Raw genomic sequence first — 56,668 nt, 5'->3', positions numbered from 1 at the left:
GAAGACCTCGACCCCGACGCCGGCCAGCATGCGGCCGTAAATGCCGGAAAGGCGGGCAACCTCGGTGTCGCGGGCGCGGGCCAGGGTCGCCCAGTCATGACGGGCCTCGCCCAGGGTCCAGCCGAAGGCTGCGGCGTCCTGCGCCCAGGCACCGTATTCGGCGGCCTGCACCATGATCTTCTTGGGCACGCAGCCAACATTGACGCAGGTGCCACCCCAGAAGCGGCCCTCCGCGATGCCGACCTTCGCACCGTGGCCGGCGGAGATTCGGGCCAATCGAACGCCGGCGCTGCCGCCGCCGATGACGAAAAGGTCGAAGTCGTAGGGGTGGGGCGCGCTCATAGGTCAGAAATTCGGGGCTGAGGCGCCCGGGCGCAAGATGTGGCGGGGCAGGATGCCCCGCTGCCGCTGGATATCAGCTCCGCTCAATGGTGTTGCGAAGTGCGTCGAACACCTTGTCGATGGCGGCCTGGAAGCCTGGGCCGTCGAGATAGCCGTCCATCGCCCCGGTGCGCTCAAGGAAGTTGCGCCAGGTCGGGGTCTGCATGCCGCGGCGGAAGCGGTCATGCAGCGCCGCATAGGCGTCGTCCGACAGGCCGGCGGGGGCGCAGAGGCCCTTCATGTTCTCGGCCACGACATCCCAGCCCAGTTCCCGCAGGGTCGGCACGTCCGGATAGCCGGGAATGCGCTCGGCGGAGGCGACCGCCAGAGGGCGTACCTCCCCCGCCTGCGCCAGGCCCGCCATCTCCTCCGGAGCCAGGACGGCGAGTTCCACCGTGTTGGCCATGAGCGCCTGCAGGGAGGGTGCGCCGCCGCTGAAGGGAACGTGCAGGAACTCGATCCTCGCGGCCTGGGAGAGCAGCACGAAGACGGCGTGGTAGATCGAGCCGATGCCGGAGGAGGCATGGGAGATGGTGCCGGGGCTACGGCGCGCGGCCTCCACCAAGGCCGGGAGGTCGCGATAGCGGCTGTTACGCCGGGCCACGATCAGCAGAGGCTGGCGCGTGAGCCGGATGATGGCGCGGAACGAGGCCTTGGGGTCGTAGGGCAGGTTGCGGAAGGCCGGGAGGGAGGTGCTCTCGCTGCCGCCGCCGACCAGCAGGTTCAGCCCGTCCGGTGGCAGGCCCGCCACATACTGCGCAGCGATGGCGCCGCCTGCGCCCGGACGGTTAATGACGACGAGCGGGGTGGGGAAGAAGGGCGAGGCCGCTTCCCCGATCGCACGGGCGGCCAGGTCGGCGCCGCCGCCGGGCGCGAAGCCGACGATGAGTTGGACGGGGCGGGCCGGTTCCCAGGCTGCCTGTGCCTGGCCGGCGACGCAGAGTGCCGCTGCAGCGCTGAGGAATTTCCGGCGTCCGGCCATGCTTGCCTCCCTGTCCTTGTCTTTTCCGCAAAGCTTAGGGGGATGCCGGGATGGTGGACAACCGGAATGGAGCGGGCTTGGCTGGCGCGAGGAGGAATCATGCCAGCCAGTCCAAGAAGTCCCGTGCCGCCCGGCGCGACCGATTGCCACATGCATATTTATGGGCCGCCTGAGCTGTATCCGGTAGCGCCGACCAATCCCTCACCGGTGCCTTTCGGCAGCGGCCTCGCGGCCTACCGGTCGGTGCAGGCGCGTCTTGGGCTGCAGCGGGTGGTGGTGGTGCAGCCCACGGCCTATGGCACCGACAATGCCTGCACCCTGGACGCGGTGGCGGCGCTGGGCCAGGCGCGCGCCGTGGTGGCGGTGACGCCGGAGACGCCCATTGCGGAGCTGGAGCGGCTGCATGCGGCCGGCGCGCGCGGCGCGCGGGCCTTCCTGCTCAAGGGCGGGGTGGTGCCATGGGAGCGGCTGCACGCGCTGGCGGAGCGGGTAGCGCCGCTGGGTTGGCATGTGCAGATGCAGTTTGACGGGGGCGAGTTGCCGGAGCGGGAGGCGCTGATCCGGGACCTCCCCTGCCCTGTGGTGATCGACCATGTCGGGCGCTTCCATGCGCCGGTGCCGCCCGATGCTGCGCCGGTGCGAGCGCTGCTGCGGCTGGTGGAGAGCGGGCGAGTTTGGGTGAAGCTGTCCTCGCCCTACGGCACCTCGCGCAGCGGGCCGCCGGGCTATGAGGATGTGTCGGCGATCGCACGAACACTGGTGGCAACGGCGCCGGAGCGGCTGGTCTGGGGATCCAACTGGCCGCATCCGAACGCGCCCGAGCCGAAGCCGGATGAGGCGCCCTTGCTGGACCTGCTGGACGAATGGGCGCCCGACGAGGCCGTGCGGCGGGCCATCCTCGTTGAGAATCCGGCGCGTCTCTACGATTTCTGAGCGTGGGCCTACTCAGGACAGGTGGTGCTGCGTGCTACTCATGGAGAGCAGCTGCCTGACGCCCTGGACCGCTACTGCCAGGGCTGGCTGACCCTGTTCATTATCTGCGCCGGCACGGTGCTGGAGGACGTCACTGGCTGCACGAGGTTTACGCCTGTTCGTCATGCGCAGCCTTCGGAGCAGAAATACTTTCAGGGGTAGTCGCTTGATCAGGCCCTAATGCGACCGGCGCTATTTCGTCGTTCTGCAGAGCTCGACCGGGCTCTCCATGGCGGAGGCCCGGGCGATGCTGGGCATGGCGGGCAGCCTAGGCCCGCCATGCCGCCGACATGTCAGACCCCGCCGATGAGGCAGTACTTGATCTCGAGATAGTCCTCGATCCCGTATTTGCTGCCCTCGCGACCCAGGCCGCTCTCCTTTACGCCACCGAAGGGCGCGACCTCGGTGGAGATGATGCCCTCGTTGATGCCGATGATGCCGCTTTCCAACCCCTCGGCGACGCGGAAGATGCGGCCGACATCGCGGGCATAGAAATAGGCGGCCAGACCGAACTCGGTGTCATTGGCCAGTCGGATGGCCTCTTCCTCAGTCTTGAAGCGGATGAGGGGCGCCATGGGGCCGAAGGTCTCCTCCTTCAGCACCTTCGCGGAAGTGGGCACGTCCGTGAGGATCGTCGGCTCGAAGAAATTGCCGCCGAGGGCGTGGCGCTTGCCGCCCGTCAGCACCTTGGCGCCCTTGGCGGTGGCGTCCTGGATGTGCTCCTCCACCTTGGCGACGGCGTCGGCATTGATGAGCGGCCCCTGGGAGACGCCCTGTTCCATGCCGTTGCCGACCTTCAGTCCCTCCACCGCCTTCTTCAGCTTCTCGGCAAAGGCGTCATAGACGCTGTCCTGCACGAGGATGCGGTTGGCGCAGACGCAGGTCTGCCCGGTGTTGCGGAACTTGGAAGCCATGGCGCCGGTGACGGCGGCGTCGAGGTCCGCATCGTCGAAGACGAGGAAGGCGGCGTTGCCGCCGAGTTCCATGCTGGTCTTCTTGATGGTGCCAGCGCATTGCGCGAGCAGCGTGCGGCCGACCTCCGTGCTGCCGGTGAAGGACAGCTTGCGGATCATGGGGTTGGTGGAGAGTTCCTCGCCCTGCTCACGCGCCGATCCCGTGACGACGTTGCAGACGCCCGGCGGCATGCCGGCGCGCTCGGCCAACACGGCGATGGCCAGGGCGGAGAAGGGCGTCTGCGAGGCCGGGCGGATGACGCCGGTGCAGCCCGCGGCCCAGCCGGGGCCGGCCTTGCGCGTGATCATGGCGGCCGGGAAGTTCCAGGGCGTGATGGCCGCGAAGACTCCGATCGGCTCCTTCATCACGAGGATGCGGCTGCCCTGCTTGAAGGTCGGGATCATATCGCCATAGACGCGCTTCCCCTCCTCCGCGAACCACTCGATGAAGGAGGCGGCATAGGCGATCTCGCCCTTGGATTCCGCGAGGGGCTTGCCCTGCTCGGCCGTCATGATGGCGGCGAGGTCGTCCACATTCTCCATCATCAGGGTGAAGAGGCGGCGCAGGATGGTGGCACGCTCCTTGGCCAGCAGCGCGCGCCAGGCGGGCTGGGCGGCCTGGGCGGCCTCGATGGCCTTGCGGACCTCTTCGCGGGAGAGGGAGGGAACCTCGCCGATCACCTCCCCGGTGGCGGGGTTCTTCACGGCGATGGTCTTGCCGGAGGCGGCCTGGACCCATTCGGCCCCGACGCGGTTGGCCTGGCGGAAGAGGTCGGGGTCCTTCAGGACGAGCTTGGCGGCGGTGTCGAGCATGGCTGGCTCCCCTTATGCGGCCTCGGCTGGCCGCGTTCCGGCGCAGGATGGGACGGAGCGGCGCGCCTGTCACGCGTCGGCGGGGATCTCCGGGGCGCGATCGCGGAGAGGTGCCGGTCAGGCGCCCGGAGGGGCCTCGCCGAGAAGGGCCAGCACCATTTCCGCCGTTGTGCCGATATGGGCGGCCAGCAGCGGCGGGGCGTCCGGGCTGCGGGCGAGCACGGCCCCCGCCAGGGTCTCATGCACGTCCAGCATACGGGTCCAGTCCTGATGGGCGGTCTCCATCAGGCGGCGATAGCGGGTCTTCTGGAGGTAGAGGTCGTCGCAGAAGCGCAGCAGCGAGGGCAGCGGGCAGGCTGCGATCAGGGCGCGGTGGAAGCGGTGGTGCCGGGCCTCATAGGCGTCCAGCCATTCCTCGCTGGCGGGGTCGCGTCGGGTGATTTCATGGCGCAGCAAGGAAAGGCTGGCGACGATGTCGTCCTCCCAGGCAGCGCGGCCGTGTTCCATGGCAAGGCGAAGGGCCTCGGGTTCCACGACCTGTCGGGAGCGGGTGATGTCCAGCAGATGGGCACGGGTGACGGGAGGGACGGAAAAGCCCTTCTGGCCCTCCAGCAGCACGAAGCCCTCGGCGGCGAGGCGGGCCAGGGCTTCCCGCAGGGGCGTGGCGCCGACGCCGTAGCGGGCTGAGAGGTCGCGCAGGCGCAGGCGCGTGGCCGGGGGCAGGCCGCCTCCGACGATGTCGTGCCGCAGGCGCCGGGCCGCCGCCTCGGAGAGGGTGGGCGCCTCCGGCGGGTTAGGATGATCGATCAGCACCAGGAAAATATATTTCCTCTTTCCAGGCTGCGTCCAGCGGGACATGCTGCCCGTTATGAACGTCCTTGATTCGACCCATGACCCGAAACGTCGGGCCTGGGTGGCCTCGGCCAATGCGCCGGAGGCCGATTTCCCGATCCAGAACCTGCCCCTAGGGGTGTTCTCCCGCGATGGCGGCACGCCGCGCGGGGGTGTCGCGATCGGCGACCAGGTGCTGGATCTGCGCGCGGCGTTGGAAGCCGGGTTGCTTCGCGGAGCGGCCGCGGAGGCGGCAGCGGAGCCGACGCTGAACCGCCTGATGGCGATGGGGCGGCCAGCCTCCCGCGAATTGCGCGCGGCCGTGTCGGAGCTTCTGGCGGAGGGAAGCGATGCCTCGACACGCGGCGACGCGATCCTGGCGCCGATGAGCGCGGTGCAGATGCACCTGCCCGTCGCGGTCGCAAACTTTTCCGACTTCATGGTCTCGCGCGATCATTCCTGGCGGCTGGGCGCGCTGAAGGACGCGCTGGCGCCGCTGCCGCCAGCCTTCGACAGCCTGCCGGTCGCTTATCATTCCCGTGCCAGCTCCGTGCGCGTGAGCGGCGAGCCGGTGGTGCGGCCGAACGGGCAGTGGAAGAAGAAGGACGGCGTCTATTTCGGGCCAACCGAGGCGCTGGATTACGAGCTGGAGCTGGCCGTCTGGCTGGCGGGTGAGAATGCGCTGGGCACGCCGGTGCCGATGTCGCGCGCACCGGAAAGGCTGTTCGGCTACGGGCTGCTGAATGACTGGTCGGCGCGCGACATCCAGCGCTGGGAGATGCCGCCGCTGGGGCCGTTCCTGGCGAAGAGTCTTTCGACCAGCGTGTCGCCCTGGGTGGTGACGGCGGAGGCCATGCTGCCTTTCGCGATCCCGGCCGCGCGCCGCGCGGAGGGCGTGCCCCCTCCCCTGCCCCATCTGGATTCTGCGGAGAACCGCGAGCGCGGCGGGCTGTCCATCGCGCTGGAGGTGTGGCTGCTGACACCACGCATGAAGCGGGAGGGCAGCGGGCCGGCCCGACTGACGGCAACGGATTTCGCGACGATGGCCTGGACGCCGGCGCAGATGGTGACGCATCACGCGAGCAACGGGTGCAACCTGCTGCCGGGCGATCTTCTGGGCAGCGGCACCTGTTCCGGCCCCGAGGCGGGATCGGAAGCCTGCATGGCGGAGATCATCCTGCGCGGGCCGATCAACCTGCCGAATGGCGAGGTGCGGCGCTTCCTGGAAGACGGGGACGAGGTGATCTTCCGCGGGCGAGCCCATGCGGAGGGCGCGGTGCCCATCGGTTTCGGCGAGTGCCGGGCGGTGATCCTGCCCGCGCCGCCCTGGCCCGCCGAGTGACGCGGCGACGGAGGAAGCGAGAGACAATGCCAAGGAAGATTATCGACATCTCGGTCGCGCTGACGGCGGGAATCGCGAGCGATCCGCCGCATATGCTGCCGAAGATCGACTACCGTGATCACCACATGACCGCGCCGGCCATGGCGGAATATATGGGCGTGCCCGTGGATGCGCTGCCGGAAGGCGAGTACGCAGCGGTGGAGCAGGTGAATATCTCCACCCATAACGGCACGCATCTGGACGCGCCCTACCACTACTTCTCCCGCATGGACGAGGCGCTGGTGCCGGGCGGACGGCCTTCGCTGCGGATTGACGAGGTGCCGCTGGACTGGTGCTTCCAACCCGGGGTGAAACTGGATTTCCGCCACCTGCCGGACGGGCATGTCGTGCAGCCGGAGGAGGTGGAGGCCGAGCTTCGCCGCATCGGCCACGAGATCAAGCCGCTGGAGATCGTGGTGGTGAACACGCGCGCTGCAAGCCGCTATGGCCAGGACGATTTCATCGATACGGGCTGCGGCATGGGCAAGGCCGCGACGATGTGGCTGCTGGAGCGCGGCGTGCGCGTGGTGGGCACGGATGCCTGGAGCTGGGATGCGCCCTTCAGCCACACGCGGCGCAAGGTGCAGGAAAGCGGCGATGCGTCGCTGATCTGGGAAGGGCACCGGGCCGGGCGCGAGATCGGCTACTGCCACATGGAGAAGCTCTCCAATCTCGAAGCGCTGCCGGCGGACGGGTTCATGGTGGCCTGCTTCCCCGTGAAGATCCACCGCGCCTCGGCCGGCTGGACGCGGGCCGTCGCGATCCTGGAGGAATGAGCGTGATGCGGCGTTCCCTCGGTGTCGCGCTCGCCGCCGCGCTGCTCGCGGCCGGCCCGGCCATGGCCTTTCCGGACCGGCCCATCACCATCGTGCTGCCCTATGCCCCGGGCAGCGCGGCCGATTCCTATGGCCGTGCGCTGGGCGAGCACTTCACCCGCGTAATGGGTCAGAGCGTGGTCGTCGTGAACCGGGACGGCGGTTCCGGCGTGGTGGGCATGCGCTACGTGGCGACGCAGCCAGCCGATGGCTACACGCTGGGGCTGACGCCGATGACGGCGATCGTTGTGCAGCCGCATTTGGTGCGCGGTACCGGCACCTCGCCCGAGAACTTCGCACCGATCTGCGGCACAAATGAGAATGTGCTGGGGGTACTGGTTCGCGCGGACAGCCAAATCCGTGACCTGACCGGGCTGGTTGCGGAAGGGAAGAAGCGGGCGATGAGCTTCGGCAGCCCCGGTCCGAACTCCCTGCCACAGCTTGCCGTGTGGCGCGTGCAGCGGGCGAGCGGGGTAGAGTTCACCCACCTGCCCTTCCGTGGCGATCCACCGCATCTGAACGAGGTGATGGCGGGGCGGCTGGATTTCTCCGCGGCCGTCGTCTCCTCGGCGGCAGGGCTGATCGATTCAGGACGGTTGCGGTTGATCGCCGTGTTCTCGGAGAGGCGGCACCCGGATTACCCGGATGTGCCGACGGCGCGGGAACAGGGAATCGACGCGCTGCAATACAGCCCGGTTGGGCTCTATGCGCCAGCGGGCACGCCGGAGCCGGTGATGGCGAAGCTGGAGGATGCCTGCCGGACGGGAGTCCAGGACGAAGGCTTCCTACGGGTCGCCAGGCAGGTGCGGCTGGTCGTCAATCATATCGGCCGGGCGGATTTCACGCGCCTGATCCAGCGGGAATATGAGGCCCATGGCCAGATCCTGCGGGAGTTGGGCGTGAAGCCCGACTGAGCGGCCCGAGCGGCACGGCGAAGCGCGGCCCCACAGTCGATGAATGCACCGGCACGGGGCCGACCCGGCGGTGCCTCTCCGGGAGAACAGAGCGTCATGCGTCATTTTCTGCTGTCCGCCGCGTTGGCGCTGGCTGTTGCCCTGCCCGCGCGGGCAGAATATCCGGACAAGCCGATCACGATGATCATGCCCTATTCGCCGGGCACGGCCGATGTGCTGATGCGGGCGATGAGCGAGCACTTCCAGCGGGTGCTCGGACAACCGCTGGTGCTGATGACGAAGGACGGCGCCTCGGGCGTGGTAGGAATGCGCTATGTCGCGGCCAGCGCGCCGGATGGCTACACCATCGGGCAGACGCCGATGACGGCGATCGTGGTGCAGCCGCACATGGTCCGCAATGCCGGCACCAATCCCGAGAATTTCGAGGCGGTGTGCGGGACGAACGAGAACATCCTGGGCATCGCCGTGCGGGCGGACAGCCCGATCCGCTCATTGCAGGATCTGGTGGCTGAGGGAAGGCGCCGGCCAATGAGCTTCGGCAGCCCTGGGCCGAACTCCCTGCCGCAACTCGGCGTGTGGCGCGTGCAGAAGGCCACGGGGGTGGATTTCAACCATATCCCCTATCGCGGCGAGGCGGCGCATCTGAACGACACGTTGGCGGGGCGGCTGGATTTCTCGGCGGCCGTGGTCAGTTCCGCGGCGGAATTGGTGGAGGCCGGGAAGCTGCGGCTGATCACCGTCTTCTCCAACCGGCGGCATCCGGACTTCCCGAATGTGCCGACGGCAGTGGAACAGGGGGTCAACGCCGTACAGCTCAGCCAGGTCGGCATCTACGCACCGCGCGGCACGCCGGCGGCGGTGCTGGACCGGCTGGAGGAGGCCTGCCGCACCGGGCTGGAGACGCCGGCGGTGAGGCAGGTGCTGGCAACCACGCGCGCCCCAGGATCTTTCATGGCACGGGCAGCGCTGAACACGATGCTTCGCGAGGAATACGCGACCTATGGGCGCATCCTGCGGGAGCTGGGGGTGCAGCCGGAGTAGCGGCGCCGGCCTTACCCCGTGGGGCGGAAGGCCCAGCGCAGGGTGCGGGCGATGCCGAGAGTGCCGGCCCGCACCAGCGGCCGGCCGAGTGCCGGGTTTGACAGCCCGTGCATACGGATCGCCCAGGGTGGCAGCAGGTCCACGGCGGCCTGCATCGTGAGGTTTTGGACCGGCTCCGCCACGCGGTGCGGCGCGGGCTGGCGCAGGACGAACCGCGCGACCTCCTTCGTGCGCGCGTCGTAGCGAAGTTGCGGGCGCATGCTGCGGATCAGCTCCTGTGCCTCGGCCCGGCTGCGGGGGATGGGATCGGCACCCAGACCGGCGGCGATCTGGGCCATCTCGGCGAAGTAGCGGTCCTGATCGGCCCCTGTCATGCGCGGCTCGGCGTAGCGGATCCAGGCATCGAGGAAGCTGGTCGTCTCCGTCACATGCACCCAGGCCAGCAGGGCGGGGTCATTCGCGGCATAGGGGGTACCGTCCGGCAGGGTGCCATGGACCCTGTCGTGAATACCGCGCACGCGCGCGATCACCGCCTCCGCATCCAAGCGGCTGCCATAGGTGGTGAGGGCTATGAAGCGCGCAGTACGGCGCAGGCGGCCATGCATGTCGGCGCGGAAGTTCGAATGGTCCCAGACCCCGGCAAGGACGGCGGGGTGAAGCATCTGGAGCAACAGGCCCGCAATGCCGCCGACCATCATCGAGGTGACGTCGCCATGGACGCGCCAGGCGACGGATTGCGGGCCGAAGATGCCGTCGGCGCGGCGCATGACGGGCGCTTCGCCGCGGGAGCGGTCGTTGAAGAGGGCGGCGACCTGGGAGCGGATCGCTGTCCGGATCGTGCGGGAGAGGTCCGCGGTGGGCGAGCGGTTCACGGATGGCGGGCCGGGACAAGCATCATGCCTCTGAAACGACAGCCGGGGGCGCGGCGTTGCTGCCGCCCTCGCGAACAGCAGTTCAGCGGCCCCGGTCCAGCTTCGGCAGAAGGGCGGTGCACAGGCCGAGAAGCGGGAGGAAGGCGCAAAGACGATAGACCGCGTCGATCCCGATGCTGTCGGCCAATTCCCCGAGTGCCGCGGCGCCCAGACCGCCGAGGCCGAAGGAGAAGCCGAAGAACAGCCCCGCCACCATCCCGACCTTCCCGGGCATCAGGTCCTGCGCATAAACGAGGATGGCCGAGAAGGCGGAGGACATGATCAGCCCGATCACCACCGTCAGCACCACCGTCGCGGGCAGGCCGACATAGGGTAGTGCGAGGGTAAAGGGCAGCACGCCGAGGATCGAGAACCAGATCACGGGCAGCCGGCCCACCCGATCCCCCACCGCGCCGCCTACCAGCGCGCCGACGACCACCGAGGCCAGGAAGATGAAAAGGAGGACCTGCGCGGCCTGCACGGATAGGTCGAAGCGGTGGATGAGGTAGAAGGTGTAATAGGAGTTGAGGCTGGCCGTGTAGACGTTCTTCGAGAAGAGCAGCACCACGAGCACGCCGACGGCGAAGAGAACCTGGCCGCGGGACAGGGCATGGCCCCCTTCCCCGCCGGCCGCACGGCGACGAGGCTTGGTGGCCTGGCGGTGGCGGGCATACCAGGTACCGACCTGGAACAGCACGACCATGCCGAGCAGGGCCGCGCCGGAGAACCAGGCCAGGCTTCCCTGGCCTTCGGGCACGACAACGAAAGCGGCGAGCAGCGGGCCGATGGCCTGGCCGAAATTGCCGCCGACCTGGAAGAGCGACTGCGCCAGCCCGTAGCGCCCGCCCGAGGCTTGGCGCGCGACCCGGGAGGATTCCGGGTGGAAGACGGAGGAGCCGATCCCGATCAGCGCCGCCGCCATCAGAATCACCGGGTAGCTCGACGCCTGGGAGAGCACGAGCAGCCCGACCAGGGTGGAACCCATGCCCACCGGCAGGGAGTAGGGCATGGGGTGGCGGTCCGTATAGGCACCGACCAGGGGCTGCAGCAGGGAGGCTGTGAACTGGAAGGCCAGGGTGATGAGCCCGATCTGGCCGAAATCCAGCGCGTAGTTTTCCTTCAGGATCGGATAGAGGGCCGGCACCAGCGACTGCATCATGTCGTTCAGCAGATGGCAAAAGCTAAGCGAGAGCAGGACGGCGAAGGCGGTTCCGCCGGTTCCCTCCGCCGCACCGCCGGGGGGGGCCGGAGCGGGGGTTTGCTGGGGGGCGAGGGCCGTCTGGCTCATGGGTGACCCGTTCTCCTGGGCAGGCGTCATGCCCTGCCTCTTGTTTCTCCGCCGCCGTGACAGCCGCGCCATGGCGCCGATAGTCCTGCGGGGGAAGCGGGACAACGGCGGAATGGGGATGGCCGGCCTGCGCCGACCGGGGTCACTCCACCGTCACGGCCTTGGCGAGGTTGCGGGGCTGGTCCACATCGGTGCCCTTCAACACGGCCACGTGATAGGCGAGCATCTGCACGGGGATGGCGTGCAGGATGGGGGCGACGAAGGGATCGACCTTCGGCAGCACCATCACCCGGGAGGCAAAGCGACGCAGGGCGGGGGCGCCTTCCTCATCAGTGAAGGCGATGATGCGGCCGCCGCGCGCCGCGGCCTCCTGCAGGTTGGAGGCGGTCTTCTCGAAGAGCGGGCCGCTGGGGCAGAGGGCGATCACGGGCACGCTGGAATCGATCAGGGCAATGGGGCCGTGCTTCATCTCGCCGGCGGCATAGCCTTCGGCGTGGATGTAGGAGATTTCCTTGAGCTTGAGGGCGCCTTCCATGGCGATGGGGAACAGGCTGCCACGGGCAAGGAAGAGGACGTCGCGGGCATCCTTGATGTCGGCGGCGAGCGCCTCGATCTCAGCGCCGGCCTCCAGCAGCTTCGCGGCGTGTTCGGGCACCTCCAGCAGGGCGGCGGTCAGGCGGGCTTCCTCCGCCGCGTCGATGGCGCCGCGGCTACGGGCGAAGTTGAGCGCGAGGCAGGCCATCACCGAGAGCTGCGCGGTGAAGGCCTTGGTGGAGGCGACACTGATCTCGGGGCCGGCCACCGTCATCAGCGTCGCGTCGCTCTCGCGCGACATGCTGCTCTCCGGCACGTTCACGACGGAGACGAGGGACTGGCCGCCCTCCCGGAGCAGCCTCATGGCGGCCAGATTGTCGGCGGTCTCGCCGGACTGGGAGACGAACATGGCGGCGCCGCCCTGCGTCATCGGCGGGTCGCGGTAGCGGAGTTCACTGGCCACATCGGCGTCGCAGGGAAGGCGCGCGATGGTCTCGAACCAGTAGCGCGCGGTCTGGCAGACCAGGAAGGCGGAGCCGCAGCCCGAAAGCCAGAGACGCGGAAGGGTGGCGGGGTCGAAGGGAAGCGCGGGGCGTGCGACGGAGCGGGTGGCGGGGTCCACATACTGGTGGAGCGTGTCGCCGATCACCGCGGGGTGCTCGTGCAGCTCCTTCTCCATGAAGTGGCGGTAATTGCCCTTGCCGATGGCGGCACCGGAGAAGGCGGTGGTCTTGACGGCGCGCTGCACGGGCGCGTCGGACGCATCGAAAATGCTGGCGTCATGGTCGCTGACGATGGCCCAGTCGCCTTCGTTCAGATAGGCGATCTTGCGCGTCAGGGGGGCGAGGGCGAGGGCGTCGGAGCCGATGAACATCTCCCCTTCCCCATAGCCGATGGCGAGCGGGGCGCCCTGGCGTGCGGCGAGGAGCTTGCGGGGATGACCGGCGAAGATAGCGGCCAGGGCGAAAGCGCCGTGGACGCGCTTCAGGGCGCCGCTGAACGCCTTCTCCGGGCTGTCGCCGCGGGCGAGGTGATGATCCACCAGGCGGGCGAAGGTCTCGGTATCGGTTTCCGTCTCGAATTCGGCGCCCTGGGATTCGAGTTCGGCGCGAAGTTCGGCGTGATTCTCGATGATGCCGTTATGGACGACGGAAACGCGCGCGGTGCCGTGCGGATGGGCGTTGCGCGTGGTGGGGGCGCCATGTGTGGCCCAGCGCGTATGGCCGATACCGGTGGTGCCGGGCAGCGGATCGTGTTCCAGCACTTCGGCTAGGTTGTTCAGCTTGCCCTCGGCACGGCGGCGGTCGACATGGCCATTCACGAGGGTGGCGATGCCGGCGCTGTCATAGCCGCGGTATTCCAGGCGGCGCAGGGCTTCCAGGAGACGGGGCGCGGCCTGTTCCTTGCCGACGACGCCAACGATTCCGCACATGGCTTACTTCTCCTTCCGGCGGGAGGCGCGGAAGGCGGCGGCGCGGCCTTCCTTCTGGCTCTGGCGGGCGCGTCCGAAGGCCATGGCATCGGACGGAACCGGATCGGTGATGGTGGAGCCAGCGGCGACGAAGGCGCCGTCCCCGAGATCGACGGGGGCGACCAGGGTGGCGTTGGAGCCGATGAAGACCCCCTCCCCCACTGTCGTCCTGTGCTTCGCGAAGCCGTCGTAATTGCAGGTGATGGTGCCGGCGCCGATATTCGTGCGGGCGCCGATGGTCGCGTCGCCGATATAGGACAGGTGGTTGGCCTTCGCGCCCTCACCGAGCATGGCGGCCTTGAGTTCCACGAAATTACCGACATGGGCCTTGGGGCCGATCTCGGTGCCCGGGCGCAGGCGGGCGAAGGGGCCGATGACGGCGCCGCGGCGGATGATGCAGGCTTCGAGGTGGGAGAAGGCGCGGATTTCCACCTCGTCCTCGATGGTCACGCCAGGGGCGATGACGACGTCGGGGCCGATGGTGACGTCCTGGCCGATTGTCGTGTCGTAGCTTAGGGTGACGCTCTCTGGGCGGATCAGGGTGGCGCCGCCAGCCATCGCGGCCTCGCGCAGCCTGGCCTGCACGGCGGCCTCGGCGGCGGCGAGCTCGATCCGGGAATTGATGCCGCGGCATTCGGCCTCGGGCGCCTCGACGGCGACGGGGCGGAAGCCTTCCATGCGGGCGGCGGCGACGGTGTCGGTCAGATAGTACTCGCCCGCCGCATTGTCGTTCTTCAGCGCGCGCAGCCAGGCGAAGAGGCGCGGTGCGGCGGCGCAGATCACGCCGACATTGCAGAGGGTGATCGCGCGCTCCTCCTCCGTCGCGTCCTTCCACTCGGTCACGCGGGCGATGCCACCATCCTCATGCGGGATGACGCGGCCGTAGCGGGCGGGGTCGGCGGGGCGCATGGCCAGAAGGGCGAGGTCGGCCGTGTTCCGCGCGGATACCAGGCGACGCATGGTGGCGGCGGTGATCAGGGGGTTGTCGGCATAGAGGACGGCGACATCGCCCTCGAAGTCCTGGAGCAGCGGGGCGGCCTGGAGGGCGGCGTGGCCTGTGCCCAGGCGGTCCTGCTGGACGACCGTCGCATGCGGGGCGGCGGCTTTTTCCAGCATGGGCATGTCGGGGCCGGTGACCACGACGATGCGGTCGAAGACCTCTTCGCAGGAGGCGATCAGGTGGTTGAGCATCGGCCGGCCGGCGATCGGGTGCATCGCCTTTGGCAGCGATGAGCGCATCCGGGTGCCAAGACCGGCGGCGAGGAGAATGGCAGCCCTTTGCATGGGCTGGATAAGCCCTATCTGGCCGGGCTTCCGCAAGGGAGGGCGGCGTCAACTCGCATTGCGGGCTGTAATGCGGGGTGGCATGGGGTGCGGATGGACCGGATCGCCCTTTTCGACCTCGACGGCACGCTGCTGGACAGCGCGCCCGACATCCATTCGGCGTTGGACCGGCTGATGGCCGCGCATGACCGGCCCGGCTTTAGCCGGAAGGAGGTGCGGAAGATGATCGGGGACGGGGTTCCCGTGCTGGTTCAGCGGGCCTGCGAGGCGCGGACCCTGGTGAACTCGCCGGAGCTGGTGGCGGAGTTCCTGGTGGATTACGAGGCCCATGCCGCGGACGAGACCCGGCCCTTCGAGGGGATCCCGGCGGCCCTGGCGGCGCTGAAATCGGCGGGGTGGCGGCTGGCGGTCTGCACCAACAAGCCTGAAAAGGCGGCGCGGATCATCCTGGATGACCAGGGGCTTTCGCCGCTGCTGGAGCAGGTTGGGGGTGGCGATAGCTTCCCCGTTCGCAAGCCGCATCCCGGGCATCCGCTGGGCATCCTGGCGCGGATGGGGGCGGAGCCGTCCCAGGCCGTGCTGATCGGGGATCACCACAACGACACGCGGGCGGCGAAGGCGGCCGGAATGAGAGCGGTTTTCGCGGCCTGGGGCTATGGCGGGCCGGAGATGGCGGAGGATGCACCGGTTGCCGAGGCGCCGGGCGACCTACCGGATCTGCTGGCCGGGCTGGGGATCGGGTAAAGCGGATCGCCCGAGTCAAAGGGACGGGCCATCCCACAGGCGGAGAGGACGAAGCCTCCGGAAAGATCGGAAGAAGGGACCGCCCCGCTTCCCTCATCCTGCTCTGGCTTGGTGCATGCCAGCGCCACTCGCGCGCTGATGCGACTGCTGGTTTTCTTCAGTTGCTGACGGCGCGGAGCTGGCCCGGCCGCCCATAGCTGACGAGGCGGGCGGTGACGGTACCGAACCAGCGATTGGCCGAATCCACGCGCACGGGCAGCGGCGGCAGGCCCGGCACCACCTCCGCCAGCCAGGCGATGCCGGTCTGGGGGCGGCGGGCGGCCTCAATATCCTCACCCTTGCGGTAGCCCGCGAGGAAGCGGCCCTCGAAAGCACATTTCAGGGCGACGCCGGACCATGCATCGCGGGCGGGAGGGAAGCGCTCATGGCCCTGGGTGCTGGCTGACAACGCGCTCAGGCGGCGGCCGTCATAAACCCTGGCAGCGGCGTCGCAATTGCCGGTGCGCCGGACCTGGCGGATGAGTTGGGCGATGGCGGAAAGGCTGTCGATGGTGTTGCGCTGCTCGGCCTCGGGCACCGGCTCGCGCTCCTCCTCCTCGACGGGGGGAACCATGGCGCGGACGACAGGCTGGCCGCTGCGCCATTCAACGATCACACGGCGGGGATCACCGCGCCAGGTGCCCTCGGAGACGTAGCGGCGCGGGCGGGCGCGCTCGCCCTCCCAGACGCCTTCGACGCGGCTGGTCATCTGGCCGCTGGAAATGGCAGCGACCACGCCGCGCGTGCGGTTGCGGAACTCCACGGCATAGCCCTGGTCGGTGAGATCCAGGGTGACGCTCAGTTCCATCACCGTCAGGCCCGCGACCTGGACGAGATAGGTAGCAGCGATGGCTTCGGCCCGGGCGGAAGCGGCCGGGGCCAGAAGGGCGAGGAGGAGGGCGAGGAGAGCGGACCGGCGGTGCCGTGAGGGGGTCATGCCATGCCTTGTCGCGGATACCCGGGATAGTCGGGGTAACGCGATGGTTGCGCCAGAGGTTCGTTCAGCCTCGATCCCTGGGGGCCGCTTGACAGGGCCGGGCTGGCGGGGGATATCCGCGCCACCTTCGGGCGCGTAGCTCAGCGGGAGAGCATTCGCTTCACACGCGAAGGGTCACAGGTTCAATCCCTGTCGCGCCCACCACCACCCTTCCCCGGGTTGGTTCCGCCGAAGATCACCAATCCGGATATCAGACGCCGCGCGACGCGTGGCCGGCGCTATCCTTGAATTCGCAGATCCATGAGAAGGCCGGGGAGAATTCCTTCTCCCCGGGTTTCTTGGTTACTGCTGCTGCGTCGGAGCCTGCTCCTGCGCCGGGGCTTGCTGCGGCCTGGCCGGGCGCGCGGCTCGCGCACGATGCGGCCGCACCTCATCGCGGGTCAGGACATTGTCCGCATTCGCATCACGGGCGCGGAACATGGCATCGGCGAAGGGGCGCAACTCCACCAGCGTGACACGGCCGTCGCGGTCGGCGTCGAGGGCGCGGAAGAAGCCTTGGCCGCGCTGCTCCATGCGCGCCTGGGCAGCGGCGGGCGGGGCTGGACGCTTGCCGCGGTGGGCCTCCATCTGCGCCTGGACGTAGCTCCGGAATTCGTCCCAGGTCACGCCGCCATCCTTGTTCGCGTCCGCCTCGCCGAAGCGCGCGGACAGCGTGCTCCAGGCTTCCTCCGCGGTCACGCGGCCGTCGTGGTTGGTATCGGCGTGACGGAAGAGTTGCTGGCCGCCGCGAGGCATGGCTGGCTGGGCCATGGCGGGGACGCCAAGGGCGCCGAGCCCAAGGGTGGCGGTCAGGGCAGCGAGGGTGAGTTTGCGGGGAGTCATGGGGGATGTCCTTCTGAAGACCTCACCGAACATGGCACTGGGAATGTAACAGGCCGAGCCAAGCTGGGTGAGGAAGCGTGACGGACACCGGCGTGGCCCCTTAACCCCGCAAGCCAGGGGCTATGAGGAAACCGGCAGATCGATCTCGCAGCGCACGCCATCAGGGCCGATCTCGTATGAGGTCCTGGCGCGAAGCTGATAGGGCAGCGCCTGCTCGATGAGCTCACGGCCATAGCCGCGGCGGGGCGAGCAGTCCGCCGGCGGTGGCACGCCGCTCTCCTGCCAGACGACCCGCAGGCGGCGTTCGCCCGCCTCCCCCCGCACGCTGCCCCAGCGCAGGTAGAGCCGGCCTCCGGGAACGGAGAGGGCGCCGTATTTGAGAGCATTGGTGGCCAGTTCATGCAGGGCAAGGGCCAGGGTCTGGACGGTCGCGGAGCGCAGGCGGATGCCGGTGGGACCCTCGAGCACCACGCGCGCTTCCTGCTCTCCATCGCCGAGCACGCCATGGGCTGAGAGCTCCGCCCGGATCAGTTCATCGAAGGTGATCCGGCTTCCCTCCTCCAGCCGCGACAGCATGCCGTTCACGCGCCCCAGGGCTTCAAGCCGCGCGTCGAAGCGTGCCCCAAAATCCGCCAGTGAGAAGCTGCCCGCCAGCGTCTTGCCAGCGATGGAGCGCACGACGGCGATCAGGTTGCGCGTTCTGTGCTGCAGTTCCGCCACCAGCACCGCCTGGCGTTCCTGCAGATGCTTGAGATCCTCAATGTCACTGCTGGTACCCAGCCATTCCAGGATCGCGCCCTCGGGCTCGTCCGGCGCCGGGGCGCCGCGGACCGGGCGGGAGCGGGTCTGGTGCCAGCGCCAGGTACCATCCGCGGCCCGTCTTACCCTGAACTGCACGTCAAGCTGCCCGTGCGACCGCGCCGCGTGCCAGGCCTGGAGCGTCTCCGCGTGGTCATCGGGGTGGACAGCGTCGAGCCAGCCCCAGCCGTGGCTCTCTTCCTCGCCCTGTCCGGTGTAGTCCGCCCATTGCGGCGAGGCCCAGGTCCATTGCCCGTCATCGGCGGAGCGCCAGACAAGCTGCGGGATTCCTTCGGCCAGGGTACGGAAGCGCTCCTTCTCCTCCCGCAGCGCCGCCTCATTGCGCTTCTGCTGCGTGACATCGAAGCTGACGCCGTTGATCACATAACTATCGGACGGGCTCGAACGCCCGCGCCAGGCTACCCACCGGTTCTGGCCGGGGCGGAGATGGAGAAGCACCTCGCCGGCGAATTCCTGATCCGGCGGTATGCCGGACAGGGCAATCTCCTGCATCTTCGCCGCTGACTCAGGGGCCAGACGATCCAGGAAGCGCCGCATTGGAAGCCATTCATCCGAGGGCGGCATGTCGAACAGGGCCAGGAAGACGGGATCGCCCCGGACCAGGCCTTCCCGCATCCTCCACTGCCATGCCCCCATCTTGCCGCTGGCCAGGGCGATGCGCCGGATCTCGTCGCTCTCGCGCAGCACTTCCAGCTTCCGATGCTCGGCGGTGACCTCGCGGCAGATGCCGAGCACGCCACCCACGCCGTTGGGGGCTGCCTCGTCCTCGATCTCGCTGAGGCTGTAGGTCCAGTAGACCTCCTCGCGATGGCCGTGCCGCGTATGCACGAGGAGTTGGTCCACGTGGCAGCTTGCGCCCTGGCCGGTCATCACCTGCTCGATCGCCGGGCCGATGATGGGCCAGGTCTCGGCCCAGGCCTCCGGCCCGCTCCGGCCGAGGGAGGAGGGGTGGTACTCGGGCCCCAGGCTCTCCGCGAAGGCATCGTTGTAGAACAGGATCAGCTCCGGCCCCCACAGGACACAGATGGGGTGACGGGCGTTCAGCATCAGCCGGACGGCCATGCGCAGGCTCGCCGGCCAGCGCGCGGGAGGCCCGAGCGGAGTCGACGCCCAGTCATGGGCGCGGATCAGGGCACCTGCCTCACCTCCACCGGCAGGCCACTGGCGGGTGGGTTCGATAGTGTCCGGCATGACCATGTAACGCGTTCCGCGCGACCGAATGTACCGATGCCGCGACATTTTCCGTGCCCCGCCCGCTGCCCCCCACCGGACGGCAGCGGAGCCCGGGGCACGGACCGGGCCGGTTCAGCGCGGCGGCGTGCCTGCCTCGCCCAAATCCCACCAGATGCCGGCGAAGGCAGTCAGCCCCTCGCGCATCATGGCGGGGATGACGTGCTCATCCGGGCCATGCTGCTTGCAGCCGTTGTAGGAATGCGGAACCCAGACGAGAGGGGTGCCCAGCAGGTCCACGAAGACATCGCCGGGCAGGCCGCCGGACGCGTTGGGGGTGACCTGGACGCGAGTGTTCAGGGATTTCTCCATGCTCGCCTTGGTCCAGAGCACCCAGGGATTATCGGGCGGGGTGCGGCTGGCGGGCATACGGATGCCGGCCTTCTCGATGGCGACCATCTGGAAGCCGTGCGCGTCCAGATGGGCGCGCAGCGCGGGGACGAATTTTTCCGGGTTGGAATCGCCGGTGTAGCGGATCTGGCAAGCGGCGCGGGCATCGGGGGCGACGGCGTTCACCGGAGCCTCGGGGCGGCCGCTGTGCATGGCGAGCACGATGAAGGAGGCCCAGCCATAGATCTTCTCCGCCGGGGTGAGGCCGGGTTCGCCCCAGCCCTCGTCGATGGTGGCGGCCCCTTCCCCTCCCCCGACCGGGCAACCCTCCAGCGCGGCGCGGATATTGGCGGGCACGGTTTCGCCGGGCAGCCAGTCGCGGACGAGGATCTTGCCGTTGCGGTCAGCGATGCTGGCGATGGCGTGGGAGAGAAGGATGGCGGGATCGGTGGTCAGCCCACCCCAATGGCCGGAATGGACGCCGCCCTGGCGCAGCTTCACCACGAGGTCGAACATGAAGCTGCCGCGCGAGCCTGCGGCGATAGTAGGCAGCGTGGGCTCCACGCGCGGCCCGTCCGAGGCAATCAGGGCATCGGCGGCCAGGTAATCCTTATGCGCCTCGACGAAGGGACGAAGGCCCTTGGAGCCCAGCTCCTCCGACATCTCCAGCACCAGCTTCACATTGGCGCCAAGCTTGCCGCCACGCTCGGCCAGCACGGCCTCCATCGCGGCCAGGTTGATGATGTGCTGGCCCTTGTTGTCGGCGGTGCCGCGCCCGTACCAAAGGCCGTCCTTCTCCGTCACCGCCCAGGGCTTGATGCCATCGGACCACTGGTCATCCAGGCCGCGGACAGTGTCGCCATGGCCATAGAGCAGGACGGTGGGGCGGGATGGATCCTCGATGCGGTGGGCGATGAGGATGGGGCCGCAGGACGGGTCCGGGTTCGGATGGATGCTGGATTCGAAGCCGAGGCGCGCGAGCCAGGGCTGGATGCCCTCCTCCAGATAGCGGCGGCACTCGGCGGCGAAGGCCGGGTCCTGGGAGGTGGAGGGAATGGCGATCAGGGCGGCCAGGCGGTCACGGAAGGCACCGCTGTCGAACTCGGCCTGGGCACGGGCGATGGCGGCTTCGCGGCCGGGCCTTTTCTGGTCGGACATGTGGGGCGGCCTCCTGCTGATGTGGCATGAGGGGAATAGGGCGGATCGGGGCGTGGTGCAGCCCCTGGGCTGCGAGGCCCGCGTCGTCTGGCGCCCGGATCATTACTATCCCGGATCGGCCCGGCATGGCGCCCGCCAGCAACTCTGGATGAACCAGCAGCCTTTTGGTAGGAGCCGGCCGTTATTGCGGGCTGACGCCGGCATACCAGATACCTGCCCTTGGCCTTGGGGACCGGCGTGAACGAAGACGAAGGACTGAAGTCCGGCAGGGATAATGTTCCCGCTGAGCCGCTCCTGGAGCGTGACGTGCAGGGAAGCGGCGAGCAGCAGAGCATCGGCACCCCGGCAGCCGGCCAGCATGAGGGCGCCTCCTACTCGCCGACCGGCGGGCCAGGCATCCGGCACTGGCAGGAGGCAACGGTCACGAGGCCCGGCTTGGATGATCGCGGGGATGTGTTCTTCGCGGCCGTCGAGATGACGCGGATGCCCATGGTCCTCACGGACCCGAACCTGCCGGATAACCCGATCGTCTTCGCCAACCGGGCCTTCCAGGATCTGACGGGCTATGCGCAGGAGGAGATCGTCGGTCGCAACTGCCGCTTCCTCCAGGGCGCGCAGACGGATCGCGAAACCGTCGCCGAACTCCGCCGGGCCGTCGCGGAGGAGCGTGCGACGTCAGTTGAGTTGCTGAACTACAAGCGCGACGGCACGCCTTTCTGGAACGGAGTCTTCATCGCACCCGTCCATGACCAGGCGGGCAAGCTGATCTACTTCTTCGCCTCGCAACTCGATGTGACGCGCCGGCGCACCTCGGAGCAGGCCTTCCGGCAGGCGCAGAAGATGGAGGCGGTGGGGCAGCTCACGGCTGGGCTGGCGCATGACTTCAACAACCTGCTCCAGGTGATCGCGGGGAATCTGGAGTTCCTGCGGGCGGAGGTGACGGATGAGCGCCTGCGCCGCTACCTGGCCCGGGCCACTGACGCGGCCGAGCGTGGGACGAAGCTGACGCGGCAGCTTCTCGCCTTCGCGCGCAAGACGCGACTTGAGCCCAGGGCGGTGGACATCAACGCGCTGATCAATGATTTCGGCGCGATGCTGGAAAGCACGGTGGGCAGCCGCATCGAGCTGCAGCTCAACCTGCGCCGACGGCTTCCGCCGATCCTGGTCGACCCCGTGCATCTCGAGATGGCGCTGTTGAACGTGGTGATCAATGCGCGGGACGCCATGCCGTCTGGCGGGACGGTGACGATCGCGACCACGGCAGTCATCCTGGATGCCGACGGCCTGCCGGGGGGCGCCTATGTCGCCCTGTCCATCACCGATGAGGGCGAGGGCATGCCCGCCAATGTGCTGGAGCGGGCCGTCGAGCCTTTCTTTACGACCAAGGGCACGGGCAAGGGAACCGGGCTCGGGCTGGCCATGGTGCAGGGCTTCGTCCAGCAGTCCCTGGGCAAGCTGGAGATCGAGAGCGAACCGGGGCGCGGCACGACGGTGCGGATGCTCTTCCCCGCCAGCCGCGAGACGGCCAGGGCCGTGGAGGTCGCGCCGGCGGCAGAGCCGCGCCCGGATACGAAGGCTCCGGCCGAGACGATCCTGATCGTCGAGGATAGTGAGGACGTGCTCACAATCGCGCAGGAGCATCTGGAGGTGCGCGGCTATCGGGTGCTCGCCGCGCGCAGCGCGGACGAGGCACTCGCAATACTCGACGAGCAGGGCGGCCAGGGGATCGACCTGCTGTTCTCCGACATCCTCATGCCCGGCAGCATGAATGGCCTGGTCCTCGCGGAGCGTGTACGCGAGCGCTTTCCCGGCATGGCCGTGCTACTGACGACCGGCTACAATGAGGACCTGGTCGCGGAGGGACCGCGGGCCCACTCGATGGACGTGCTGGGCAAGCCTTATCGCCGCTCGGAGTTGATCGACCGCGTGCGGACGGCGCTGGACCGCCGGGCAGGTCCCCCGGCCGGCGAGCGCAAGCGCCGGGAGACCGGAGGACCTGCACACGAGGCGTGAGGCCAGAGCCTATTCCGTCATGATGCCGCGGCTCTGGATGATCTCGCGCCAGGTCTTCGTGTCCCGCTCCATCAACGCCGCCAGTTCTTCCGGTGATCCGGTGGAGACCTCCGCGCCCTGGGTCGTGAGGCGTGCGCGCAAGGCCGGGTTGTCCAGCGCGGCGCGCAGGAGGGTGTTCAGCTCCCGGACCAGCGGTGCTGGCGTGGCGGTGGGGGCATAGAGCGCGTACCAGGTGCTGTAGCGGAAACCGGGAAGGCCCTGCTCCTCCAGTACCGGGAACTGGGAGAGTTCCGGCACCTTCGTTGGAGCCGTGACGCCCAGAGCGCGGATCCGGCCATCTTCCAGCACCGGCTTCAGCCCACCAGCGGTCATGAAGACGGCATGGACGCGGCCCGTCATTAGGTCAGTCAGAAGACTCGATCCGTCACGATAAGGCACATGCACGCCCTCAACGCCTGCGACAGACTGGAACAGCTCCGCGCCGAGATGCGAGACGCCGCCGGCACCAGGGGAGGCGAAGTTGATCTCGCCCGGACGCGCCTTCGCATAGGCGACGAATTCCCGCACATCCTTCACCGGAAGACCGCCATGAATGAGCATGACATGCGGGTTGTCGCTGAACTGCCCAATGGGGGCGACCAGCTTTTCGGTGCCGCGCGCAGCGGCACTGACCAGCGGATTGATGACGACATTGCCCATGGCCGCGAGAAAAAGCGTGTGTCCGTCCGGCGCCGCGCGGGCCATGGTCCGCAGGGCAACAACGCCGGTGCCGCCTGTGACATTCTCCACCACGACTGGCTGGCCGATCTCCGCGGTGAGCTGATTGGCGAATTCGCGCGCCAGCACATCGGCGCCGGTGCCCGCCCCGAAGGCGATGAGCAGGCGCACGGGCCGAGTGGCGAAGGAGGTGCCGCCCGCCGCGAAGGCGGGCCGCTGCAGCAGCGGAAGCGCGGCGGCAGCGGCGATGAGAGAACGGCGGGTCGGTTGCATCCTGGTCAATTCCTCTCCGGGCGCGTCTGGGCGCGCGGCCGCCCATAGCACCCGGGGAAGCAGGGATCGACCCGGCCCGCCAGCGCCTCAGCCGAGGAAGCGGCGTGCGCCCTCGGCCAGCACCTTCATGCCGAGCACGAGGTCATCCCGGTCCGTGTCCTCGGTCCAGTGATGGCTCACTCCGCCCTTGGAGGGAACGAAGAGCATGGCGACCGGCAGCTTGCGGGCAAGGTGCTGGCTGTCATGGATGGCGCCGCTGGGCATAGGCTGGAAGGCGCCGGGAGCGAGGTCCTGCGCGGCCTCCGTCAGGGCGTGCTGCATGGCAGGATCGCAGGGGGCGGGCTCCGCGCGGCTGAGCTGGGTCAGGGTCGCGGGGCAGCGGTCGCGGCGGTTGCTCTCCCGCACCAAGGCGCGAAGGGTGGCTTCCAGCCGGTCCATCGTCTCGATATCGATGTCGCGGAACTGGAAGGTGACCTCGGCGCGGCCGGGGATGATGTGCGGCGCGTTGGGCTCCAGCACGATGCGGCCGGTGGTCCAGGTGGTGCGCTCACCGCATTGGCGCGGGAATTCGGTGTCGATGGCATGGAGCAGGCGCATGGCGGCGACGCCGGCATCGCGGCGCTCGGCCATCGTGGTGCCGCCCGTGTGGTCCTGCTTTCCTTCGAAGCTGATCAGCCATTGGCGGACGCCGACAATGCCGGTGACGACGCCGATACGCAGGCCGGCCTTCTCGAGCTGCGTCCCCTGCTCGATATGCATTTCGAAGGCGCCCTTGTAGCGGCCTTCCTCGAGTTGAAGACGCGGTAAACCGGCGAGGCCGGCATTGGCGAGTGCATCGCGCAGCGGCGTGCCGTCGAAGCGGTTGCGACTGGCGTCGATCTCCTCCTCCGACAGCGCGCCGATCAGCGAGCGGCTGCTGAGGAAGCCGCTGCCGAAATGCGCCTCCTCATCGGCATAGGCGCAGACATCGACGGGCAGGCCGGCGCGGGCGAGCGCGAGGGCGGAGATGACACCGAGCGCACCATCAAGCCAGCCCGCATAATTCTGGGTTTCCAGATGGCTGCCGGCGAGGATGTGCGGGCCTTCGCCCTTATGGCGTCCGAAGACATTGCCGATGCCGTCGATCATGGGGTCGAGGCCGACCTCCGCCATGCGCTGCATGAGCCAGCGGCGGCTTTCCATGTCATCCGGGGAGTAGGTCGGGCGGTGGACGCCGGTCTTGTAGGCGCCGATGCGGCGAAGGGTGTCGAGATCCTGAAGGAAGCGGTCGGTGTCGAGATTCATGTTCCCGACCGTGCCGCCGTGACGGGCGCGTGACAAGCAGTCCGTGTCACTCCGCCAGGCGGGCGCGGACCAGGGTGGAGAAGGCGCGGGAGGCGGCAGTCTGGTAGCGGCCTGGATTCCAGAGCAGGGCGGCGCTGCGGATCGGCGGTGGATCGGCGATGGCGCGGCAGTCCAGCCCCTCCCCCACCACGGACCGCGCGGAAAGAATCGTGCCCACGGCGCCACTGCGGACGAGAGCGAGGATGGAGCCGATGGCGTCCACCTCGGCGACGACCCTCGGTGCCCAGCGGCCGGCCAATGCCCCGTCGATCATGCGCCGGGTCGCGAAACGGGGCGGCAGCAGCGCGAGCGGGATGGCTTCGGGCGCGGCGCCCACCCAGGGGCTGCCAAGCGCGGTGACGAGCACGAGAGCCTCGTCGAACAGCGGCGCGCAGCCCAGGCCGGGCTGGCCGGCTGGGGCGAAGGCAAGGCCGAGATCCAGTTCGCCGTCCAGCAGGCCTGTCTCGATGGCGCTGGCGATCATCTCCCGCGCTTCAACCCGGATGCCGGGATGGGTGCCCAGGAACTCCGCCACCAAGCCTGGCATGAGGTTGGCGTGGAAGGAGTGGATGACGCCGAGGCGCAGCGTGCCGCTTTCCGCCCGTTCCTGCTCGGCGATGGCGGCGCGGGCGGCCCCGGCTTCATTGACGATGCGGGTCGCGAAGCCGCGGAGCAGATGGCCGGTCTCGGTCAGGCGCAGGCCGCGGCCCAGGCGATCGAACAGCACAGTGCCCAGGCTGCGCTCCAGCGCCGCCAAGTGGTGGGACAGGGTGGCGGGCGCCAGTCCGGCAGCGGCGGCGGCGCGGCCGAGATGCTCGGTTTCGGCAAGGGCCAGGAAGAGACGGAGCTGGTTCAGGTCCATTCGATCTCCTCGAACGATCCATTCGAAGTACAAGTATTGATCGAAAGTAGTCCTCTGGCCAGTTTCCCCGCCAATGCAAGGAGGAACGGCCATGCCGCGCATTCGCCTGCCCATCGAGCGCATCGAGGCCATTCCCGCCCGCGTTCCGACGATCCGCCCCCATCACCTGGCCTTCGCGACCGTGGACGCGATGGATGTGGTGATCGTGCGCGTCACGGCCGGAGGGGTAGTGGGCTATGGCGAGGCCAGCACCATCGGCGGACCTCGCTGGGGTGAGGAGAGCCCGGAGGGCATTGCGACCATCGTCGCGCAGTATCTGGCCGAGCCGATGCTCGGGCAGGACGCAGCCGGGTTGAATGCGGCGGAGGCACGGATCGCGAAGGCGGTGCGGGGCAATGGTTTCGCCAAGGCCGCGCTGTCCATGGCGATCCACGACGCCGTGGCGCGCGCACAGGGCATGGGCCTTGCGGATCTTCTGGGCGGCGCACAATCGACGAAGCTGGCCCTCGCCTGGACATTGGCGAGCGGCGACACGGTGCGCGACATCGAGGAGGGCGAACGCATGCTCGCCACCCGCCGGCACCGCGACTTCAAGCTGAAGATTGGCGCGCATGCGCCGGAGGATGACACGGCGCATGTCGCGGCGATCGCATGTGCCTTCGAAGGCCGCGCCTCCGTGCGCGTGGACGTGAACCAGGCCTGGGATGAGGCAACCGCCGCGCGCTTCCTGCCGGCGCTTGCCGAGGCGGGCGTGGTGATGGCGGAACAGCCGGTGGCCGGCTGGAATGTGCCGGCCATGGCGCGTCTGCAGCGCGCCAATCCGCGCATTTCCATTATGGGCGATGAAGGCGTCGCGTCGCCGCAGGACGCGCTGCGGCACGCGACCGAGGTGGCCTGCAATGCGGTGGCACTGAAGCCCGCGAAACATGGTGGCGTGGCGGGCACGCGCGCCGTGGCCGCGATCGCGCGCGCCGCCGGGCTGGGCCTTTATGGCGGCACCATGCTGGAGGGCACGATCGGCACGCTGGGCGCGCTGCACCTCTACAGCACGCTGGGCGACTTCGCCTGGGGGACGGAGTTGTTCGGCCCGTTGCTGCTGCGCGACAGCCTGGCCACGCGCGAGCCCGAATTCCGCGACTTTGCCATCCACCTGCCGGATGGCCCGGGCATCGGCACGGAGCTCGATGCCGACAAGCTCGAACACTATCGCACGGACCGGAGCCGCAGCGTGCTGCCGGCCTGAGTCGTCACACGGCTCTCAGAGGAAACGAAAATCATGCTGTTCCACGTCACCATGGAAGTGAATCTTCCGCCCGACATGCCGGAGGCGGAAGCGAACGACATCAAGGCGCGCGAGAAGGCTTATGCGCAGGATCTCATGCGCAAGGGCAAGTGGCCGCATATCTGGCGAGTGGCCGGGCGCTACGCCAATGTTTCGATCTTCGACGTGGCGGATAATGACGAGTTGCACGCGCTGCTCTCCGGCCTGCCGCTCTTTCCCTATATGGACATCCAGGTGACCGCGCTGGCGCGGCATCCCTCGGCGATCTGAGGGAGGACGCAGCATGCAGCGACGCTCCGTCCTGCTCGGCCTCGCGGCCGCGCCGCTCGCCCGGCCTGCCCTGGCGCAGTCCTGGCCGACGCGCCCCGTGCGCATCATCGTCCCCTTCCCGCCCGGTGGCGCCATCGATGCGATGACGCGGCTGCTGGCGCCGGTCCTGAGTGACACACTGGGCCAGCCCTTCGTGGTGGAAAACCGCGGCGGTGCCGGCGGCACGATCGGTACGGAGGCCGCGGCACGTTCCGGCGATCAGGCGACCCTGCTAATGGTCTCCATGGCGCAGGCGGTGAACCCCGCGCTCTATCCGCGCATTCCCTATGACAATGCGGATCTGGTCGCGGTGGCGCCGGTGGCGGTGGTGCCGAATATCCTCGTCGTGCCCGGCGCCTCCCCCATCAAGGACGTGCCCGGGCTGATCAAGGCCGCCAGGGTGAAGCCGGGCGAGATCACCTACGCCTCGGCGGGCAATGGTACCTCGATCCATCTGGCCGGGGCGCTGTTCTGCTCCATGGCCAAGGTGGAGATGACGCATATCCCCTATCGCGGCTCCGGTCCGGCGATCGCGGACCTGCTGGGCAACCGCGTGGACTGCATGTTCGACAGCGTCACCTCCTCCGCGCCGCATATCGCCTCGGGCAGGCTGCGGGCACTTGCAGCCACAACCTCCAAGCGCGCCCAGGCCTATCCGGACCTGCCGACCGTGGCCGAGGCGGGGCTGCCGGGCTACGCGGTGGACCCGTGGTTCGCCATGATGGCGCCGCGCGACCTGCCGGAAGCAGCGCGCAAGCGCGTGGAGACGGCGGTGCTGGCCGCGATCCGGGACGGCGGCCTGCGCGAGAAGCTGGCGGGCATCGGCGCCGAGCCGATGGACGGCGACGGCGCCAGCCTGCAGCGGCTGATCGAGGCCGAGACGGTGAAATGGGGCGGGGTGGTGCGCGAGGCGGGCATCCGCGCGGACTGACACCGGCCCGTCAGCTATCGGCCAGGGTGCCTGAAGGCGGGGACGGTCCGGATTTCCGGGCCGGCCCTTACTGTGTGCGAGCAGGCCCTGAGGTGCCGCCTCCCTTGGAGCCCGCAAGGCTGCCACCCAGCAGCGCGCCCGCGAGGGCCGGCAGGACGAAGCCGAGCACGGGGGCGGCGAGGCCCGTGCCGGTCTCCGGCAGGATCACCGGACCGCGCGAAGGCGCGGCGGGGCGAGTGGCGCCGTTGCCGGCGGGACGGGCAGTCAGGCGCGGCGCGCTGCGGGGCGGGATGATGACCCCACCCTCGGCCGGAATGATGACGGTGCGAACCCGCTCCTGGGCCATGGCCGGCGCCGTGAGTAGGGTGAGGACCGCGAAAGTGGAGGCCAGGACGGGCCGACGCGGCATGGCGACTCCCTGCGCCGTCCTGGCGCGTTGTACTGACGGTGCGAAATGCAACCATTCGTTGCAGGAAGGTGCCGACCACTCACGATTTTGTCAACCAATTCCCCCGGCTGCCGGAAGCGTCAGCGGCGTCCCGAGGCTTAGCGACGCCCAAGGATGTGGCGGGCGATGATGACGCGCATGATCTCGTTCGTGCCCTCAAGGATCCGGTGGACACGGAGGTCGCGGACCAGCTTCTCCACGCCGTAGTCGTGCAGGTAGCCATATCCCCCCAGCAGTTGCAGTGCCTCATCAGCGACGCGGTGGCCGGTGTCGGAGGCGAAGCGCTTGGCCATGGCACAGAAGGCACCGGCATCGGGGGCTTTGGCGTCCAGCTTGGCGCAGGCGCGCCAGAGCAGGGCTCGGGCGGCCTCCAGTTCCGTGGCCATGTCGGCCAGGCGGAACTGGGTGGCCTGGAAATCGGCGACGGGCTTGCCGAAGGCGCGGCGCTCGCGCGTGTAGTCCAGGGCGATGTCGAGGGCGCGCTGGGCACCGCCGAGGGAGCAGGCGGCAATGTTCAGCCGGCCGCCATCCAGGCCTGCCATGGCCATGCGGAAGCCCCGGCCTTCCTCGCCCAGCAGGGCGTCGGCGGTGACGCGGGCATCCTGGAATTCCATCGTGCGGGTGGGCTGGGCGTTCCAGCCCATCTTTCTCTCATTGGCGCCGAAGGAAAGGCCGGGCGTCTCTCTAGGGATGAGGAGGGCGGAAATGCCATCCGGCCCCTCCCCGCCTGTACGGACCATGGTGAGATAGAGATCCGACGCTCCCGCGCCGGAGATGAACTGCTTCGAGCCGTTGAGGACATAGCCCTCATTGTCGCGGGCGGCGCGGGTACGGAGCGCGGCGGCGTCGCTGCCGGAGCCCGGCTCGGTGAGGCAATAAGACGCTAGGCGCTCCATGGTGACGAGGGATGGCAGGTGCTCGGCGCGCTGGGCCTCGGTGCCCCAGCGGTCAATCATCCACGCCACCATGTTGTGGATGGAAAGAAAGGCGGAGGTGGCCGGGCAGCCGGTGGCCAGCGCCTCGAAGACCACCGCGGCATCGAGGCGGGTGAGACCGGCACCGCCGGATTCCTCGCGGACATAGAGCGCGGCCATGCCGAGCGAGGCGGCCTGGCGCATCTCCTCCACCGGGAAATGCTTCGTGGCGTCCCATTCCAGGGCCTTGGGCGCCAGGACGTCACGTGCGAAATCCAGGGCGGTGTCGCGCAGGGCCTTGGTGTCTTCCGGCAGGTCGAAGGCGCTGGGCGTGTCGAGCGGCATGGGCGGTTTCCTCGGTGCGTTTCCTGATGGGGCCTTCAGGCGCCTGTGTTGTTCGGAGGCTATCCGGCCTTAGGTTGGAAGGCATGCCCCTTCTCGCCCGCCTCCCAATCCTCCTTCTCCTGCTCGGCCTCGCGATGCCGGCACGGGCCGCGGCACCGCTGACGGAGGAGACGGCGGGCGCCGTGGGCAGCTTCCTGCAAATTTGCTCGCGTGTGCTGACGGGCGGGGATAGCGCGGCCGCGGCGCGGGAAGCCGGGTTCAGCGAAATCCCCGCCGATCGCGCGGCGCCGCTGCTGCGTGGCGCGCAGGGGCAGGTTATGGTCGCGCGCGGGGCCTCGGTGCAGGGCATCGTGCTGGTACTGACCACCCGGCCCCTCGCCTGCTCCATGCGGTTGCAGCGCATGGATGTGGAGACGGCAGAGGCGCTGTTCGTGCGGCTGGCCGAAAACACGGCGCGGCCGGGGCTGACGGTGACGCGCGCGTTCGACGGCACAGTGCCCGTGCCGGGCGCCGGAGCGGCGCGGCAGATCACCTACCGGCTTTCCACCGGCGTGGCAGGACGGCCGGATTTCGCCCTGGCCTTCACGGGGAGTTCGGATCCCGCGGCCGGGACGCAGGGCGTCCTGACCTTCGGGACGACGGCGCCGCTCGACGGTGCACCGAGGCCGCAGGCCTCCCCTACGCGGTGACGAGCACGGCGGTTTCTCCCGCCACCATCTCCGGCAAGTCATAGGCCATGTCGCCAAGGCGCTCCCGCATGATGGCCAGCACCGCGTCATGGGTTCGCAGCGCGTCCTCGCGCGTGTCGAAAAGGGTAACGGAGATGGCCCGGTCCGGCACCTCCTCGTCCCGGAAGGCGTAGAAGCCGCGGAAGCCTTGCGCGTTCTCGATGGCCGGCAGTGTCTTCTCGCTGACGATGGAATGCATCGTCTCGGTCTGGCCGGGCAGGCCGTGATAGGTGCGGATCACCACGAAAAGGGCGCGGTGGCGGTCCTTGCTCTGCTCGCGCGGGTTCTCGACCTCGTGGAACACCGCCTCGCCACCCACGCATTCGGCCGAGGCCATAAGGTCGCTCAGGTGAGCCTCGGCTACTTCCTGCAGGCGCTCGCGGGTTTCCGCCGCGCTTTCCTTCCTTTCGAAAAGACTGATGGCATGGAGGGTGTCGCCTGACTCGGCGGCGAAGGCGCAATACCCCTGGAGGCCCGGGCGGCCCTGGAGGAGCGGCACGACATGGTCGCGCAAGCGCTGCACCATCTCCTCGGCAGGAGCTTTCAGCCGGGTTGTCTCGATCTCGACATACATGCGGGCCGCCTCCGACGTGCGTGATGGAAACGCAGACGGGGTGCCGGCCCCGCTCGCGCGGGGAAGCAACGCGCGGGAAGGCCGATCGTCGGGCCACGGGCCTCATTCGGCCGCCAGGGCGGGCACCGGCGCGGGAAGGTCGAGCCGGGCGGCAATGGCGGCCAGGCGCGGGCGGGTCTTCGCAATGTTGGCCGCCTTGATCGGGCCGAAGCCGCGGATACCGGCCCAGGCCTCCACCCATTCCTGGATGGTGGCGTGAGTGCTGGCATCGAGGCGCGGAAGCAGCGCATCCAGCCCGTCGCGGAACTCCCGGATCAGGGCGCGTTCAGTGCGGCGCTCCTCGGTATGGCCGAAGGGGTCGAGGGCAGTACTGCGCAGGACCTTGCCATGACGCAGCAGCGACATGGCGTGGAGCATCCAGGGGCCAAAGGCGCGCTTCACCGGGCGGCCCGTATCGGGGTCGGTGCGGGAGAGCATGGGCGGCGCCAGATGCAGCACCTTGCGCCGCGTGCCCGTGAAGTGACGGTCCAGCGAGGCCTGCCAGCCGGCATCGGCCTGCAGGCGGGCAACCTCGTATTCGTCCTTATAGGCCATCAGGCGATGGAGTTGCACGGCGACGGCGCGGGCGAGGCCTTCATCCGCGCCGGGCGTCGCACGGATGCGGGCGACATAGTCAGCGTAGTCCCTCGCATAGGCGGCACTCTGATAGGCTGTGAGGTCGGCCATGCGACGGGCGACCAGCGCCTCCAGCGTTTCGGGCGCGCGCGGTGCGGCCGGAGCTTCGAGGGCAGCGGCGCGGCCGAGGGCGAAGGCCTGCTTGTTGCGCTCCACAGCCGTGCCGTTCAGCTCAAGCGCGCGCTCGATGGCAATGCGGGAAATCGGAAGCAGGCCGCGCTGGAAGGCCGTGCCGAGCAGGAAGACGTTGAGGAAGATGGCGTCGCCCAGCGTCTCCTCCACGCGATGCGCGGCGGGGAGCGCGGTGAGGTCGCGCGACACGGCGCGGAGATTATCGAGGATGGCGCCGGCATCCGCGCGGGACGCACCGAGGAGGAAGCCCGCGGTCGCTGCGACATCGGCATTCACCACGGCGGCCGTGCGGTCGGGCGAAAGCAGCGGGCGGACGGCCGGGCCATGAGCGCCGATGGCATCGGCGGCGATCAGCAGATCGGCCTGCCCGGCACCGATGCGCGGGCCGGCCAGGGTTTCGGGCGGCGCGCCTTCCGCCCCAATGCGAAGCTGGGCCTGCACGCCACCTCCCTTCTGGGCCAGACCGAGCTGATCCATGCTGCGGACGGGGCGGCCATCGATATGCGCGGCCATGGCGAGGATGGCGGAAAGGGCCGTGACGCCCTGGCCGCCAATGCCTGCGAGGACGATGTTCCAGGCCTCGTCGCGCAGGGCCGGTGGGGTTGGATCGGGAAGGCCTTCGGCCGGCGCGGCGGCTTCGGGATGGGCTGCAACCTCGGCGCCCTCGAGTGTCACGAAGGACGGGCAGAAGCCCTTCAGGCAGGAGAAGTCCTGATTGCAGGCGCTCTGGTCGATGGCGCGCTTCTGGCCGAACTCGGTCTGCACGGGCTGCACGGCCAGGCAGTTGGATTGCGTCCCGCAATCGCCGCAATCCTCGCAGACGCGGGGGTTGATGACGACGCGCTTCGTGGCCTGCGGCGCGGTACCGCGCTTGCGGTGGCGGCGGCGCTCGGTGGCGCATTCCTGGTCGTAGATCAGGATTGTCACGCCCTTCGTCTCGCGCAGTTCCTTCTGCACGGCGTCGAGGTGGTCCCGGTGGTGGTAGGCGATGCCCTTCGGCATCAGCGGATCGCCCTGGTGCCGCGTGGGATCGTCGGAGACGACGGCAATGGCGGCAACCCCCTCGGCCGCCATCTGGGCGGCGATGCGGGGCACGGTCATCTCGGCCTCCGGCGTCTGGCCGCCGGTCATGGCCACGGCGCCGTTCACCAGGATCTTGTAGGTGATGTTCGCCTTGGCAGCGATGGCGGCGCGAATGGCCAGGCTGCCGGAATGCGAATAGGTGCCGTCGCCGATATTCGCGAAAACATGGGGCGCTTCCACGAAACTCATCTGGCCGAGCCAGGGAGCCCCCTCCCCGCCCATCTGGGTGAAGACCTCGGTGGAGCGGTCCATCCAGGTGGCCATGTAGTGGCAGCCGATGCCGGCCATGGCGCGGGAGCCCTCGGGCACCTTTGTGGAGCTGTTGTGCGGGCAGCCCGGGCAGAACCAGGGCTGGCGCAGGGTGATGGGCGCCCGCGCGGCCTCGGCCAGGGCCGTGAGCGCCGTGAGGCGGGCGGCCATGCGTTCGGGCCGCCCTTCACGCGGCAGGCGGGCATCGAGGGCGCGGGCGACGGCGGCGGCGTCGAGTTCCGTCAGTTCCGAGAGAAGCGGTGTGCCGTCGGCATTGCGTTTGCCGGTGATGCGCGGGGCGCCCGGCAGGCCGTAGAGGGCGTCGCGGAGCTGGGCTTCAAGGAAGGAGCGGCGATCCTCGACGACGAGGATTTCCTCCAGCCCGCTGGCAAAGGCCCGGGCCGCTTCGGCGTCCAGCGGCCAAGCGAGGCCAACTTTCCAGATGCGCAGGCCGAGCAACCGGGCGGCGGTGTCATCCAGGCCGAGATCGAGCATGGCCTGGCGGAGGGTTGCATAGGCCTTGCCACGCGCGGCGATGCCGAAGCGGGCACGTGGAGAGTCCAGCACGACGCGGTCCAGCCCGTTCGCCCGTGCGAAGGCAATGGCGGCGGGCAGGCGCGTCAGGCGCAGGCGGCGTTCCTGGGCGAGCACGATGTCGCGCAAGCGGATATGGCGGCCGTCCTCGCCCTCAAAATTTCCTTCGGGGATGACGGGGGTCCAGGCCGGGTTGATTCTGAAGGTGGCGCTGGCGTCCATGGTATCGGCCACGCATTTCATCGCGGCCCAGGTGCCGGCAAAGCGGGACAGGGCGATGCCCTTCAAGCCAAATTCCAGGATCTCGCCCACGCCCGACGGGTCGAGAAAGGGAATTTCCAGATCCATGAAGGCGTGATCGGAAGCATTGGCGACGGTGGAGGACTTGGCGGAGGGGTCATCGCCCGCCAGCGCCAGCACGCCGCCGAGCGGCGATGTGCCGGCCATGTTGGCGTGGCGCAACGCATCGCCGCTGCGGTCCACGCCCGGGCCCTTGCCGTACCAGATGGCGAAGACGCCATCCTTCTTCCCGTCGTTGAACAACCGGGATTGCTGGCTACCCCAGGCGGCCGTGGCGGCAAGGTCCTCATTCAGGCCGGGCTGGAAGACGATCCCGGCCTCGGCCAGGCGCTTCGCCTGCTTCTGCAGCTCCTTGTCGTAGCCGCCGAGGGGGCTGCCGCGATATCCGGTGATGAAGCCGGCGGTGTCGTGGCCGGCGGCACGGTCCAGGGCGCGCTGTTCCAGCGGCAGGCGGACCAGGGCCTGGATGCCGGTCATCAGGACAGGGTCAGTGCTGGATTCCCAGCGGTCCTCCAGCCTGAGGGCGGTCCGTTGCACGCTTCCCATAGACGGCTCCTTGGTTGGCCCTCTTCCGGGGCTCGTTCTCTTTTCCGATATGGGAGAGCATGGGCCAGAAGTCGCGGCGCTTTTGTCCTGTTTTCTGTTGTGCGCCGCCGAAAAGACAGAAGAAGCTTCTGCGGGAGGGCGAGAACCATGGACGCGACGGACCGGCGTATCCTGCGCGCGCTTGTACGGCGCGGACGGCTCTCCAATGCCGAGCTGGCGGAGGAGGTGGGGCTCTCCCCTTCCCCCTGCTGGACACGGGTGCGACGGCTGGAGGCCGCGGGGATCATCAAGGGCTATGCGGCGCTGCTGGACCAGGCAGCGCTGGGCATGCCGGATACGGTGTTCCTGGAAGTAATGATGGAGAAGCATGACGAGACGGCGCTGCGCCGCTTCGAGGAGGCCGTGCAGGGAATTCCGGAGATCCTGGAATGCTATCTCGTCACCGGAGAGTACGACTACATCATCAAGGCAGCGGTGGGCGGCACGGCGGGTTATGAGAGCCTACTTCGCGAGAAGATTTACCGCCTGCCGGGGGTGCGGCACACGCGCAGCGCCTTCACCCTGCGCTGCCTGAAACGAGAGGTTTCCCCTACTCCGTGAGCATGGGTCAGAACAGGTCGATGCTGCTCGTGGTCACGCGGTGGAGTTCGGGCAGCGGCTGCAATTCGCCGATCGCGACCGCCATGGCGAGATAGGAGACGGCGCCGCTCGCGACCAGGCCCGTGGAATGGGCGAGCTCCGCAGGCGTCGCATCCCGCTCGAGCGCGGCATGGTAATGGCCGGCAACCCAGGCCTCGGCGCTCAGGCCGGCATAGAGCGCGGCATGCATTTCCGTCCCCATGAGGGTTTCATAGAGCAGGGCCAGCGCCCCAGGCTCGCGGGCCACGGCGTCCCTCCAGATCAGCAGGCTTCCCGGGTCCGGCGCCATGTCCAGCATGGAGTCATAGGCCCGCACCACGGCGGCAGCCGCGAGATCGGGCACCCAGACACCGGCCGGATGGCTTGCCTCAAAGGCGGATGTGGCCTCGGGCAGGGTGGCGAGCCAGGCGGCGACATCCGCCAGCGGCACGCCCAGCTGCCGGATGCCCACCAGATAGGCCATTGCTTCGGCCGATGGGGCGAAGCCGAGCATGCTCGTGTAGATGGCGCGCACCTGCCCGGCCAGGTCCAGCCCTGCCAGGAAGGATTGCGACTCCGGGGTGGCCAGGAAGGTGGCCGCGACATTGGCGAGCGTCCAACCCGCATCGAGCCAGCTTTCGAAGAGCGCGCTGCGCGCCGCGGTCGGTGCGAAGCCGATGGTGGCTTCGTAAAGATTGGCGACGATGGCAGGCTGGGCTGCGCCATCCAGCGCCAGGCGGCCATCAGCCATCGTGAGATCCTCGACCGGGTCCATTCTCAGGGTCTCGCCGCCAAGCCAATGTAGCACGAGGCCGTCGGGCGCCAGGTCGATCCGGGAGATCTCCCCGGCGGCGCGGGTGGTCACCGCATGGCCCGTTGCCGAAAGCGCGGTGTCGGCCAGCGACTCCCCGCGATGCAGGATCGCACCCCCGGTCTGGTGGGTCGGGTACGTGATGCTCTGGGCCTGTGCTGCGCTGCCGGGCGCCTCACCGATGACGGGCTGGTCGAGGCCAAGGGAGAACATGATGTCGAACCGCGTCGCCTTTCCCTGATCCAGCAGGTCGGTCGACCATTTCAGCTCGGCGGCAGTGCCCGGGCGCTCCAGCGCCTGTTCATAGGCGCTTGCCACGAATTCGGCGTTGGATTGCCCGCCATGCCGGGCGTGGAACAGCTCCGTGGCGCTCAGATAATGGTAGATATCGCTGGGGGCGAGGCTTCCCGATTTGAGCAGCAGAGTCCAGCGCGCGAGTGACGCCGGGTCCGGCGCCATGTCGAGGACGGCGTCATAGGCCCGCACGACCTCACGCTCGGCCTGGTCCATCACCCACACGCCCTCGGGGTTTCGCTGTTCGCTGAACCGGGCCGCTTCCGGTGTGTCGATCAGCATCGCGGCCAGATCGTAAAGTGGTACGCCCACGCTGGATGCCCAGAGAAGATAGTTCAGGGCATCCGACGGAGCGGCGTAGCCGATGACGTCCTTGTAGATCAGCTCGATCTGCTGCCGGATGGACAGGCCGGCGCTGCGGGATAACCACTCCGCCGTACCCAGCAATGAAGCGGTGACGGCGATCATTGGCACGCCCTGCTCCAGCAGCGCCGCCGTATGGGCCACGGCATCGGCCGATGGTGTGGTACCCTGGATGGCCCGATAGGCACGAAGCGCCCGGGCACCGTTGGCGGTGCCGTCGAAGACGAGATGTCCTTCCTGGAAGACGAGCCTCGTGGCGCCCGACAACAAGGTGGCTGTTCCATCATACCAGGTCAGCAACAAATCATTGCCGACCTTGCTGACGCCGGCCACTTCGGCGGCTGGCTGCACGAGCACCGCATCGCCCTGTGGTGACATGACACCCCAGCTTTCCTTCCCACCTGGCACGAGGATCGGTGGTGGCGGTGGCGGCGGCGCGTCGTTGTCATGGACGGTGACGTCCAGGCCGGCGCCGATGATGGCCGCGAAGTCCGCGTCGGCGCTGGCGATGGTGATGGTAATCCCTGCCGTCTCCGTTCCCTCATGCAGGGCGTCGTCTACAGCTGAGACGATGACAGTGCGTGGCTTGTACCAGTCGTCCGGCGCAATGGCGAAGGTGACCGTCTTGCCGAAGCTGCTGCTGTAGCCACGGGCCAGCATGAGGTCAGCGCCGACGGTGAGCGTCACGCTCACCGTTGCGCTGGGCCTGTAGGAAAGATTGACGGTGAAGGCATCCGTCGCGCCGCCCTCCGCCACTGCGGTGTCGTTGCCCGTGTGGACGACCACGATCTCGGCAGGAGGCGGCGGCGGCGGCGGTGGCGGTGGCGGTGGCGGTGGCGGTGGCGGTGGCGGTGGAAGAGGTGGTGGTGGGGACGGCGGCAGGGGTGGAGGAGGAGGCGGTGGCGAGACTGGCGATGAAGCGGGCGGTGAAGCGGGCGGAGACGTCGGTGGAGAAGCGGGCGGCGAGGGCGGGCCGTCCTGGTCCGTCACGTTGACCACCGTCACGCCAATGGTGAAGGCCGCCTCGTTCAACCCGTCCGAGACGGCGATCATCACTTCTCGCACAGTGCCGCCCTGGCGAAGCAGGTCCACACCTTCCCGCAGCTTCAGCGTGGTGCCGACGATCTCGAACTCGGCCGAATCGGGCCAGAGGACGCGGTACTCGAGGCTGCCTCGGGAACTGTCGGGGTCGTCGGCCAGCAGGGAGCCGATGGTGCCGCCGATATCCGTCTCCAGCACGGCGCCGCCTGTCGAGAAGCGCAGGCCGGAGGGCGCGGTGTCGTCGAGGTCACGCAGGGTGACGGACCAGCCACCCTCCACCGCCTGCCAGATTCCATCCGCCCGAACGGAGAGGCCGAAGCTGAGAATCGGATCTGCGCCGGGGCCGTAAGCCTCACGGTCCAGCGCACCGATCGGGGTGATCGTGACCTGGCCGGCAGCGTCGAGCGCCGCCTCGAACAGTGCGGCATCCGGACCGGTCAGCGCGACATCGGTGATGCCGGCGCTGCCGGAAAGGGTGAAGCTGGCGGACCAGTCGCCGGCTCGCCCGTTCTCCAAAATCGTGGCGGGCATCATGCCCGCAGCCACGATGGACATTCGTGGTTCCGCTCGCGTCGTTCTGACGCGGCGGAGGATCCATCGGGGCGGTGAAAACCGGCTTAACGGGCCGGTGTGTTCTCAGAAGAAAGGGGGACGGATCAGGCCGCGGCGGCGCCCGGAAGCTGGCCGTCGATCCGGTCGCGCATCGCACGGGCCCAGCGCGGCGCGGCGCCGAGCAAGCCGTCCAGCACGCGGACGGGCAGCATCTCGGCATATTCCAGCGCCGTCACGGTGCGGGGATCCCACTCGGCGGCCAGATAGTCCACCAAGTGCTCGGATACCGGCTGATGCGCGTTGCCGCGCTCGGCGATCATGGCGCCGACATGGCGCGCGGCCACAAGAATGCGGGCCGCCGCACGGTGACGCAGCCGTTCGGCAAGATTGTCGTTGGCGATCTCCGCCAGAACTTCCAGCGCAGGGTCGCGCTTGGATTGGTCGGTCCCCGGCTGTGCGGGCATCGGCAGTCTTCCTTCTCTTGCCTGGCTTTTCCGGATGGGGCCGGAGATTCCGGCGGGGCGGACGCGGAACGACAGGCACTGGAACGCCTGTACCCCGTCCCCCGTTGCATTTGCTGCGCTATATGCCGGGCTATGACCCGCGCCCTTCGCATCGCCGCACTCCTGCTCATCCTGGCCCTTGGGGCAATCTGGGGCGGGGCCTTCCTCGCCCGGCGACCCGGAGAGGGGATAGGCGCCTCCTTCGCCCGGCTGCTGGGGAATGCGCCGGCGCCCAGCGCAGGGGGCGTGGCGGTGCCGGGCGGCGTGTCCATCGGCGGCCCCTTCACCCTGGTGGACGGGGATGGGAAGACGGTCACGCAGGAGGATCTTCGCGGCAAGCTGGCGCTGATCTTCTTCGGCTACACCTTCTGCCCCGATGTCTGCCCGACCGAGCTGCAGGCGGTGGCACAGGCCATGGACCTGCTCGGGCCGCAGGCGGACCAGGTACGGCCGGTCTTCATCACCGTGGACCCGGAGCGGGACACGCCGGCCAAGGTCAAGGACTACGTGGCCCTGTTCCACCCCTCCATTACCGGGCTGACGGGCACGCCGGAGCAGGTGGCCCGGGCGGCACGGGCCTGGCGGGTCTACTACAATAAAGCGAACCCGTCCGGCGCCTCGGACTACCTGATGGACCACTCGTCCTATACCTATCTGATGGGGCGGGACGGGTCGCTGCGGGCGTTGTTCCGGCCCGGCGTGCCGCCTGAGGAAATGGCGGCCACAATCCGCGCCAATCTCGGCTGATCATTACAGGAGGCGGCCCAGACCCGCGCCGGGCGGGGTTGTGCTTGCAAGGGCGGTTGCGGCATCCCATTGAACCGCCATGCCCGACGCCCTTCCCTCCCCCGCCCCCATTTCCCTATCCAAGGACAAGATCCGCGTCCTGCTGCTGGAAGGTATTTCCGACAGCGCGGTCGCGACCCTCAACGCCGCGGGCTATTCCAACATCCGGCGTGAGAAGAAGGCGCTGGACGAGGCCTCGCTGAAGGAAGCCATCAAGGGCGTCCACCTGCTTGGCATCCGGTCCCGCACCCAGGTGACCGAGGCAGTGCTGGCCGAGGCGGACCGGCTGATCGCCATCGGCTGCTTTTGCATCGGCACGGACCAGGTGAACCTGGCGGCTGCCCGGGCCCGCGGCATTCCCGTGTTCAACGCGCCCTTCTCCAACACGCGTTCCGTGGCCGAACTGGTGATGGGCGAGATCGTGATGCTGCTGCGCGGCATCCCCGTCCGCTCCAATGCCGCGCATATGGGTGTGTGGGACAAGTCGGCGGCGGATAGCCGGGAGGTGCGCGGCAAGACGCTGGGCATCGTCGGCTATGGTAATATCGGGGCGCAGATCTCGGTGCTGGCCGAAGCCTTCGGCATGCGCGTGATCTATTACGACGTGATCCCCAAGCTGCCGCATGGCAATGCGCAGTCCATGCCGTCGCTCCGCGCTCTGCTGGAGGTAGCGGATGTCGTGACACTGCATGTGCCGGATACGGCGGCGACGCAGAACCTGATTGGCGCCGAGGAGCTCGCGCTAATGAAGCCGGGCTCCGTGCTGATCAACAATGCCCGTGGGCGCGTGGTGGACCTGGATGCAGCCAAGGCGGCCGTGGAATCGGGCCATCTGCACGGCATGGCCGTGGACGTCTTCCCGGAAGAGCCGGAGAAGAACACCGATCCCTTCCATACGCCGCTGCAAGGCCTGCGCAACGTGATCCTGACGCCGCATATCGGCGGCAGCACGATCGAGGCGCAGTCGCGCATCGGCGAGGAGACCGGGCGGAAGCTGATCGATTACTCCGATACCGGCGCGACCCTGGGCGCGGTGAACTTCCCGGAGGCGGTGCTGCCCGCGCGGCCGCGCGGGGCGCGCTTCCTGCATGTGCATGGAAACAACCCGGGCACGCTGGTCGCAATCAACGAGGTATTCGCGCGGCACGGCGCGAACATCGCCGGCCAGTATCTGCAGACGGACCCGCAGATTGGCTATGTGGTGGTGGACGCGGAAGGGCTGCGGGATGCGCGGGCCGTGCTGGCAGAACTGCGTGCACTGCCGGGAACGGTCCGGGCGCGGCTGCTCTACGAGCGAAGCTGACGGCCCGCCGGCCGGATCGCCCACGGGGCTCCCGCCGGAATGGTGAAGTCTCGCGGGTTCAACCGAGGCAAAAGAAGACGGGGCGCCGGCCATGCCGGCGCCCCGTCCTGTTTCGGGCTGAAGCCGCCTTCAGGGCTGGCGCTGATTCCCCTCCTGACGGATCCGCAGCGGCACGAAACGCTGTCCCTGCTGACCCTCGACCAGCAGCAGGGCACTGGCACGGTTCTGCCGGCGCAGAGCCTCGATGCGGGCCTCCACCTCCTGCGGGGTATTCACGCGCTCCTGCTGCACCTCGACGATCACGTCGCCGGGGCGCAGGTCGCGTTCGGAAGCGTTGCTGCCCGGCTCCACCTCGGTGATGAGCACGCCGCGCTGCTCCGGGCGAAGGCTGAAACGCTCCCGGGCCTCCGGGGTGATCGGGCCGACCTTCAGGCCCAGGCCACTCAGCGTCACCACCTCACTGCGGGGTGCCGGGCCGCTGCGCGCATTCGCCTCCGCCTGCTCGGCGGGCAGCTCGGCGACGGTCACGTTCACCGTTGCCTCCTTGCCATCACGCCAGAGGACCACGGGAACCTCCGCACCGACGCGGGTTTCGGCGACGATGCGCGGAAGGTTACGCATCTCCCGCACCTCCTGGCCATTGAAGCGCAGGATCACGTCGCCGTTGCGGATGCCGCCCTTATAGGCCGGGCCGTCCTCCTGCGCGCGGGCGACGAGGGCGCCGCGGGTGGGCTTCAGGCCGAGGCTCTCCGCGATCTCATCCGTCACCTGCTGAATGTTCACGCCGAGCCAGCCGCGGCGGACACGCCCGGTCTCCTCAAGCTGCGTCACGATGCCCCGGGCGAGATTGGACGGGATCGCGAAGCCGATGCCAATCGATCCGCCGGAGGGCGAGTAGATCGCGGTGTTGATGCCCACGACCTTGCCGTTCATGTCGAAAAGCGGGCCACCGGAATTGCCGCGGTTGATGGCGGCGTCCGTCTGGATGAAGTCGTCATAGAGGCCCTGGCGGATATCGCGCGAGCGGGCGGAGACGATACCGGCCGAGACGGAGGAGGAGAGGCCGAAGGGGTTGCCGATGGCCAGCACCCAGTCACCCACCTGGGCCTCGTCGGAGTTTCCGAACTCGACCGCCGTGAGCTGGCGGTCGGTCTTGATCCGCAGCAGGGCAATGTCGGTGCGCGGGTCGGTGCCGACCAGCTCGGCCGGCAGGGTCGTGTTGTCGCTCAGAACGACATTGATCTCGCTGCCGCCCTCGACGACGTGGTTGTTGGTAACCACGAACTTCTTGTCGGCATCGATGATGAAGCCGGAGCCGAGCGACGTGCCGCGGCGCTGCTGCGGCGAGGGGCCGGGCCGGGCGCCGGGCGGGCGGTTACGCTCAAGGAAGTCGCGGAAGAATTCCTCGAAGGGGCTGCCGGGCGGGGCCTGGGGGGCGTCCGGCGCGTCGGGGCGCTGGGCGTTGCGGGCAGCGGGGCTGGTGCTGACCTGCACGCTGACCACGGCAGGCAGAAGCTGCTGCGCCAGCGGGCGGAAGGAGTTCGGGGCGCCCTGCATCGGAGTCTGTGCGAGGACGGGGGTCAGGGGCGCCGCCGCCAGCGCCCCGATCAGGGCAAGGGTGGCGGCGATCGGCATGCGGAGTCGCAAGGGCGGTTTCCCTTCGGGCTTCGTGTGGCCGGACGCGGAGCCTGGGGCTCGGGCCCAATGCTCAGCGCCGGGAGCGTGTGTCCGCAGATTGGACCAATCCGCGCGGCGCGAAAGGGCCTGCCTGTTACAAAGGGCGACCGGACCGATCACGGGTGGGTGCGAAGGCGACGGCCCGTCCCGATTTGGAACGGGCCGTCGGTCTGGCCAGAAAATCAGCCCCCGGTGCCGGGAGCCTGGGCGGGAGCCGGGACCGGGGCCGGAGCCGGAGCCGGAGCGGCTGGTGCAGTAGCCGGAGCTGCCAGGGATGGTCCTGTGGTGGGAAGCTCCCGGAAGAAGCTGAAGAAGTCACTCTCCGGAGAGAGGAGGAGGCGGGTTTCACCGCCCTCCGCAAACGCCTCGCGATAGGCCTGCATGGCCCGCCAGAAAGCGAAGAACTCCGGGTCGCGCTGGAAGGCATCGGCCGAGATGCGGATGGCTTCCTGCTCGCCCTGGCCGCGCAGGATGTCGGCCTGGGCCTGGGCCTCGGCAAACAGCACGGAGCGGTCGCGATCGGCCGCGGCGCGGATACGGGCCCCCTGCTCAGCACCCTCCGCGCGCTGCTCGCGGGCCACTCGCTCGCGCTCGGACTGCATGCGCGAGAGGATGGCCTGGGTATTCTCCTCCGGCAGGTCGGCGCGGCGGATGCGGACATCCTCCACCTCGATCCCGAAGCGCTGCGCCTCTCGATTCACCTGGTCCCGGATTTCGTTCATGATCTGCAGGCGGCGGGCCGAGAGGACGTTGAGCAGGGACTCGCTGCCGAGCACGCGGCGCAGCGAGGACGAGACAATGGAGGCGAGGCGGCCACGGATGCCGTTCTCGGCCACGCCCACTGTCTGGAAGAAGAGCAGCGGGTCGGTGATCCGGAAGCGGGTGAAGGTGTCGACGATAAGGCGGCGCTGGTCGCCAAGGATCAGCTCCTCGCCCGGCGCCTCGTAATCCAGAAGACGGCGATCAAGGGCGATCACGCTCTGGATGAAAGGAACCTTCACATGCAGGCCGGGCTCCTGGATCACGCGCTTCGGCTCGCCGAACTGCGTGATGAGCACCTGCTGCGTCTGCTGCACGGTGAAGAGCGAGGAGGCGGCGGTGGCGAGCACGACCGCGGCCGCGACGGCAGTGATGGTGAGGCGGTTCATCGGGCGATCCCCGGCTGCGCCGGGCGCGCCTGGGTGGCGGCGCCGTTGGCGGGCGGTGCGGCGTTGCGGGTCGGCGCAGGCTGCGACGGCCGGGCGGCATCAAGGTTCAGCAGGGGCACGAGGCCCTGCAGCCGGTCGTCCACGATGATCTTCGGGTTGCGGCGGAGGATCTCCTCCATCGTTTCCATATAGATGCGGCGCATCGTGACGTCCTTGGACGTCTGGTAGGAGGAGAGGACGGAGATGAAGCGCTGCGCCTCGCCCTTGGCTCGGGCAATCTGGCTGTCCTTCTGGCCCTGCGCCTCCTGCACCATCCGCTCCGCCTCGCCTCGCGCACGCGGGATGATGTCGTTGCGATAGGCCTCGGCCTCGTTGCGGGCGCGCTCCCGGTCTGCCGCCGCGCGCTGCACGTCGCGGAAGGCCTCGATCACCGCATTGGGCGGATCGACCTTCTGGAGCTGGATCTGGGTGACCTCAATTCCCGCCTTGTACTGGTCGAGGACTGCCTGGGTGCCCAGGCGGACCTGCTGCTCGATCTGCGCGCGCGCCTCAGTCAGCGCGGGCTGGATCGGGGTGCGGCCGATCACCTCGCGCATCATGCTTTCGGCAGCCGACTTCACGGTCACGTCGGGGTTGCGCGCGTTGAACAGGTACTCGCCGGCATCGCGGATGCGCCAGAAGACAGCGAAGTCGATGTCGATGATGTTCTCGTCCCCGGTCAGCATCATGCTTTCCTCGAGCACGTCGCGGGACGGGGTCGGGCGCTGCACGATAGCGCCGGAATCGACGGCACTGCGGAAGCCGATATCGATGCGGTTGATGCGGGTGACGCGCGGGGTCGTCACGCTCTCGACCGGCCAGGGAATGTGGTAATTCAGGCCAGGCGGCGTGGTGCGGGTGAAGGCGCCGAAGCGCATGACCACACCCTGCTCGTCCGGCTGGACACGGTAGAAGCCGGAGGCGCCCCAGGCGGCAATGGCCAGCACGGCAAAAATGGCAAGACCCCGGCCACCGCTCCGGCCGCCCCGCCCGAAGCCGGGCAGCCAGCGCCGTACGGCGTCCTGCGCCTGGCGGATGGCGTCATCCAGATCCGGGCCACGGCCGCTGCCTCCACCGGTCGGCGGGACGCCCCAGGGACCTTGCGGACGGTTGCCGCCGCCAGGCGACCCCCAGGGGCTCGGTCCGCCGCTGTTGTTCCACGGCATAGGCCGTTCACTCTCCCTCAATAACAGGACGGCCCCGTCCGCTTGCGCAGGGTGGGGGCCGCCCATATGGCATTCGCGGCCCTGATCCCCTTGAACCGGGGGCAGGCCGGGCAGATCGCCATGTTGGCCGGGTTCCAGGGGTTTTCAAGCGATGGTGAGCGGGTTGGAGGCGGCGGTGCGGGCGGCGCTGGCCACGGTGCGGGAGCCGGGGACGGGCCGGGACATCATCTCAGCCGGGATGATAGGCGGGGTCGCGGTGCGGGACGGCATGGTCCAGGTGGAGGTCGCGGTGCCGCGGGAGCGGGCGCGGGAGATGGAGCCGCTGCGGGCGGCGGTGGAGCGAACGGTGCGCGCCGTGCCGGGCGTGATCTCGGCCACGGTGGTGCTGACGGCGCACCGGCCGGCGGCCCCCTCCCCTCCCCCGGCCGCCCCACAGGGCCAGGGCGGGCCGCATGCCCATGGCGGGCGGCCGCAGGCGGCCATGCTGCTGGGGGATGTGGGCGCGGTGATCGCGGTCGCCTCTGGCAAGGGCGGGGTGGGAAAGTCCACCACGGCGGTGAACCTGGCCGTGGCCCTGGCCCAGAAGGGGCTTCGGGTGGGGCTGCTGGATGCGGATATCTACGGCCCCTCCCTGCCGCAGATGCTCGGCACCAATGAGCGGCCGCGCACGGACGGAAACCGGATTCATCCGATCGCCCGCTGGGGGCTGAAGGCCATGTCGATCGGCTTCCTGGTGGACCAGGAGACGGCGATGATCTGGCGCGGCCCCATGGTGATGGGCGCGCTGGAGCAGATGATGTCCCAGGTGGAATGGGGCGCGCTGGACGTGATGGTGGTGGACATGCCGCCGGGCACGGGTGACGCGCAGCTCACCCTTTCCCAGCGTGTCGCGCTGCGGGGCGCGGTGATCGTCTCCACCCCGCAGGATGTGGCGCTGCTGGACGCGAGGCGCGGGATCCGGATGTTCGAGAAGGTGAACGTTCCGGTGCTCGGGCTCGTGGAGAATATGAGCTATTTCTGCTGCCCAAACTGTAACCACCGTACCGATGTGTTCGGCCATGGCGGCGCGCGGGCCGAGGCGGCGCGGCTTGGCGTGGAGTTCCTGGGGGAACTGCCGCTGAAATTGGCGATCCGCGAGCATTCGGACCAGGGCCGCCCGGTGGTGCTGGCAGCGCCGGATTCCGAGGAGGCCGCGGCCTACCGCGCCATCGCGGACCGGGTCTGGGCCAAGGCGAGCGCGGCGGGTGGTGGAACCGGGCCGCGCATCGTCGTGGAGTGACGCGCCGGCCCGGCCGGTTCAGGCCGGGCCGTTCGCCTGCACCGAGGCGGGGACCAATCAGGGTTGCGGGATCGGGCCTTCCGGCGTGGTCGTGGAATGGCCTGGCGGCTCCAGCCGCTCCGAGACCGGGCCGGTCTCACTGGTGGTCCTGATCCGCACCGGCACCGACTTCGCCGCGGGGGTCTTGGACTGCTCGTCGTGGTGCCAAACCGGCATGAGGGGGTTCATCTCGGGGTAGTAGGCGCCGAGGCAGCCATCCGGCAGATCGAAGGGCTGCACCTTCAGGCCGAATACCTCCCGTTCCACGTCATCCTCGGCATCGCTGACCAGCGAGACCACCTGCCCCGCATGCAGCCCCGCGCGTTCCATCTCCGCGGGGTTGATCAGGAGTACGTCGCGGGTTCCCTCAATGCCGCGCAGCCGGTCGCTGTAGCCGTAAATCGTGGTGTTGAACTGGTCGTTGCTGCGCAGCGTGATCAGGCGGTAACGGCCCGGCGCGTCAGGGAAGCGCGCGCCCGACATCACCTTCGGCGTGGTGAAGATCGCCTTGCCGGCTTCCGTCTTCCAAATCCGCTCACGTGCTGAGTTGCCGCGATAGAAGCCGCCGGGCGTGAACATCCGGTCGTTGAAGTCGTGGAACTCCTCCGGATAGGTTTCCGCAATGAGGTCACGGATCAGGGCGTAGTTGCCGACCCATTCATCCCACTTCACCTTCGGATTCGGCGGCAGCGTCGCCTTGGCGATGCCGGCCACGATGGCAGGCTCGGATCGCAGATGTTCGCTGGCCGGCTTGCGGCGAGCGATGGAGCCATGGATGCAGCTGAAGGTGTCTTCCATGGTGACGGCCTGGGGACCGCTTGCCTGGATGTCCTCCTCCGTGCGGCTGAGGCAAGGCAGGAGATAGGCAACCTCGCCATTCACGAGATGGCTGCGGTTCAGCTTGGTGGCGATCTGCACGGTCAGGCGCAACTTCGTCCAGGCCTGCTCCATCTTGTCGCGCTCGGGGATGGCGCGCACGAAATTGCCGCCAAGGCCGATGAAGGAACTGACCTTGCCGGAGAGGATGCCCTTACAGGCCTCGACCGTGTTCATGCCCTTGTCGCGGGGCGGCTCAAAGCCGAACTGTTTTGCGATCCTGTCCAGCGGCACCAGCTCGGGTTTCTCGGAGATGCCGACCGTGCGCTGGCCCTGCACATTGGAATGGCCGCGTACTGGCGAGACGCCTGTGCCATCGCGGCCAATATTGCCTTTGAGCAGGAGCATGTTGACCAGCATCGCCACATTCTCGAAGCCATGAGCGTGCTGCGTCAGGCCCATGCCGTAGATGGCGATGGTCCGGTCGGATTCGACATAGACCTGGGCCGCGCTCTCGATGGCGTCCCGCGTCAGGCCTGATTCGCGCTCGATCTCCTCCCAGGAGGTCGCGCGGACCTTGGCCTCGAATTCCTCCAGCCCGGTGGTGTGCTGCTGGATGAAGTCCACGTCCAGCACTCGCCTGCCGTCCTTCTTCGCCGCGTCATCCGCCGCGAAGACATGCTTGCAGATGCCCAGCATGACGGCGATGTCCCCACCCGACCGGACCTGGTGGTACTGGCAGCTGATCCGGGTCTCCTTGCCCGTCAGCATCTCATAGGGACTCTGCGGGTTGGTGAAGAACTCCAGACCCTTCTCCCGCACGGGGTTGAAGGTGATGATCTTCACACCGCGCTTCGCGGCTTCCTGCAACGGGTGGAGGAAGCGCGGGCTGTTCGAGCCGGTGTTCTGGCCAAAGAAGAACATGCAATCGCAGTTCTGCAGGTCGTCGAAGACCACCGTGCCTACGCTGGCGCCGATCACCTTCTTCAGGGCCACCGAGGTCGTCTCGTGGCACATGTTCGAGCTGTCGGGCAGGTTGTTGTTGCCGTACATCCGCGCGAACAGCGCATACAAATAGGCGGTCTCCAGGCTCGCGCGGCCGGAGGAGTAGAAGATGACGGATTTCGGGTCGAGCGCGCGGAGTTCCCGCGCGATGCCCTGGAAGGCCTCATCCCAATCACAGGGCACGTAGCGATCCGTCTCGCGATCATAGCGCAGGGGATGGGTAAGACGGCCCTGCTGCTCGAGGTCGTAGTCCTTCCACTCGCGCAACTCGGTCAGCGAGTGCTTGGCGAAGAATTCCGGGGTGCAGCGACGGGTCGTCAGGTCCCACAGCGTGGCCTTCGCGCCGTTCTCGCAGAATTCGAAGGTGTGATAATCCGCCGGCTTGGTCCAGGAGCACGAGACGCACATGAAGCCGCGCGGCTTGTTCTGCCGCATCAGCGTTTCCATCGCGAGCGGCGTGTTCCACTCCTTGCCAAAGATGCGCGAGATGCCCCGCAGAGAGCCCCAGCCGCCGGAAGGGCCGTCGTAATGGGCCGTCTCGTTCTCGTCCGTCATGCTTTCGCCCCGCCGAATCCGTCGAAGATGCCGGTTGGCAGCAGCGGAACCACCTCGTCCGCCCGGCCCGGCATCCATGGGGCAGGCAGGCGGGTGGCCCCAGGACTGGAACCGGCAGGGGAACCGACCGGTGCTTTCGCGCCCGGCGGATCCCGTCCCGCACTTAAGTCCGCATCAGGCCCGGGCGATCCAGCGAACACGGAGAGTTGTCAGGCTGATTGCGACAGGAAGACGGCCAAGAGTGAACAGGGCCACGCGCTTCCGAAGCTGCTCAGAGCAGTCGGGCGCCGGCGGAAGCCAGCACCGCATCCGTCTCCGACGCGACTGGCATCGCATCCGCCGCCCCGGGCCGTGACACGGCAATGGAGGCGGCGACCGCGGCGCGGCGCATCGCCGCCTCCAGCGGGGCACCTCGCGAAGGTGGCGGCAAGCACGCCGCACCAGCAATCCCCCGCCCCGGTCGTATCCACCACACGGGGCGGCGGGACGGCGTTGGTGCGCCATCGCGCCTCCGCCGTCGCGGCCTCGGCGCCGCGCTCGCCTAGGGTGACGGCGACTGCAACGCCCAGCGCGGCATGCAGGGCACCGGCGGTGGCATCGCAGCCGAGCTGGCCGGCAAGCCAGGCCGCCTCATGCTCATTCGCGATCAGCAGGTCGAGGGCACGCAGAGCGTCCGGGTCCATCGGTGCGGCCGGCGCCAGGTTCAGGATCGGGCGCGCACCCTCCGCGCGGGCGCGGAGGATCAGGGAGGCGGTTTCCTCGGCTGGGGTTTCCATCTGCACCAGAAGGACGGCGCCTGCCCCCAGGGCCGGTACCTGGGCAGCGCGGGCCAGCGCATTGGCGCCGGGGGAGACGGCGATCTGGTTGCGTCCCTCCGCATCGACACAGATGGCGGCGGCGCCGGTCGGCTCCCCGGTTTCGGCCAGGGCGGAAAGGTCCACGCCGGCCCCGCGCAGGGCGGAAAGCGCAATGGCGGCCATCGGATCGCGGCCGACCGCGCCGACGAAGCGCACCGGGGCGCCGTCGCGCGCCGCCGCGACGGCCTGGTTCGCCCCCTTCCCGCCGGGCAGGGCGCGCCAGGCGCCGCCGAGAATGGTGTGGCCGGGTGCGGGCAGCGTCTCCACGGGGAAGACGAGGTCGGCGTTGACGGAACCGAAGACAGTGAGGGTCATGCGGCCGCGCATTCAGGCGGGAGCGGCCCCGCCTGGCAAGCGCGCCCGGGCCGGAGATCAGGCCTGGGGCGGCTGTCCATTGGAGGCGGAGAGCCCGCCATCGACAGGCAGGTTCACGCCATTGACGAAGCGCGCGTCATGGCTGGCCAGGAAGGCGATCACATCGGCGATTTCCTCCGGCTCCGCCGGGCGGCCGAGCGGAATGCGCTCGGCGAATTTCGCGAGCAGCTTCCGGTCACCCATCATGTCCTGCGTCATGTCCGTGCGGGTAAGGCTGGGGCAGACGGCGTTCACGCGCACGCCCTTGGGGCCCAGCTCCAGCGCGAGCGCGCGGGTGAGGTTGGTCACGGCGCCCTTGGCGGCGTTGTAGATGCTCATGTCCCAGTCTCCCCCCAGGCCGGAGACGGAAGAGACGTTCACGATGCTGCCCCGGGTCGTGAGCAGATGCGAAACAGCGGCACGGGTGCAGAAGAAGACGCCATCCAGGTCGGTGCCCATCACCCTGCGCCAGTCAGCCGTCTTTGCCTGCTCGACCGGACCGGTCGCATGGGTCCCGGCATTGTTCACCAGCACATCCAGCCGCCCGAAGCGCTCAATGGCGCGGTTGATGAGGAAAAGAGACTGCTCCTCATCGGAAACATCGGCGGCCACGGTCAGGGCGCGGTCGGCGGGCAGGTCTTTCGCGACCCCGGCCAGCTTCTCCTCGGTGCGGCCCGTCAGCACGACGGCGAAGCCGTCACGCGCGAACCGGCGGGCCGTGGCCTCGCCTATGCCGGAGCCAGCACCGGTGACGATCGCGACCCGGACTTCATTGGCTGCCATGGCGGCCTCCTCTCGTTCCGGGTCAGGTAACGCGGGCCGGGCAGATCGGGTCGCCGCCGCCCCTGGCAGAGCTGGCCTGCGGCCTCCGCACGTCTCTCAGCCTGCCCGGCTGGGCACCTCGGTCCGCGTGAGGATGTCTCCGACATACTGGACCAGCCGTTCCATCGGAAAGGGTTTGACGAGGACGAAGAAGCCTCGGCCGAGCGGCCCGTCGCCCAGCACCTCCTTCTCGGCATAGCCGGTGATGAACAGGACACTCAGCCCCGGCTGCTCCGCGCGCGCCGCATCGGCCACCTGGCGGCCGTTCGTCCCACCGGGCAGGCCGACATCCGTCACCAGCAGGTCCGGCCGTACCCCGCTGCGCAGCATGGCGACGCCGGCAGCGCCGTCGGGGGCTTCCAGCACGGTATAGCCGCGGTCTTGCAGGATCTCGGCCGCCAGGCTCCGCACCGCGTCCTCGTCCTCAACAAGGAGGATGGTCTGCCCTGCCCCATCCCGCGGGGTGCGCAGCCTGGCGGCGCCGGACTCCTCCATCGGCAGGGGGCCGAAATAGCGGGGCAGGTAGATCTCGACACGGGTGCCCCGCCCGGGCTCAGAGAGAATGCGCGCCTGCCCACCGGACTGGCGCGCGAAGCCATAGATCATGGACAGGCCGAGGCCCGTGCCCTGGCCTATCGGCTTGGTGGTGAAGAAGGGATCGAAGGCGCGGCTCGACACCTCCGGGCTCATGCCGACGCCAGTGTCAGCGACGGTCACCGTTACGTATTCGCCGGGAGCCAGGTCGCATTCCCGCGCCGCGCCCATATCGAGGATGCGGTTGGCCGTGCAGATGTGCAGGCGCCCGCCCCCCGGCATGGCGTCCCGCGCGTTGATGCAGAGATTCAGCACCGCGTTCTCGAGCTGGTTGGAATCGACCAACGTGGCCCAGATTCCGTCCGGCAGCGATGTCTCCACCGCGATGGCGGGGCCGACGGTGCGCCGCACCAACTCGATCATGCCTGTGACCAACCGGTTGATGTCGGTGGGCCGAGGATCGAGGGTCTGGCGGCGGGAGAAGGCGAGGAGGCGGTTTGTCAGGGCCGCAGCGCGCTCGCTGGCGCCTTCGGCAGTGGCGATATAGCGCTCCGCCGCCTCCGGCCGGCCCTGCCGTAACCGTGTCCGGAGCAGCCCGAGGCTGCCGGTAATGGCGGTCAGCAGGTTGTTGAAGTCATGGGCGATGCCGCCGGTGAGCTGCCCGACCGCCTCCATCTTCTGCGACTGCCGCAGCGCTTCCTCGGCCTGGCGCAGCGCCTCGGCCTGCTCGCGCTCGGTGGTCACGTCCCGGGCAACGCAATAGTAGAGACCATCAGCCGGAACGGCGGTCCAGGAGAACCAGCGCCAGGAGCCGTCCTTCGTGCGGAAGCGGTTTTCGAAGCGCAGGGTCATGGGGCCGGCCGCCCCGGTGTCCAGCACCCGCCAATCGGGCACCGGGTCGTCCGGATGCTCCATCCAGGCGGAGGTCCGGCCGAGCAGCTCGGCCTCGGACCAGCCAAGGAGCGTGGACCAGGCCGGGCTGACGCGAAGCCAGCGGCCTTCCACATCCGTGATGAGGAAGGCGTCCCGGGAAAGGATCCAGAGGCGGTCGCGCTCGCGGGTGCGCTCCTCGATCCGGCGCTCCAGCGTCTCGTTCAGGGCCTGGAGCTCGGCCTGGGCGCGGGCCAGGGCGGCGATGCTGGCCTCGCGGGCGGACAAAGTCCTGCTCAGGGCGGAACAGACGATCGCGATGACCACGTCGATCAGGGTGAAGGCGATAAGGGAAACCCACTGGTCGCTCGTCAGCGCGAAGCTGCCTGGCGGAGCCAGGAAGAAAACGGCCGCGACCACGGCGGACAGCAGGGTGGCGTAAAGACCAGCGCCAAGGCCCAGTGCGAAGCTGGCCCACATCAACCCGGGAATGAAGGGCAGGAAAGGCAGGCCACCGAGGTCGAGCAGCGCACGCAACAATGCCACGGCCGCGACGACGGCCGTCGCCATCGCGTAGCGCTTAGGCCAGGGCAGGTCGAGGCGGGGAAGCCAGTAGAGCAGGCGTTCTGGGAAGCTTGGATTGTTGCCCGGGGTGCGGCCTTCCGGCCGGTGGCGCGGCTGGAGCATCTTCCCCGGCCTAACGCGCGGTGGCCCGCCCGAGGGCGAAGCCACCGATCAGGGCGCCGAGGATGACGGCCCAGATGTCACCAAGCACGGCCGCGGCAATCGGAAGAACGACCAGCACCGAGACGACGATGACCAGGACGCCGATCCAGGAGGGGCCGCCGCTCCAGAGCCGCGTGACCAGCTTCTGGGAGATCCGGCCCTTTGCACGCGCGGCAGGCTTGCGGGTGGAAGCCTTGCGGGGCGCGGTATCCAACCTGCCCTTCGGCGACCTCGCGGGTGATCGGGTGCTGGGCGGCTTGCTCATTGGCGCTGGGTCGGGGCGAGGGCGCGGAATCCGTCAGGTCTCCCGGCCGAGGATCGCCATCAACTCGCGCCACTCGCGCTTGGAAAGGCCGCTGGCGGCCTGGTCCGGCGGCGCGCCGTCCAACATGCCTCGCACAACCGCGAGCATCTGGGAGGAAAGGGTGACCGCGCCCATGCGGTAGTCGCGGAAGGCCTCGTGGGCCAAGGGTACCCAGGCCTTCACCGTGTCCAGCATGGCTTCGGCATAGACGCGGATCTCGTACTGGGCATGGGCGTCGGCACGCAGCGAGAGGAAGTTCAGGAGGTTGTGGAGGTCCGTCTTCCAGTACCACTGGGTATAGGCGTTCAGCGTCAGGTTCATCCGCGCCAGCTCGCGCGCCAGGCCCCGGCGGGACTCGTCGATGACGCGGCCATCGGCGTCCTCGTTCAGCATTTCCAGGTAGTGATCGTAGTTGCGGGTGGCGTCCTCCCGCAACAGATCCAGCACGCGGGCGGCCTCATTCCCCTGCAATACGGAGCCTCGGCCCTGACGGTTCACGGCGGACTGGGCCGCAAGCTGCTCCGGGGCAGGAAGGTAGAACTCGCGGTCCAGGATCGAGTAGCGGGCGGAGTACTCGTTCACATTCGCCATGCGATGGCGGATCCACTGCCGCGCCACGAAAATGGGCAGCTTCACGTGATACTTAATCTCACACATCTCGAAAGGCGTGGAGTGGCGGTGACGCATGAGGTAGCGGATCAGGCCACGATCCTCATTGGCCGCCTTCGTGCCGCGGCCATAGGAGACACGCGCCGCCTGCACCACGGCCGCATCGTCGCCCATGTAGTCCACCACGCGGACGAAGCCATGGTCGAGCACGGGGATCGGGCGGAACAGAAGGGCCTCGAGACCCGGCGAGACAGGGCGGCGGGTTTCGTGACGCTGGGCTTCCGCCTCGGCCAGCTCCTGTCGCTGCGCATCCGTAAGTTCCATCAGCTGCCCCCTTCTCAGGCAAGGGGTTTACCGAGGCGATGACGCGGTCGCTAGGTGCCGGTCTTCGAGCACTACCCTGTTTGACGCGGATCACCCGGAGTGGGTGCGCCCGGTCACAGCATGTCATCCGCCGCGCCAAGCGGCCTTGCGGCGGACGTCCCGTGACGTCCGCCGCTCGATTTGGGTAGCCGATGGCGGTCTCCGGACCAGCCGTTTCTGTTCCGACCTGTTACGGCTGCGGCCCGCCCCGGGACGCCCGGGAGCCCGGATCACTCACCACGGCGGGGTTGTAGACGCCCGAAGTAGCGCTCCCCGAGGCGCTGGCTCCGCCCGTTGGCCCGCCCCGGGACGCCCGGGAGCCCGGATCACTCACCACGGCGGGGTTGTAGGCGCCCGAAGTAGCGCTCCCCGAGGCACTGGCGCCGCCCGTCGGCCCACCCCGGGACAGGCGGGAGCCCGGATCATTGGCGATGCTCGGCGTGGAGGCGCTCGTGCTGGCTGTACCGCGCCCGGAGTTTGTCTCGCCCGTGCAGGCGGATACCAGGACCAGGGAGGCCACTGCGGCCGATACGCGCAATAAAGAGGGCAACTGGATCACCGAAACGACTCCTTCCTGCTGTGAAAGGCGAGGCTGCTTCAACTTCGCAATGTTGCGCTTCGCTACATTGAGCAAGGTGGAAACGTGGACACGCCGTAAAGTTTCCGTCCGCTTCCCTGAGCCATCTCCGTCTCGGGTGCCTAGTAATCCTCGGGACAACAGCCTATATCGGGCATGCCGCCTTCGGGCGACTATGGCGATAAACGGCACGTGGAATAAGCGTTGTGGACCCGGGGGCAGTGCCCGGCGCCTCCACCATCCTGAACCGGGTTTATCGACCCGGAGTTCTCCACCAGGGGGAACGGGAGCATGGGGGCGAAACAGGCTCGACACGCGCGGTAAAGACGTGTCCTTTGCCCGGCATTGTACCGCCGTTATCGGGCTAATACACAAGTGCCAACGATAACAGCCGCGAGGCTGTGGCGCTCGCTGCCTAGGAATAGGTAAGCGCCGTCCGGGGGGAACGGGGCAACAGAATCCCCCCACTTGCTTGTTTCCCCATCCGAACAGGAACCGGTGTGCCAAGCGGCCGGGGATGAGGACGGCTGCGGCGCCAGCGATGTAGAGGCTGTCGGCGACCATGATCATCATGCGGCGATGTGATGCAATACGCCTCCGCCGGGCCTGCCCGACTGCGTATCCGACCACGACCAGCAGCATCAGCGCGAGCGCGTGCAGTGGCGATGGGCACGGCCAGCATCGCGAATGCCGGGAAGATTGGACGGACAAGCACGGGACTGGGCAGGACGGCTCCGGGCCTGGCGCATGGATCACCGATGTTGCTGCTCGACGGGGCCCTGACGGCGGAGGACCCGGCGGCGCTGGTGCGGGAGGTGCTGCGCGAATACGGCGCCGCTGCTTCCGCGGCCGGGCGCTAGGCCCCGTGCGGAACCTCCCCTATAGGGTTATCCCCAGAACCCGCCCGGCCTGGATATGCCCCCTATGAGCGAGCAAGCGCCACCTCCCGAAAGCCTGTTGCCCTATGATCGCTGGACCGAGGAGGCCATGAGGAACGTGGCTCTTCGTGCGCTGGAGTTCGCGGCGAAGAATGGACTGCCGGGGGAGCACCATTTCTACCTGACCTTCCGCACCGACCACCCGGAGACGAAGGTCCCCGGGCACCTGAAGGCCCGCTACCCGCAGGAAATGACCATCGTCCTGCAGCACCAGTTCTGGGACCTGAAGGTGGACCGTGGGGAGCAGAAGGTTTCGGTCGGACTGTCCTTCGGCGGCGCGGCGGCGACGCTGGTGATTCCGTTCGCAGCACTGGTGGCCTTCTGGGATCCGCATGTACGGGTGGGGCTGCGCTTCGGCGAGATGGCTGCCCCGGACGCGGAGGCGGAGGCGGCTCCCATGCCGGCGGAAGAGCCTCCGGCCGCTCCTTCCCCACCGCCCGAACCGGCCGGCGCCAAGTCCGAGACCCCCGCCCAGGTAGTGAGCCTGGACGCCTTCCGGCGGCGCCCCAACAAGGAATAAGGCTGGAATCCCGCACCCCAGGCCCTTTGCGGGGCTAGGGCGCGTTGCCATTTCTGTCCGGCTGCTGGCGCGCCAGACGGGGTCGCGCTAACAAACGACAGATTTCACCGCACGGCCCGGGCCGCGCGCCGCCTTCCGCGGCCGGGCCCCGCCCCCCTCGCCTGCCCTTTCTTCTTCCGGGCATGGCGGGGCCAAAACCGGGAGAGTGCTTCCGTGAGTTCCAATACCCTCGACGCCGTCCAGCCCCCGAT

At 68.7% G+C, this 56,668-nt stretch carries 47 protein-coding genes, 1 tRNA gene and 1 other RNA gene (1 of these 49 cut by a window edge); 19 read left to right on the top strand and 30 right to left on the bottom strand.

What is annotated here, in order from left to right:
- Both gorA and ACO1BU_RS03525 read right to left on the bottom strand, forming a co-directional pair.
- Positions 1–342: the start of a glutathione-disulfide reductase gene (gene gorA, locus ACO1BU_RS03530; protein WP_424134511.1), read on the bottom strand. 1,053 nt of this gene lie to the left of the window's left edge; only the first 342 of its 1,395 coding nucleotides appear in the window; its start codon is at positions 340–342; the stop codon falls past the left edge of the window.
- 73 nt (positions 343–415) lie between these two features.
- Complete coding sequence (locus ACO1BU_RS03525; protein ID WP_424134510.1) at positions 416–1,363, bottom strand: Bug family tripartite tricarboxylate transporter substrate binding protein; 948 nt, start codon at positions 1,361–1,363, stop codon at positions 416–418.
- A gap of 99 nt (positions 1,364–1,462) precedes the next feature.
- Here ACO1BU_RS03525 and ACO1BU_RS03520 point away from each other — a divergent pair, with 99 nt between their 5' ends.
- Together ACO1BU_RS03520 and ACO1BU_RS03515 are read left to right on the top strand one after the other, a co-directional pair.
- Positions 1,463–2,296 (top strand): amidohydrolase family protein, encoded by an 834-nt coding sequence (locus ACO1BU_RS03520; protein ID WP_424134509.1) that lies wholly within the window; start codon positions 1,463–1,465, stop codon positions 2,294–2,296.
- 24 nt (positions 2,297–2,320) lie between these two features.
- Entirely contained in the window at positions 2,321–2,497 is a 177-nt protein-coding gene (locus ACO1BU_RS03515) for a hypothetical protein (protein ID WP_424134508.1), read from the top strand.
- A 131-nt stretch (positions 2,498–2,628) separates the two neighbouring features.
- Here ACO1BU_RS03515 and ACO1BU_RS03510 read toward each other — a convergent pair whose 3' ends face one another.
- A complete protein-coding gene (locus ACO1BU_RS03510; RefSeq protein WP_424134507.1) occupies positions 2,629–4,101 on the bottom strand; it encodes an NAD-dependent succinate-semialdehyde dehydrogenase in 1,473 nt (490 codons plus the stop codon).
- A gap of 117 nt (positions 4,102–4,218) precedes the next feature.
- Positions 4,219–4,914 (bottom strand): GntR family transcriptional regulator, encoded by a 696-nt coding sequence (locus tag ACO1BU_RS03505; RefSeq protein ID WP_424134506.1) that lies wholly within the window; start codon positions 4,912–4,914, stop codon positions 4,219–4,221.
- A gap of 55 nt (positions 4,915–4,969) precedes the next feature.
- Here ACO1BU_RS03505 and fahA point away from each other — a divergent pair, with 55 nt between their 5' ends.
- From fahA to ACO1BU_RS03485, 4 genes are all read left to right on the top strand, one after another.
- Positions 4,970–6,274, top strand: a complete 1,305-nt coding sequence (gene fahA, locus ACO1BU_RS03500) for a fumarylacetoacetase (protein WP_424134505.1) — start codon at positions 4,970–4,972, stop codon at positions 6,272–6,274.
- A gap of 26 nt (positions 6,275–6,300) precedes the next feature.
- Positions 6,301–7,089 (top strand): cyclase family protein, encoded by a 789-nt coding sequence (locus ACO1BU_RS03495; protein ID WP_424134504.1) that lies wholly within the window; start codon positions 6,301–6,303, stop codon positions 7,087–7,089.
- A gap of 5 nt (positions 7,090–7,094) precedes the next feature.
- Positions 7,095–8,042, top strand: coding sequence for a tripartite tricarboxylate transporter substrate binding protein (locus ACO1BU_RS03490; protein ID WP_424134503.1), 948 nt, complete (start codon positions 7,095–7,097; stop codon positions 8,040–8,042).
- Between the two features lie 96 nt (positions 8,043–8,138).
- Positions 8,139–9,083 (top strand): tripartite tricarboxylate transporter substrate binding protein, encoded by a 945-nt coding sequence (locus ACO1BU_RS03485; protein WP_424134502.1) that lies wholly within the window; start codon positions 8,139–8,141, stop codon positions 9,081–9,083.
- An 11-nt stretch (positions 9,084–9,094) separates the two neighbouring features.
- Here ACO1BU_RS03485 and ACO1BU_RS03480 read toward each other — a convergent pair whose 3' ends face one another.
- From ACO1BU_RS03480 to glmU, 4 genes are all read right to left on the bottom strand, one after another.
- On the bottom strand, positions 9,095–9,955 hold the full coding sequence (locus ACO1BU_RS03480; protein WP_424134501.1) for an oxygenase MpaB family protein: 861 nt from the start codon (positions 9,953–9,955) through the stop codon (positions 9,095–9,097).
- A gap of 82 nt (positions 9,956–10,037) precedes the next feature.
- Positions 10,038–11,282 carry an MFS transporter gene (locus ACO1BU_RS03475; RefSeq protein ID WP_424134500.1) on the bottom strand — a complete coding sequence of 415 codons (1,245 nt, stop codon included), beginning with the start codon at positions 11,280–11,282 and terminating at the stop codon, positions 10,038–10,040.
- A 142-nt stretch (positions 11,283–11,424) separates the two neighbouring features.
- Positions 11,425–13,248, bottom strand: coding sequence for a glutamine--fructose-6-phosphate transaminase (isomerizing) (gene glmS, locus ACO1BU_RS03470; RefSeq protein WP_424134499.1), 1,824 nt, complete (start codon positions 13,246–13,248; stop codon positions 11,425–11,427).
- 3 nt (positions 13,249–13,251) lie between these two features.
- Positions 13,252–14,571, bottom strand: coding sequence for a bifunctional UDP-N-acetylglucosamine diphosphorylase/glucosamine-1-phosphate N-acetyltransferase GlmU (glmU, locus tag ACO1BU_RS03465; RefSeq protein WP_424134498.1), 1,320 nt, complete (start codon positions 14,569–14,571; stop codon positions 13,252–13,254).
- A gap of 93 nt (positions 14,572–14,664) precedes the next feature.
- Here glmU and gph point away from each other — a divergent pair, with 93 nt between their 5' ends.
- Complete coding sequence (gene gph / locus ACO1BU_RS03460; protein WP_424134497.1) at positions 14,665–15,315, top strand: phosphoglycolate phosphatase; 651 nt, start codon at positions 14,665–14,667, stop codon at positions 15,313–15,315.
- A gap of 157 nt (positions 15,316–15,472) precedes the next feature.
- Here gph and ACO1BU_RS03455 read toward each other — a convergent pair whose 3' ends face one another.
- Positions 15,473–16,291, bottom strand: a complete 819-nt coding sequence (locus ACO1BU_RS03455; protein ID WP_424134496.1) for a DUF3108 domain-containing protein — start codon at positions 16,289–16,291, stop codon at positions 15,473–15,475.
- A gap of 129 nt (positions 16,292–16,420) precedes the next feature.
- Between ACO1BU_RS03455 and ACO1BU_RS03450 the strand changes: the two genes are divergently transcribed.
- Positions 16,421–16,495, top strand: a tRNA-Val gene (locus ACO1BU_RS03450).
- Between the two features lie 138 nt (positions 16,496–16,633).
- Here the strand turns inward: ACO1BU_RS03450 and ACO1BU_RS03445 are convergent.
- The 3 genes from ACO1BU_RS03445 to ACO1BU_RS03435 all read right to left on the bottom strand — a co-directional run bounded on the left by ACO1BU_RS03445 (position 16,634) and on the right by ACO1BU_RS03435 (position 20,710).
- A complete protein-coding gene (locus ACO1BU_RS03445; protein WP_424134495.1) occupies positions 16,634–17,173 on the bottom strand; it encodes an EF-hand domain-containing protein in 540 nt (179 codons plus the stop codon).
- A gap of 120 nt (positions 17,174–17,293) precedes the next feature.
- A complete protein-coding gene (locus ACO1BU_RS03440; RefSeq protein WP_424134494.1) occupies positions 17,294–19,189 on the bottom strand; it encodes a sensor histidine kinase in 1,896 nt (631 codons plus the stop codon).
- A 108-nt stretch (positions 19,190–19,297) separates the two neighbouring features.
- Positions 19,298–20,710, bottom strand: a complete 1,413-nt coding sequence (locus ACO1BU_RS03435; protein WP_424134493.1) for a M20 family metallopeptidase — start codon at positions 20,708–20,710, stop codon at positions 19,298–19,300.
- Between the two features lie 237 nt (positions 20,711–20,947).
- On the opposite strand from ACO1BU_RS03435, the gene ACO1BU_RS03430 reads away from it, so the two are divergent.
- Entirely contained in the window at positions 20,948–22,723 is a 1,776-nt protein-coding gene (locus tag ACO1BU_RS03430; RefSeq protein WP_424134492.1) for a histidine kinase famiy protein, read from the top strand.
- A 9-nt stretch (positions 22,724–22,732) separates the two neighbouring features.
- On the opposite strand, the gene ACO1BU_RS03425 is transcribed toward ACO1BU_RS03430, so the two are convergent.
- From ACO1BU_RS03425 to ACO1BU_RS03415, 3 genes are all read right to left on the bottom strand, one after another.
- Positions 22,733–23,713: a Bug family tripartite tricarboxylate transporter substrate binding protein gene (locus ACO1BU_RS03425; protein ID WP_424134491.1), complete on the bottom strand. Its 981-nt coding sequence runs from the start codon at positions 23,711–23,713 to the stop codon at positions 22,733–22,735.
- A gap of 87 nt (positions 23,714–23,800) precedes the next feature.
- The gene (locus ACO1BU_RS03420) at positions 23,801–24,997 is read right to left on the bottom strand and encodes a Zn-dependent hydrolase (RefSeq protein ID WP_424134490.1); all 1,197 of its coding nucleotides are present in this window, start codon (positions 24,995–24,997) and stop codon (positions 23,801–23,803) included.
- 46 nt (positions 24,998–25,043) lie between these two features.
- Positions 25,044–25,898 (bottom strand): LysR substrate-binding domain-containing protein, encoded by an 855-nt coding sequence (locus ACO1BU_RS03415; protein WP_424134489.1) that lies wholly within the window; start codon positions 25,896–25,898, stop codon positions 25,044–25,046.
- A gap of 91 nt (positions 25,899–25,989) precedes the next feature.
- On the opposite strand from ACO1BU_RS03415, the gene ACO1BU_RS03410 reads away from it, so the two are divergent.
- From ACO1BU_RS03410 to ACO1BU_RS03400, 3 genes are read left to right on the top strand one after another with little or no spacing between them, the layout of a single operon-like run.
- The gene (locus ACO1BU_RS03410) at positions 25,990–27,141 is read left to right on the top strand and encodes a muconate/chloromuconate family cycloisomerase (RefSeq protein WP_424134488.1); all 1,152 of its coding nucleotides are present in this window, start codon (positions 25,990–25,992) and stop codon (positions 27,139–27,141) included.
- Between the two features lie 33 nt (positions 27,142–27,174).
- Positions 27,175–27,450 (top strand): muconolactone Delta-isomerase, encoded by a 276-nt coding sequence (catC, locus tag ACO1BU_RS03405; protein WP_424134487.1) that lies wholly within the window; start codon positions 27,175–27,177, stop codon positions 27,448–27,450.
- Between the two features lie 13 nt (positions 27,451–27,463).
- The gene (locus ACO1BU_RS03400; protein ID WP_424134486.1) at positions 27,464–28,420 is read left to right on the top strand and encodes a tripartite tricarboxylate transporter substrate binding protein; all 957 of its coding nucleotides are present in this window, start codon (positions 27,464–27,466) and stop codon (positions 28,418–28,420) included.
- 67 nt (positions 28,421–28,487) lie between these two features.
- Here the strand turns inward: ACO1BU_RS03400 and ACO1BU_RS03395 are convergent, their stop codons facing one another.
- Together ACO1BU_RS03395 and ACO1BU_RS03390 are read right to left on the bottom strand one after the other, a co-directional pair.
- Entirely contained in the window at positions 28,488–28,829 is a 342-nt protein-coding gene (locus ACO1BU_RS03395) for a hypothetical protein (RefSeq protein WP_424134485.1), read from the bottom strand.
- A gap of 137 nt (positions 28,830–28,966) precedes the next feature.
- Complete coding sequence (locus ACO1BU_RS03390; protein ID WP_424134484.1) at positions 28,967–30,127, bottom strand: acyl-CoA dehydrogenase family protein; 1,161 nt, start codon at positions 30,125–30,127, stop codon at positions 28,967–28,969.
- An 83-nt stretch (positions 30,128–30,210) separates the two neighbouring features.
- Between ACO1BU_RS03390 and ACO1BU_RS03385 the strand changes: the two genes are divergently transcribed.
- Entirely contained in the window at positions 30,211–30,816 is a 606-nt protein-coding gene (locus ACO1BU_RS03385) for an NMCC_0638 family (lipo)protein (protein WP_424134483.1), read from the top strand.
- Here ACO1BU_RS03385 and ACO1BU_RS03380 read toward each other — a convergent pair.
- Together ACO1BU_RS03380 and ACO1BU_RS03375 are read right to left on the bottom strand one after the other, a co-directional pair.
- On the bottom strand, positions 30,806–31,429 hold the full coding sequence (locus ACO1BU_RS03380; protein ID WP_424134482.1) for an antibiotic biosynthesis monooxygenase: 624 nt from the start codon (positions 31,427–31,429) through the stop codon (positions 30,806–30,808). The genes ACO1BU_RS03385 and ACO1BU_RS03380 overlap by 11 nt on opposite strands.
- A 102-nt stretch (positions 31,430–31,531) precedes the next feature.
- Entirely contained in the window at positions 31,532–34,948 is a 3,417-nt protein-coding gene (locus ACO1BU_RS03375) for an indolepyruvate ferredoxin oxidoreductase family protein (protein ID WP_424134481.1), read from the bottom strand.
- Between the two features lie 147 nt (positions 34,949–35,095).
- Between ACO1BU_RS03375 and ACO1BU_RS03370 the strand changes: the two genes are divergently transcribed.
- Entirely contained in the window at positions 35,096–35,548 is a 453-nt protein-coding gene (locus ACO1BU_RS03370) for an Lrp/AsnC family transcriptional regulator (protein WP_424134480.1), read from the top strand.
- A gap of 7 nt (positions 35,549–35,555) precedes the next feature.
- On the opposite strand, the gene ACO1BU_RS03365 is transcribed toward ACO1BU_RS03370, so the two are convergent.
- Together ACO1BU_RS03365 and ACO1BU_RS03360 are read right to left on the bottom strand one after the other, a co-directional pair.
- Positions 35,556–38,630, bottom strand: coding sequence for a hypothetical protein (locus ACO1BU_RS03365; protein ID WP_424134479.1), 3,075 nt, complete (start codon positions 38,628–38,630; stop codon positions 35,556–35,558).
- 101 nt (positions 38,631–38,731) lie between these two features.
- The gene (locus ACO1BU_RS03360) at positions 38,732–39,091 is read right to left on the bottom strand and encodes a hypothetical protein (RefSeq protein ID WP_424134478.1); all 360 of its coding nucleotides are present in this window, start codon (positions 39,089–39,091) and stop codon (positions 38,732–38,734) included.
- Positions 39,092–39,223: 132 nt separating this feature from the next.
- Between ACO1BU_RS03360 and ACO1BU_RS03355 the strand changes: the two genes are divergently transcribed.
- On the top strand, positions 39,224–39,877 hold the full coding sequence (locus ACO1BU_RS03355) for an SCO family protein (protein ID WP_424134477.1): 654 nt from the start codon (positions 39,224–39,226) through the stop codon (positions 39,875–39,877).
- 79 nt (positions 39,878–39,956) lie between these two features.
- Complete coding sequence (serA, locus tag ACO1BU_RS03350) at positions 39,957–41,219, top strand: phosphoglycerate dehydrogenase (protein WP_424134476.1); 1,263 nt, start codon at positions 39,957–39,959, stop codon at positions 41,217–41,219.
- 129 nt (positions 41,220–41,348) lie between these two features.
- On the opposite strand, the gene ACO1BU_RS03345 is transcribed toward serA, so the two are convergent.
- The 3 genes from ACO1BU_RS03345 to hflK all read right to left on the bottom strand — a co-directional run bounded on the left by ACO1BU_RS03345 (position 41,349) and on the right by hflK (position 45,249).
- Positions 41,349–42,866, bottom strand: a complete 1,518-nt coding sequence (locus ACO1BU_RS03345) for a DegQ family serine endoprotease (RefSeq protein WP_424134475.1) — start codon at positions 42,864–42,866, stop codon at positions 41,349–41,351.
- Positions 42,867–43,078: 212 nt separating this feature from the next.
- Positions 43,079–44,044, bottom strand: a complete 966-nt coding sequence (gene hflC / locus ACO1BU_RS03340) for a protease modulator HflC (RefSeq protein ID WP_424134474.1) — start codon at positions 44,042–44,044, stop codon at positions 43,079–43,081.
- Entirely contained in the window at positions 44,041–45,249 is a 1,209-nt protein-coding gene (gene hflK / locus ACO1BU_RS03335; protein ID WP_424134473.1) for an FtsH protease activity modulator HflK, read from the bottom strand. Before hflK ends, hflC begins: the two co-directional genes overlap by 4 nt.
- 151 nt (positions 45,250–45,400) lie before the next feature.
- Here hflK and ACO1BU_RS03330 point away from each other — a divergent pair, with 151 nt between their 5' ends.
- Positions 45,401–46,528, top strand: coding sequence for an Mrp/NBP35 family ATP-binding protein (locus ACO1BU_RS03330; protein WP_424134472.1), 1,128 nt, complete (start codon positions 45,401–45,403; stop codon positions 46,526–46,528).
- Between the two features lie 57 nt (positions 46,529–46,585).
- Here ACO1BU_RS03330 and ACO1BU_RS03325 read toward each other — a convergent pair whose 3' ends face one another.
- The 6 genes from ACO1BU_RS03325 to thyX all read right to left on the bottom strand — a co-directional run bounded on the left by ACO1BU_RS03325 (position 46,586) and on the right by thyX (position 54,343).
- A complete protein-coding gene (locus tag ACO1BU_RS03325) occupies positions 46,586–48,943 on the bottom strand; it encodes an FdhF/YdeP family oxidoreductase (protein ID WP_424134471.1) in 2,358 nt (785 codons plus the stop codon).
- A 209-nt stretch (positions 48,944–49,152) separates the two neighbouring features.
- A complete protein-coding gene (locus ACO1BU_RS03320; protein WP_424134470.1) occupies positions 49,153–50,115 on the bottom strand; it encodes a ribokinase in 963 nt (320 codons plus the stop codon).
- Positions 50,116–50,172: 57 nt separating this feature from the next.
- Positions 50,173–50,937 carry a meso-2,3-butanediol dehydrogenase gene (gene budC, locus ACO1BU_RS03315; protein WP_424134469.1) on the bottom strand — a complete coding sequence of 255 codons (765 nt, stop codon included), beginning with the start codon at positions 50,935–50,937 and terminating at the stop codon, positions 50,173–50,175.
- Between the two features lie 96 nt (positions 50,938–51,033).
- Positions 51,034–53,067, bottom strand: a complete 2,034-nt coding sequence (locus tag ACO1BU_RS03310) for an ATP-binding protein (RefSeq protein WP_424134468.1) — start codon at positions 53,065–53,067, stop codon at positions 51,034–51,036.
- A gap of 10 nt (positions 53,068–53,077) precedes the next feature.
- A complete protein-coding gene (locus tag ACO1BU_RS03305) occupies positions 53,078–53,320 on the bottom strand; it encodes a hypothetical protein (protein ID WP_424134467.1) in 243 nt (80 codons plus the stop codon).
- Between the two features lie 84 nt (positions 53,321–53,404).
- Entirely contained in the window at positions 53,405–54,343 is a 939-nt protein-coding gene (thyX, locus tag ACO1BU_RS03300) for an FAD-dependent thymidylate synthase (protein WP_424134466.1), read from the bottom strand.
- Between the two features lie 735 nt (positions 54,344–55,078).
- Between thyX and ssrA the strand changes: the two genes are divergently transcribed.
- Together ssrA and ACO1BU_RS03290 are read left to right on the top strand one after the other, a co-directional pair.
- Positions 55,079–55,428, top strand: a transfer-messenger RNA (tmRNA) gene (gene ssrA, locus ACO1BU_RS03295).
- 455 nt (positions 55,429–55,883) lie between these two features.
- Positions 55,884–56,417: an SspB family protein gene (locus ACO1BU_RS03290; RefSeq protein WP_424134465.1), complete on the top strand. Its 534-nt coding sequence runs from the start codon at positions 55,884–55,886 to the stop codon at positions 56,415–56,417.
- The last annotated feature ends 251 nt before the right edge of the window (positions 56,418–56,668 follow it).

The organism is Roseomonas chloroacetimidivorans (assembly GCF_049629625.1).
Lineage (GTDB): Bacteria > Pseudomonadota > Alphaproteobacteria > Acetobacterales > Acetobacteraceae > Roseomonas > Roseomonas chloroacetimidivorans.
The sequence above is the reverse complement of the archived record's forward strand: the minus strand, read 5'-3'. Positions and strand labels throughout refer to the sequence as shown.

Bases quoted from the DNA above. Each gene is read 5' to 3' on its own strand.
- ACO1BU_RS03485 (WP_424134502.1), top strand. From the start codon at position 8,139: ATGCGTCATTTTCTGCTGTCCGCCGCGTTGGCGCTGGCTGTTGCCCTG.
- ACO1BU_RS03365 (WP_424134479.1), bottom strand. From the start codon at position 38,630: ATGTCCATCGTGGCTGCGGGCATGATGCCCGCCACGATTTTGGAGAAC.
- ACO1BU_RS03395 (WP_424134485.1), bottom strand. From the start codon at position 28,829: ATGCCGCGTCGGCCCGTCCTGGCCTCCACTTTCGCGGTCCTCACCCTA.
- hflC (WP_424134474.1), bottom strand. From the start codon at position 44,044: ATGAACCGCCTCACCATCACTGCCGTCGCGGCCGCGGTCGTGCTCGCC.
- thyX (WP_424134466.1), bottom strand. From the start codon at position 54,343: ATGGAACTTACGGATGCGCAGCGACAGGAGCTGGCCGAGGCGGAAGCC.
- ACO1BU_RS03355 (WP_424134477.1), top strand. From the start codon at position 39,224: ATGACCCGCGCCCTTCGCATCGCCGCACTCCTGCTCATCCTGGCCCTT.
- ACO1BU_RS03400 (WP_424134486.1), top strand. From the start codon at position 27,464: ATGCAGCGACGCTCCGTCCTGCTCGGCCTCGCGGCCGCGCCGCTCGCC.
- ACO1BU_RS03495 (WP_424134504.1), top strand. From the start codon at position 6,301: ATGCCAAGGAAGATTATCGACATCTCGGTCGCGCTGACGGCGGGAATC.
- ACO1BU_RS03360 (WP_424134478.1), bottom strand. From the start codon at position 39,091: ATGCCCGCACAGCCGGGGACCGACCAATCCAAGCGCGACCCTGCGCTG.
- ACO1BU_RS03325 (WP_424134471.1), bottom strand. From the start codon at position 48,943: ATGACGGACGAGAACGAGACGGCCCATTACGACGGCCCTTCCGGCGGC.
- ACO1BU_RS03420 (WP_424134490.1), bottom strand. From the start codon at position 24,997: ATGAATCTCGACACCGACCGCTTCCTTCAGGATCTCGACACCCTTCGC.
- ACO1BU_RS03415 (WP_424134489.1), bottom strand. From the start codon at position 25,898: ATGGACCTGAACCAGCTCCGTCTCTTCCTGGCCCTTGCCGAAACCGAG.
- ACO1BU_RS03330 (WP_424134472.1), top strand. From the start codon at position 45,401: ATGGTGAGCGGGTTGGAGGCGGCGGTGCGGGCGGCGCTGGCCACGGTG.
- gph (WP_424134497.1), top strand. From the start codon at position 14,665: ATGGACCGGATCGCCCTTTTCGACCTCGACGGCACGCTGCTGGACAGC.
- ACO1BU_RS03445 (WP_424134495.1), bottom strand. From the start codon at position 17,173: ATGACTCCCCGCAAACTCACCCTCGCTGCCCTGACCGCCACCCTTGGG.
- glmU (WP_424134498.1), bottom strand. From the start codon at position 14,571: ATGCAAAGGGCTGCCATTCTCCTCGCCGCCGGTCTTGGCACCCGGATG.
- ACO1BU_RS03375 (WP_424134481.1), bottom strand. From the start codon at position 34,948: ATGGGAAGCGTGCAACGGACCGCCCTCAGGCTGGAGGACCGCTGGGAA.
- ACO1BU_RS03320 (WP_424134470.1), bottom strand. From the start codon at position 50,115: ATGACCCTCACTGTCTTCGGTTCCGTCAACGCCGACCTCGTCTTCCCC.
- glmS (WP_424134499.1), bottom strand. From the start codon at position 13,248: ATGTGCGGAATCGTTGGCGTCGTCGGCAAGGAACAGGCCGCGCCCCGT.
- budC (WP_424134469.1), bottom strand. From the start codon at position 50,937: ATGGCAGCCAATGAAGTCCGGGTCGCGATCGTCACCGGTGCTGGCTCC.
- hflK (WP_424134473.1), bottom strand. From the start codon at position 45,249: ATGCCGTGGAACAACAGCGGCGGACCGAGCCCCTGGGGGTCGCCTGGC.
- ACO1BU_RS03380 (WP_424134482.1), bottom strand. From the start codon at position 31,429: ATGTATGTCGAGATCGAGACAACCCGGCTGAAAGCTCCTGCCGAGGAG.
- fahA (WP_424134505.1), top strand. From the start codon at position 4,970: ATGAACGTCCTTGATTCGACCCATGACCCGAAACGTCGGGCCTGGGTG.
- ACO1BU_RS03385 (WP_424134483.1), top strand. From the start codon at position 30,211: ATGCCCCTTCTCGCCCGCCTCCCAATCCTCCTTCTCCTGCTCGGCCTC.
- ACO1BU_RS03370 (WP_424134480.1), top strand. From the start codon at position 35,096: ATGGACGCGACGGACCGGCGTATCCTGCGCGCGCTTGTACGGCGCGGA.
- ACO1BU_RS03390 (WP_424134484.1), bottom strand. From the start codon at position 30,127: ATGCCGCTCGACACGCCCAGCGCCTTCGACCTGCCGGAAGACACCAAG.
- ACO1BU_RS03410 (WP_424134488.1), top strand. From the start codon at position 25,990: ATGCCGCGCATTCGCCTGCCCATCGAGCGCATCGAGGCCATTCCCGCC.
- catC (WP_424134487.1), top strand. From the start codon at position 27,175: ATGCTGTTCCACGTCACCATGGAAGTGAATCTTCCGCCCGACATGCCG.
- serA (WP_424134476.1), top strand. From the start codon at position 39,957: ATGCCCGACGCCCTTCCCTCCCCCGCCCCCATTTCCCTATCCAAGGAC.
- ACO1BU_RS03435 (WP_424134493.1), bottom strand. From the start codon at position 20,710: ATGTCCGACCAGAAAAGGCCCGGCCGCGAAGCCGCCATCGCCCGTGCC.
- ACO1BU_RS03290 (WP_424134465.1), top strand. From the start codon at position 55,884: ATGAGCGAGCAAGCGCCACCTCCCGAAAGCCTGTTGCCCTATGATCGC.
- ACO1BU_RS03525 (WP_424134510.1), bottom strand. From the start codon at position 1,363: ATGGCCGGACGCCGGAAATTCCTCAGCGCTGCAGCGGCACTCTGCGTC.
- ACO1BU_RS03475 (WP_424134500.1), bottom strand. From the start codon at position 11,282: ATGAGCCAGACGGCCCTCGCCCCCCAGCAAACCCCCGCTCCGGCCCCC.
- ACO1BU_RS03490 (WP_424134503.1), top strand. From the start codon at position 7,095: ATGCGGCGTTCCCTCGGTGTCGCGCTCGCCGCCGCGCTGCTCGCGGCC.
- ACO1BU_RS03520 (WP_424134509.1), top strand. From the start codon at position 1,463: ATGCCAGCCAGTCCAAGAAGTCCCGTGCCGCCCGGCGCGACCGATTGC.
- ACO1BU_RS03510 (WP_424134507.1), bottom strand. From the start codon at position 4,101: ATGCTCGACACCGCCGCCAAGCTCGTCCTGAAGGACCCCGACCTCTTC.
- ACO1BU_RS03455 (WP_424134496.1), bottom strand. From the start codon at position 16,291: ATGACCCCCTCACGGCACCGCCGGTCCGCTCTCCTCGCCCTCCTCCTC.
- ACO1BU_RS03425 (WP_424134491.1), bottom strand. From the start codon at position 23,713: ATGCAACCGACCCGCCGTTCTCTCATCGCCGCTGCCGCCGCGCTTCCG.
- ACO1BU_RS03310 (WP_424134468.1), bottom strand. From the start codon at position 53,067: ATGCTCCAGCCGCGCCACCGGCCGGAAGGCCGCACCCCGGGCAACAAT.
- ACO1BU_RS03440 (WP_424134494.1), bottom strand. From the start codon at position 19,189: ATGGTCATGCCGGACACTATCGAACCCACCCGCCAGTGGCCTGCCGGT.